The organism is Kitasatospora aureofaciens (assembly GCF_019192735.1).
Classification (GTDB): Bacteria; Actinomycetota; Actinomycetes; order Streptomycetales; family Streptomycetaceae; genus Kitasatospora; species Kitasatospora aureofaciens_A.
Genome location: NZ_JAHTKP010000039.1, coordinates 1 through 56922 on the forward strand (window position 1 = coordinate 1; position 56922 = coordinate 56922).

General features: G+C 72.1%; 51 protein-coding genes (1 of these 51 only partly in view). 27 read left to right on the forward strand and 24 right to left on the reverse strand.

Features of this window, described 5'->3' with window-relative positions:
• Positions 1-523, reverse strand: a 523-nt coding sequence (locus tag KV557_RS28845; RefSeq protein ID WP_218204462.1) for a hypothetical protein, incomplete at its 3' end; no start/stop codon positions are given.
• A 1053-nt stretch (positions 524-1576) separates the two neighbouring features.
• Between KV557_RS28845 and KV557_RS28850 the strand changes: the two genes are divergently transcribed.
• Together KV557_RS28850 and KV557_RS28855 are read left to right on the forward strand one after the other, a co-directional pair.
• Positions 1577-2449 carry a Bax inhibitor-1/YccA family protein gene (locus KV557_RS28850; RefSeq protein WP_218204463.1) on the forward strand — a complete coding sequence of 291 codons (873 nt, stop codon included), beginning with the start codon at positions 1577-1579 and terminating at the stop codon, positions 2447-2449.
• Between the two features lie 100 nt (positions 2450-2549).
• Positions 2550-2927, forward strand: coding sequence for a hypothetical protein (locus KV557_RS28855; protein WP_218204464.1), 378 nt, complete (start codon positions 2550-2552; stop codon positions 2925-2927).
• Between the two features lie 83 nt (positions 2928-3010).
• Here KV557_RS28855 and KV557_RS28860 read toward each other — a convergent pair whose 3' ends face one another.
• From KV557_RS28860 to KV557_RS28870, 3 genes are all read right to left on the reverse strand, one after another.
• Entirely contained in the window at positions 3011-3961 is a 951-nt protein-coding gene (locus KV557_RS28860) for a hypothetical protein (RefSeq protein ID WP_308130128.1), read from the reverse strand.
• 311 nt (positions 3962-4272) lie between these two features.
• On the reverse strand, positions 4273-5493 hold the full coding sequence (locus KV557_RS28865; protein WP_218204465.1) for an acetyl-CoA C-acetyltransferase: 1221 nt from the start codon (positions 5491-5493) through the stop codon (positions 4273-4275).
• A gap of 62 nt (positions 5494-5555) precedes the next feature.
• Positions 5556-6674: an SGNH/GDSL hydrolase family protein gene (locus tag KV557_RS28870; protein WP_218204466.1), complete on the reverse strand. Its 1119-nt coding sequence runs from the start codon at positions 6672-6674 to the stop codon at positions 5556-5558.
• 243 nt (positions 6675-6917) lie between these two features.
• On the opposite strand from KV557_RS28870, the gene KV557_RS28875 reads away from it, so the two are divergent.
• The 3 genes from KV557_RS28875 (at position 6918) to KV557_RS28885 (ending at position 10561) form a co-directional block, all read left to right on the forward strand.
• Positions 6918-8318: a cystathionine beta-synthase gene (locus KV557_RS28875; protein ID WP_218204467.1), complete on the forward strand. Its 1401-nt coding sequence runs from the start codon at positions 6918-6920 to the stop codon at positions 8316-8318.
• A gap of 448 nt (positions 8319-8766) precedes the next feature.
• Positions 8767-9105 (forward strand): hypothetical protein, encoded by a 339-nt coding sequence (locus KV557_RS28880; RefSeq protein ID WP_218204468.1) that lies wholly within the window; start codon positions 8767-8769, stop codon positions 9103-9105.
• 181 nt (positions 9106-9286) lie between these two features.
• Complete coding sequence (locus KV557_RS28885) at positions 9287-10561, forward strand: L,D-transpeptidase (protein ID WP_218204469.1); 1275 nt, start codon at positions 9287-9289, stop codon at positions 10559-10561.
• Positions 10562-10693: 132 nt separating this feature from the next.
• Here the strand turns inward: KV557_RS28885 and KV557_RS28890 are convergent, their stop codons facing one another.
• Both KV557_RS28890 and msrA read right to left on the reverse strand, forming a co-directional pair.
• A complete protein-coding gene (locus tag KV557_RS28890) occupies positions 10694-11056 on the reverse strand; it encodes a cupin domain-containing protein (protein ID WP_218204470.1) in 363 nt (120 codons plus the stop codon).
• A 117-nt stretch (positions 11057-11173) separates the two neighbouring features.
• Positions 11174-11839, reverse strand: coding sequence for a peptide-methionine (S)-S-oxide reductase MsrA (gene msrA, locus KV557_RS28895; protein ID WP_218204528.1), 666 nt, complete (start codon positions 11837-11839; stop codon positions 11174-11176).
• 115 nt (positions 11840-11954) lie between these two features.
• Between msrA and KV557_RS28900 the strand changes: the two genes are divergently transcribed.
• Positions 11955-13109: a cystathionine gamma-synthase gene (locus KV557_RS28900; protein WP_218204471.1), complete on the forward strand. Its 1155-nt coding sequence runs from the start codon at positions 11955-11957 to the stop codon at positions 13107-13109.
• On the opposite strand, the gene KV557_RS28905 is transcribed toward KV557_RS28900, so the two are convergent.
• Positions 13106-13591: a MarR family winged helix-turn-helix transcriptional regulator gene (locus KV557_RS28905; RefSeq protein WP_218204472.1), complete on the reverse strand. Its 486-nt coding sequence runs from the start codon at positions 13589-13591 to the stop codon at positions 13106-13108. The two genes, KV557_RS28900 and KV557_RS28905, sit on opposite strands and share 4 nt — an antisense overlap.
• A gap of 122 nt (positions 13592-13713) precedes the next feature.
• Here KV557_RS28905 and ilvA point away from each other — a divergent pair, with 122 nt between their 5' ends.
• From ilvA to KV557_RS28920, 3 genes are all read left to right on the forward strand, one after another.
• The gene (gene ilvA, locus KV557_RS28910) at positions 13714-14925 is read left to right on the forward strand and encodes a threonine ammonia-lyase (protein WP_218204473.1); all 1212 of its coding nucleotides are present in this window, start codon (positions 13714-13716) and stop codon (positions 14923-14925) included.
• Between the two features lie 205 nt (positions 14926-15130).
• Positions 15131-16201 carry an ATP-binding cassette domain-containing protein gene (locus KV557_RS28915; RefSeq protein WP_218204474.1) on the forward strand — a complete coding sequence of 357 codons (1071 nt, stop codon included), beginning with the start codon at positions 15131-15133 and terminating at the stop codon, positions 16199-16201.
• Between the two features lies 1 nt (position 16202).
• Positions 16203-17060 (forward strand): ABC transporter permease, encoded by an 858-nt coding sequence (locus tag KV557_RS28920; RefSeq protein WP_218204475.1) that lies wholly within the window; start codon positions 16203-16205, stop codon positions 17058-17060.
• A 115-nt stretch (positions 17061-17175) separates the two neighbouring features.
• On the opposite strand, the gene greA is transcribed toward KV557_RS28920, so the two are convergent.
• Positions 17176-17676, reverse strand: a complete 501-nt coding sequence (gene greA / locus KV557_RS28925) for a transcription elongation factor GreA (protein WP_218204476.1) — start codon at positions 17674-17676, stop codon at positions 17176-17178.
• A gap of 331 nt (positions 17677-18007) precedes the next feature.
• Positions 18008-18421 carry a DUF4307 domain-containing protein gene (locus KV557_RS28930; RefSeq protein ID WP_218204477.1) on the reverse strand — a complete coding sequence of 138 codons (414 nt, stop codon included), beginning with the start codon at positions 18419-18421 and terminating at the stop codon, positions 18008-18010.
• Positions 18422-18662: 241 nt separating this feature from the next.
• On the opposite strand from KV557_RS28930, the gene mca reads away from it, so the two are divergent.
• The 4 genes from mca (at position 18663) to KV557_RS28950 (ending at position 22848) form a co-directional block, all read left to right on the forward strand.
• On the forward strand, positions 18663-19568 hold the full coding sequence (gene mca, locus KV557_RS28935) for a mycothiol conjugate amidase Mca (RefSeq protein ID WP_218204478.1): 906 nt from the start codon (positions 18663-18665) through the stop codon (positions 19566-19568).
• 49 nt (positions 19569-19617) lie between these two features.
• Entirely contained in the window at positions 19618-19809 is a 192-nt protein-coding gene (locus KV557_RS28940; RefSeq protein ID WP_218204479.1) for a hypothetical protein, read from the forward strand.
• A 43-nt stretch (positions 19810-19852) separates the two neighbouring features.
• Positions 19853-21901 (forward strand): thioredoxin domain-containing protein, encoded by a 2049-nt coding sequence (locus KV557_RS28945; protein WP_218204480.1) that lies wholly within the window; start codon positions 19853-19855, stop codon positions 21899-21901.
• Positions 21902-21987: 86 nt separating this feature from the next.
• Positions 21988-22848: a GNAT family N-acetyltransferase gene (locus tag KV557_RS28950; protein WP_218204481.1), complete on the forward strand. Its 861-nt coding sequence runs from the start codon at positions 21988-21990 to the stop codon at positions 22846-22848.
• A 4-nt stretch (positions 22849-22852) separates the two neighbouring features.
• On the opposite strand, the gene KV557_RS28955 is transcribed toward KV557_RS28950, so the two are convergent.
• Positions 22853-23209 carry a hypothetical protein gene (locus KV557_RS28955; protein WP_218204482.1) on the reverse strand — a complete coding sequence of 119 codons (357 nt, stop codon included), beginning with the start codon at positions 23207-23209 and terminating at the stop codon, positions 22853-22855.
• Between the two features lie 91 nt (positions 23210-23300).
• Here KV557_RS28955 and KV557_RS28960 point away from each other — a divergent pair, with 91 nt between their 5' ends.
• On the forward strand, positions 23301-24980 hold the full coding sequence (locus KV557_RS28960; protein ID WP_218204483.1) for an alpha/beta hydrolase: 1680 nt from the start codon (positions 23301-23303) through the stop codon (positions 24978-24980).
• A 29-nt stretch (positions 24981-25009) separates the two neighbouring features.
• Entirely contained in the window at positions 25010-25597 is a 588-nt protein-coding gene (locus tag KV557_RS28965; protein ID WP_218204484.1) for a hypothetical protein, read from the forward strand.
• A gap of 7 nt (positions 25598-25604) precedes the next feature.
• Here the strand turns inward: KV557_RS28965 and KV557_RS28970 are convergent, their stop codons facing one another.
• Positions 25605-26537, reverse strand: a complete 933-nt coding sequence (locus KV557_RS28970) for a hypothetical protein (RefSeq protein WP_218204485.1) — start codon at positions 26535-26537, stop codon at positions 25605-25607.
• 261 nt (positions 26538-26798) lie between these two features.
• On the opposite strand from KV557_RS28970, the gene KV557_RS28975 reads away from it, so the two are divergent.
• Positions 26799-27473, forward strand: coding sequence for a papain-like cysteine protease family protein (locus tag KV557_RS28975; protein ID WP_218204486.1), 675 nt, complete (start codon positions 26799-26801; stop codon positions 27471-27473).
• Between the two features lie 9 nt (positions 27474-27482).
• Positions 27483-28361 (forward strand): hypothetical protein, encoded by an 879-nt coding sequence (locus KV557_RS28980; protein WP_218204487.1) that lies wholly within the window; start codon positions 27483-27485, stop codon positions 28359-28361.
• Positions 28362-28453: 92 nt separating this feature from the next.
• Here KV557_RS28980 and KV557_RS28985 read toward each other — a convergent pair whose 3' ends face one another.
• Positions 28454-29110 (reverse strand): TetR family transcriptional regulator, encoded by a 657-nt coding sequence (locus KV557_RS28985; protein WP_218204488.1) that lies wholly within the window; start codon positions 29108-29110, stop codon positions 28454-28456.
• 8 nt (positions 29111-29118) lie between these two features.
• The gene (locus KV557_RS28990) at positions 29119-30702 is read right to left on the reverse strand and encodes an MFS transporter (RefSeq protein WP_308130129.1); all 1584 of its coding nucleotides are present in this window, start codon (positions 30700-30702) and stop codon (positions 29119-29121) included.
• A gap of 310 nt (positions 30703-31012) precedes the next feature.
• On the opposite strand from KV557_RS28990, the gene KV557_RS28995 reads away from it, so the two are divergent.
• Complete coding sequence (locus KV557_RS28995) at positions 31013-31477, forward strand: hypothetical protein (protein ID WP_218204489.1); 465 nt, start codon at positions 31013-31015, stop codon at positions 31475-31477.
• Here KV557_RS28995 and trhA read toward each other — a convergent pair.
• Complete coding sequence (gene trhA / locus KV557_RS29000) at positions 31448-32128, reverse strand: PAQR family membrane homeostasis protein TrhA (RefSeq protein WP_218204490.1); 681 nt, start codon at positions 32126-32128, stop codon at positions 31448-31450. The two genes, KV557_RS28995 and trhA, sit on opposite strands and share 30 nt — an antisense overlap.
• A gap of 284 nt (positions 32129-32412) precedes the next feature.
• Between trhA and KV557_RS29005 the strand changes: the two genes are divergently transcribed.
• Entirely contained in the window at positions 32413-34254 is a 1842-nt protein-coding gene (locus KV557_RS29005) for a phosphoenolpyruvate carboxykinase (GTP) (protein ID WP_218204491.1), read from the forward strand.
• Between the two features lie 171 nt (positions 34255-34425).
• On the opposite strand, the gene KV557_RS29010 is transcribed toward KV557_RS29005, so the two are convergent.
• Both KV557_RS29010 and KV557_RS29015 read right to left on the reverse strand, forming a co-directional pair.
• Positions 34426-35640: a pyridoxal phosphate-dependent aminotransferase gene (locus KV557_RS29010; RefSeq protein ID WP_218204492.1), complete on the reverse strand. Its 1215-nt coding sequence runs from the start codon at positions 35638-35640 to the stop codon at positions 34426-34428.
• A gap of 100 nt (positions 35641-35740) precedes the next feature.
• Entirely contained in the window at positions 35741-36463 is a 723-nt protein-coding gene (locus tag KV557_RS29015; RefSeq protein ID WP_218204493.1) for a hypothetical protein, read from the reverse strand.
• Positions 36464-36598: 135 nt separating this feature from the next.
• Here KV557_RS29015 and KV557_RS29020 point away from each other — a divergent pair, with 135 nt between their 5' ends.
• Complete coding sequence (locus KV557_RS29020) at positions 36599-37270, forward strand: prepilin peptidase (RefSeq protein WP_218204494.1); 672 nt, start codon at positions 36599-36601, stop codon at positions 37268-37270.
• Between the two features lie 118 nt (positions 37271-37388).
• Here the strand turns inward: KV557_RS29020 and KV557_RS29025 are convergent, their stop codons facing one another.
• Positions 37389-38966 carry a chitinase gene (locus KV557_RS29025; RefSeq protein WP_218204495.1) on the reverse strand — a complete coding sequence of 526 codons (1578 nt, stop codon included), beginning with the start codon at positions 38964-38966 and terminating at the stop codon, positions 37389-37391.
• Positions 38967-39397: 431 nt separating this feature from the next.
• Here KV557_RS29025 and KV557_RS29030 point away from each other — a divergent pair, with 431 nt between their 5' ends.
• The 4 genes from KV557_RS29030 to KV557_RS29045 all read left to right on the forward strand — a co-directional run bounded on the left by KV557_RS29030 (position 39398) and on the right by KV557_RS29045 (position 44842).
• On the forward strand, positions 39398-40192 hold the full coding sequence (locus KV557_RS29030; protein WP_218204496.1) for an isoprenyl transferase: 795 nt from the start codon (positions 39398-39400) through the stop codon (positions 40190-40192).
• A gap of 208 nt (positions 40193-40400) precedes the next feature.
• Complete coding sequence (locus tag KV557_RS29035; RefSeq protein ID WP_218204497.1) at positions 40401-41735, forward strand: PhoH family protein; 1335 nt, start codon at positions 40401-40403, stop codon at positions 41733-41735.
• Positions 41736-42185: 450 nt separating this feature from the next.
• Positions 42186-42926, forward strand: coding sequence for a transglycosylase SLT domain-containing protein (locus KV557_RS29040; protein WP_445156345.1), 741 nt, complete (start codon positions 42186-42188; stop codon positions 42924-42926).
• 464 nt (positions 42927-43390) lie between these two features.
• A complete protein-coding gene (locus KV557_RS29045; protein ID WP_218204499.1) occupies positions 43391-44842 on the forward strand; it encodes an AI-2E family transporter in 1452 nt (483 codons plus the stop codon).
• Positions 44843-44923: 81 nt separating this feature from the next.
• Here the strand turns inward: KV557_RS29045 and KV557_RS29050 are convergent, their stop codons facing one another.
• Complete coding sequence (locus KV557_RS29050) at positions 44924-45466, reverse strand: alkyl hydroperoxide reductase (protein ID WP_218204500.1); 543 nt, start codon at positions 45464-45466, stop codon at positions 44924-44926.
• Between the two features lie 3 nt (positions 45467-45469).
• Complete coding sequence (locus KV557_RS29055; RefSeq protein ID WP_218204501.1) at positions 45470-46021, reverse strand: peroxiredoxin; 552 nt, start codon at positions 46019-46021, stop codon at positions 45470-45472.
• A gap of 195 nt (positions 46022-46216) precedes the next feature.
• Between KV557_RS29055 and KV557_RS29060 the strand changes: the two genes are divergently transcribed.
• Entirely contained in the window at positions 46217-47101 is an 885-nt protein-coding gene (locus tag KV557_RS29060; protein ID WP_374106684.1) for a LysR substrate-binding domain-containing protein, read from the forward strand.
• Here KV557_RS29060 and KV557_RS29065 read toward each other — a convergent pair.
• The gene (locus KV557_RS29065) at positions 47098-47724 is read right to left on the reverse strand and encodes a TetR/AcrR family transcriptional regulator (protein ID WP_218204502.1); all 627 of its coding nucleotides are present in this window, start codon (positions 47722-47724) and stop codon (positions 47098-47100) included. The two genes, KV557_RS29060 and KV557_RS29065, sit on opposite strands and share 4 nt — an antisense overlap.
• A 155-nt stretch (positions 47725-47879) precedes the next feature.
• Here KV557_RS29065 and KV557_RS29070 point away from each other — a divergent pair, with 155 nt between their 5' ends.
• Entirely contained in the window at positions 47880-50060 is a 2181-nt protein-coding gene (locus tag KV557_RS29070) for an MMPL family transporter (RefSeq protein ID WP_218204503.1), read from the forward strand.
• A 75-nt stretch (positions 50061-50135) separates the two neighbouring features.
• Here the strand turns inward: KV557_RS29070 and KV557_RS29075 are convergent, their stop codons facing one another.
• The 3 genes from KV557_RS29075 to KV557_RS29085 form a co-directional block, all read right to left on the reverse strand.
• Positions 50136-51959, reverse strand: coding sequence for a SpoIIE family protein phosphatase (locus KV557_RS29075; protein ID WP_218204504.1), 1824 nt, complete (start codon positions 51957-51959; stop codon positions 50136-50138).
• Positions 51960-52031: 72 nt separating this feature from the next.
• Entirely contained in the window at positions 52032-52703 is a 672-nt protein-coding gene (locus tag KV557_RS29080; protein WP_256178109.1) for a class I SAM-dependent methyltransferase, read from the reverse strand.
• A gap of 567 nt (positions 52704-53270) precedes the next feature.
• Positions 53271-56225, reverse strand: coding sequence for an AfsR/SARP family transcriptional regulator (locus tag KV557_RS29085; protein ID WP_218204505.1), 2955 nt, complete (start codon positions 56223-56225; stop codon positions 53271-53273).
• Between the two features lie 235 nt (positions 56226-56460).
• On the opposite strand from KV557_RS29085, the gene KV557_RS29090 reads away from it, so the two are divergent.
• On the forward strand, positions 56461-56745 hold the full coding sequence (locus KV557_RS29090) for a hypothetical protein (protein WP_218204506.1): 285 nt from the start codon (positions 56461-56463) through the stop codon (positions 56743-56745).
• A 66-nt stretch (positions 56746-56811) separates the two neighbouring features.
• Here KV557_RS29090 and KV557_RS29095 read toward each other — a convergent pair whose 3' ends face one another.
• On the reverse strand, positions 56812-56922 hold the 3' portion of the coding sequence (locus KV557_RS29095; RefSeq protein WP_218204507.1) for a hypothetical protein. It continues 306 nt past the right edge of the window; 111 of the gene's 417 nt are visible here — the last part of the coding sequence; its start codon lies off the right edge, out of view — the gene reads right to left on this strand; the stop codon is at positions 56812-56814.

Here is a 56922-nt window from a genome sequence, read left to right on the forward strand (position 1 = left end):
GCAGTGAGATCTGGTCCTCCCCAGCGATCTCGGCCGCCGATCGGCCGGCGAGCAACGCGCACAGCACATGTTGCTCACGGGGGGTCAGGGCGGAGAACCGTCGTGCTTCCTGCTCACGCTCCCGGAGCACGGCGACCAGGCGAGCCGAGTCATGAGCAGCCACAGACCGCCGCAGTAGCCGATCCAGACCCGCGACGAGGTCGGTGAAGGGCTGATCGGCGTCCAACACCGCTGTGGCGACCCGACGCTCCACAAAGTCGGCCAGAACGGAGAATGGGCCTCCCGCGCTCACAGCGACGACAAGCGGACGCGGGCGGCCGACCAGGGCCGCCCGGGGATCCGGAAGCCGTCCTTGGGCATCCGCGATGAGGACCAGCTTGCCCGCAGGCCCGATCTCCCTCGCGGCACAGGCCAGCGCTTCCTCGCCTGACAACTGGACGGCGCGCCACCCAAGGACAGTCAAGGCCGCCCCGAGCGCCACGGACAGGAGAGCGCTGCCTGGCAACAGCCAGACGCATTCCACGCCCGTCACGTCACCAGACGCGGCCGGCGTGGATGCCGCGGCGCACCACCCTGGCTCCGGACGCGAACCCGGCTTCCCGAGCTGGCAGGCCGGGGCGCCCGGTTCGCGTCCGGGGCCAGGCCGGGCGGGCGGGCTCGTGCAAAGTCGTCCGGACGATCATCCCGGCTGGGGACAGGTGCTCACTGGTCCAGGCCCGGCAGGACCCTCCGCCAGGCCTTTCCTGGGCCGGCGCCTTCGGGGCGCGGATCGAAGCAGCGGGGGCGTGCGAGCAAGGCGCGGCCGGGCGGCGACGGCGGCAGCGACTGGTCGAGGGAGTCCTCATGCCGGAGGCTCTGCCCGGCCAGTCGCAGCCCCGAACCGCGCCGCCACCCGGAGGGAGCAGCCCGGCGGGTATCTATCCGATAACACGCGTCCGGGCCGGAACTTCCACGATCGCAGGCAGGCAGCGCGGGTGCTTCGCTTGGGGCGGCGCCCGTGGTGAGAAGCAGGGCGCTGGGGTTGAGGATCGCGCCGGGAGCGGGCATGGGCATGGTCCCTTTCGCAGGTGAGGGGGCCAGGGGTCGGGTGTGCGGGGCGCGGCGTGGATCCGCCCGGCCGTGCGGCCCGGTAGGACCGGCCCGCAGCGGGCTGGGCTAATTGGCGACGAGGGTCCTGTCCCTCTGCGGGCGTTGGTCGGTCCGTGCGCCGGTTCGCCGGCGCTGGCGGCGGCGTGACGGGGCGTCCGTGCGGGTGGCCGTGCCGCGGTGTCCAACGTTCGGGGGGCGTTCCCGAGCGTGTTCCCACGGGAACAGAACGGCGGGAAAGTACGGCATGATGCGGGGTGAAGCGGGAAGATTCGGGGAAATTCTTGCTGGTCACAGCATCGTCCCAGGTCAGACAGGGGGACGGCTACGGTTCGAGTCCGGCTCCGGGCACCGCTCGACTCGCGGGGGCGCCGACGGCGTCCCCGCCGGGAGCCCGCCGGCAGATCCTCCTCGCGGCGTATCCCGGAACTTTTGCCAAGCCATTACCCTGGTGCGGGGCGGTGCAGTGCCGCCACGGAGGGAATGAGCAATGAGAAGCAGCAACCCGGTCTTCTCGCGGGAGGGGTCCTTCACCCGCGAGCCCGGCTACGCGGGGTTCGGAACGGCCCCGCAGGCCGGGGGCCCCTACGGCAACAACCCCTACGCGGGAAGCCCCTACGCCCAGCAGCCGCAGGGCCAGGGCCCGCTGACCGACGAGCAGCTGTACGCGATGTACAACGGGCCGTCGGCCGGCCCGCTCGCCACCGGGCGGATGACGCTCGACGACGTGGTCGCGCGGACCGCCATGACGCTCCTGACCCTGGTCGCCGCCGGCGCGGTGGCCTGGTTCGCGCTGCCGTTCAAGAACTTCGGCTTCGCGATCGCCGCCAGCCTGGTGGCCTTCGTCGTCGGCCTGGTGGTCTCCTTCAAGCGGAGTGTCAGCCCGCCGCTGATCCTGCTGTACGCCGGCCTGGAGGGCTTCGCGCTCGGCGCGGTGACGCACGCCTTCAACACCATCTGGCCGGGCATCGCGATCCAGGCGGTGCTGGGCACGGCGGCGGTCTTCGCGGCGATGCTGTTCGCCTACAAGAGCGGCCGGATCCGGGTCACCCCGCGCTACACGCGGATCGGCATCGCGATCGCGATGGGCTTCGTGCTGCTGCTGGCGATCAACGCCATCGCGGCGATGTTCGGCGCCGACCTCGGTCTGCGCTCCGGCCCGCTGGGCATCGTGGTCGGCCTGATCGGCATCGGCCTCGGCGCCTTCTTCCTCTCGCTGGACTTCGCCGCCATCGAGGAGGCCATCGCCGAGGGCGCGCCGCAGAAGGAGGCCTGGCGGGCCGCCTTCGGGCTCACCCTGTCGCTGGTCTGGATCTACGTCGAGATGCTGCGCCTGATCGCGATCCTGCGCGGCGACGACTGATCGCCCGATCGGGACGTCCCCGCCGTACCCACTGCCGCCGGGCCCCCGGAGCGAGACCGCTCCGGGGGCCCGGCGGCGTAGGGCCCGTAGGCTCCTCTGCATGCATGACGTACAGCCCCTGGTCGAAGCCGTCGACGCACTGGCGGATCGTTTCCGCTCGCTGCCGCAGAGCAAGCTGCTGGGCGCCGTGCCCGGACACGGGTCGCGGGCGGCGGCCGCGCTGGCGCTGGCGCGGCGGCTGGCCGCGCTGGGGCTGGCGGTGGAGGGCGGGCCGGAGCGGGAGTTCCCGGACGCCGGGGCCTTCGCGGTGGGGGACCAGCTCGCCGTTGCCGGGCACGACCTGGCGGTCGCGCTGGCGGCCCTGCCGGAGGGCACCGAGGTGGCGCTGCCGGAGGCGCTGGGCGGGCCCGCCGACGCGCCCGCGGTGCTGGCCGGGGCGGTGGCGGCGATCGGCGAGACGGCCGCGCTCTGCGCGTAGCCCCGTCCGGACAGGCCGAAGGCCGCCCGGGTCGGTAACCCCTTGACCCGGGCGGCCTTCGGCGCGGCGCTGGTGAGCGGTCGTCAGATGCTGGCGACCACCCGGTCGGCGAGCACGTAGACGGCCTCCTCGGCGGTGGAGAAGGTCAGCGAGTACGAGCCGGAGAAGCGCGAGCCGCCGAGCAGCCGGACGTGCTCACCGGCCCGGACCGCGTCGATCAGCCGGTAGGCGGCCTCCCGGTCGCCCGGGGCCACGCACAGCGTGGTGCCGTCGGCGAAGGCGTACACGTCCAGGGTGCCCAGCGGGCCCGGGCGGACGTCGATCAGCGCGACGCCCTCATCGGCGAGGGTGGCCAGCCGGGTGTCGGTCCACTCGCGGGACGGCGCCTGGCTGGGCACGAAGTCGGGGTGCGAGGGGTGGCGGCGCGGGTCGGGCGCGGCGACCGGGGCGTCCTCGACGGCCGGTTCGGCGTCCAGCAGCCCGGCCTCCAGGCCGGTGGCCAGCAGGTCGGCCTCGCGGCGGGCCCGGGCGTCGCCGGCCGGCTCGGCGGCGGGGCCGGCGGCCGGGTGGCCGGAGCGCAGCGGCGCGCCGCCCTCGGGGCCGGGCTCGGCCGCGGCGCCGCCCTCGCTGATCAGGTCCTCCAGCGCGGAGCGCAGCGCCTCGCCGAATTCCGGGTCCATCGTCCCGGCGTTGTCGGCGGCGTCCTGCGGGCCGGTCGGACGCGGGAAGAACACCGGCCATTCCTCGGTGCCGGCGAACACGCCGGCGAACGGGGAGTCGAACAGTGGCGCGTCCTCGGCCGCGCGGGCCTCCTGCTCGGCCCAGAACGCCCGGGCCTCGGTGATCTCCCGCTCGCGGTCGGCGGCGAGCGCCTCGGCGACGGCCCGGCGTATCGCGGCCTCGTCGACCGGCGCGGGCACGGTCCGGGCCGCGGCCTGCGCGTCCAGCCGGCGGGAGAGTCCGCGGAGGTGGAGCAGTACGGCGGTCGACACGGTGATCAGGATCAGCAGCAGGATGGTGTAGACGGCGCTCACGGAACGTACTCCTAGCGAGGAGCGGAACGGGGTTACGTGTCCACACTGCCGCATGCGGGGGTGTTACCGCAGTGACGAATGTCTAATTTGTCCGGGACTTTCGCTCTTGTCCTCAAATTGTTAGGTAACACCGTTCTACGCTGCGGAGTTGATCCGCTCCGCACTGTCGATTTCCGGGCCGAAAACGAAAGGAATGAGGGCCGGATCGACCTCGCGGTGTGATCCGGCCCTCAATTACTCTGCGTCACTCCAAATGGGTGGTCCAGACCCTTGGGGCTTGACGCGGAGTGCGGCGGGGGGTGGGGGAGGGGTCAGCTGAGGCGCTCGATGACCATCGCCATGCCCTGGCCGCCGCCGACGCACATGGTCTCCAGACCGAACTGCTTGTCGTGCCACTGCAGGGAGTTGATCAGCGTGGTGGTGATCCGGGCGCCGGTCATGCCGAAGGGGTGGCCGACCGCGATCGCGCCGCCGTTGACGTTCAGCCGGTCCAGGTCGATGCCGAGGTCCCGGTAGGAGGGGATGACCTGGGCGGCGAAGGCCTCGTTGATCTCGACCAGGTCGATGTCGCCGATGGACAGGCCGGCCCGCCGCAGCGCCTGCTTGGAGGCCTCGACCGGGCCGTAGCCCATGATCTCGGGGGAGAGCGCGCTGACGCCGGTGGAGACCACCCGGGCGAGCGGGGTGATGCCCAGCTCGCGGGCCTTGGTGTCGGACATGATGACCAGCGCGGCGGCGCCGTCGTTCAGCGGGCAGCAGTTACCCGCGGTCACCGTGCCGTCCGGGCGGAACACCGGCTTCAGGCCCGACACGCCCTCCAGCGTGACGCCGGCGCGCGGGCCGTCGTCCGTGCTGACCACGGTGCCGTCCGGGAGCGTCACCGGGGTGATCTCGCGCTCCCAGAAGCCGGCCTTGATGGCGGCCTCGGCGAGGTTCTGCGAGCGGACGCCGAACTCGTCCTGCTCGGCGCGGGTGATGCCCTTGAGCGCGGCCAGGTTCTCGGCGGTCTGGCCCATCGCGATGTAGGCGTCCGGCAGCAGGCCGTCCTCGCGCGGGTCGTGCCACTCTCCGCCGCCCTCCTCGGCGCGGCGGGCGGTGCGGGCCACCGCCTCGTCGAAGAGCGGGTTCATGGTGCCCGGCATGCCGTCCGAGGTGCCGTGGATGCTGCGCGAGACGGTCTCCACGCCGGCCGAGATGAAGACGTCGCCCTCGCCGGCCTTGATCGCGTGCAGCGCCATCCGCGTGGTCTGCAGCGAGGACGAGCAGTAGCGGGTGATGGTCGCGCCGGGCAGGTAGTCCATGCCCATCTGGACGGCCACGATGCGGGCCAGGTTGTGGCCCTGCTCGCCGCCGGGCAGGCCGCAGCCCAGCATCAGGTCGTCGATCTCGCGCGGGTCGAGCTGCGGCACCTTGGCGAGCGCGGCCTGGATGATGTGGGCGGTCAGGTCGTCCGGGCGGACGTCCTTGAGCGAGCCCTTGAACGCCCGGCCGATCGGCGAACGGGCGGCGCTGACGATGACGGCTTCGGGCATGGCGGGCTCCTCGCTGAGTGACGGCGGACTGGCGTCCGGGAGGAAAGTTACCGCCTGGTAGATCAGGCGTCACCCGTGGCAGCGTGTGAGCTGGCCGACGTGTTCCCGGGAGCGGTGGGGGCCTCCTTGGTGGGTCCCTCCAAGGGTCCCTCGGCAGGTCCTTCGATGGGGCCCTCGGCCGCCCACAGGGCCGGCAGGCCGATCCGCAGGCGGTGGCGCAGCAGCGCCCAGCGGCGGGTCGCACCCTCGGCCTCGACCCCCGCCACCTCGGTACCCGCCCGGCTCGCCGCGGCGGCCGCGGCCATCGCCACCGGCAGGACCGTCTCGCCCGGCACCGGCCCGGCCGGCCGCTCCTCCTCCGGCCACAGGCCCAGCGCGGCGCACAGCGACGGCAGGACGGCCATCGCGGCGGTCGCGTAGCCCTGGGCCGAGGGGTGGTAGCGGTCGGCGGCGAACATCTCCGGACGCGCCGCGAACTCCGGGCCCAGCAGTGAGCCCAGGGAGACCGTCCGGCCGCCCGCCTCCACCACGGCGATGGTCTGCGCGGCGGCCAGCTGGCGGCTGAGCCGGCGGGCCACCCAGCGCAGCGGCGGGCGCACCGGCTTGATCGTCCCGAGATCCGGGCAGGTGCCGACCACCACCTCGCAGCCGTTCGCCCGCAGCGCCGCCACCGCCTCGCCGAGCTGGCGGACGGCCAGCTGGGCCGGGCTGTGGCGGGTCACGTCGTTGGCGCCGACCATGATGACGGCGATGTCGGGGTGGTGCGGCAGGGCCTGCTCCAGCTGGCCCGAGAGATCGGCGGACCGGCCGCCGGAGCGGGCCACGTTCACCAGCCGGACCGGGCGCTCGGCCACCGAGGCGAGGCCGGCGGCGAGCAGCGCGCCGGGGGTCTCGCGGGAGCGCAGCACACCGAGGCCGGCGCCGGTGGAGTCGCCCAGGACCGCGAGCACGAGCGGCGGCTGCGGGGCGGCGGAGACGTCGGCGAAGGCCTCGCCGTAGACGCCGTTGGCTTTTGGCGGGTCGCCGTCCAGGACGCCGATGGCCTGGACGGCGAGTCTGCTCTCGGTCAGCAGCAGGCCGACCAGGCCGACGCCGATCAGGCCGAGCCCGCCGCCGCCGTACGCCGCCGCGGTGGCGATCCGGCGGGCCACTCGGGCCCGCGAGTCCTGTGCCCCTGGCATCCGGTGCCCCCTTCGCGTCCTCGTGCCGCCCCCTCCGGGGCCACGGAAATGCTGCACACCCCTCCTACCCGCGCGGAGGCCGGGGCTACCGGTGGGGTGGGCCGATTGGTGGGGCGGGGGTGGGGCCGCTGCGCGGGGTCGGTGTGGTGCGGGTGGGGCGGAAGGGCGGGCTGGGGTGGGCGGCACGCCCTAGGCTTTGCAGTACCGAAAGCACTCGCATGCCCACAGACCGGGAGGACCCCCGTGCGGTACCACAACTCGATCATCGACCTGGTCGGCAACACGCCACTGGTCAAGCTGAACAAGGTCACCGAGGGCATCAGCGCGACGGTGCTGGCGAAGGTCGAGTACTTCAACCCCGGCGGCTCGGTGAAGGACCGCATCGCGATGCGCATGATCGAGGCCGCCGAGGCCTCGGGTGCCCTCAAGCCGGGCGGCACGATCGTCGAGCCGACCTCCGGCAACACCGGTGTCGGCCTGGCGATCGTGGCCCAGCAGAAGGGCTACAAGTGCATCTTCGTCTGTCCCGACAAGGTGTCCACCGACAAGATCAACACCCTGCGCGCGTACGGCGCCGAGGTGGTCGTCTGCCCGACCGCCGTCGCCCCGGAGCACCCGGACTCGTACTACAACGTCTCCGACCGCCTGGTCCGTGAGACCCCGAACGCCTGGAAGCCGGACCAGTACTCCAACCCGGAGAACCCGGCCTCGCACTACCACTCCACCGGCCCGGAGCTGTGGGAGCAGACCGACGGGAAGATCACCCACTTCGTGGCGGGTGTCGGCACCGGCGGCACAATCTCCGGCACCGGCAACTACCTGAAGGAGGTCTCCGGCGGCAAGGTCAAGGTGATCGGCGCCGACCCGGAGGGCTCGGTCTACTCGGGCGGCACCGGCCGGCCGTACCTGGTCGAGGGCGTCGGTGAGGACTTCTGGCCCACCGCCTACGACCGCAACGTCGCGGACGAGATCATCGCCGTCTCCGACAAGGACTCGTTCCAGATGACCCGCCGCCTGGCCAAGGAGGAGGGCCTGCTGGTCGGCGGCTCCTGCGGCATGGCCGTGGTGGCCGCGCTGGAGGCGGCCCGCAAGCTCGGCCCGGACGACGTCGTCGTGGTGCTGCTGCCGGACGGCGGCCGCGGCTACCTGTCGAAGATCTTCAACGACGACTGGATGGCCGACTACGGCTTCCTGCCCTCGTCCACGGACGAGGCGCACATCGGCGAGGTGCTGGTCCGCAAGGAGGCCATCGAGCAGGGCGGCATCCCGCAGTTCGTCCACATGCACCCCAACGAGACGGTTGCCGAGGCGGTCCGGGTGCTGCGCGAGTACGGCGTCTCGCAGATGCCGGTGGTCTCTCCGGGGGCCGGGCACCCGGACATCATGGCCGGCGAGGTGATCGGCTCGGTGGTCGAGAAGCTGCTGCTGGAGGGCATCTTCGCGAAGGAGATCGAGCTGACCGACACGCTGGACAAGGTGATGTCCAAGCCGCTGCCGGTGGTCGGCTCGGGCGAGACGGTCACCAACCTGATGACCGTTCTGGAGAAGGCCGACGCCGCGGTGGTGCTGGTGGAGGGCAAGCCGCAGGGCATCGTCACCCGCCAGGACCTGCTGGGCTTCCTCACCGGCCGCGCCGCGCACTGACGTGGTGTCACCGCACTTGGCCCGCAGGGCGGATGTGAAGGATTCGTGCACGGGCGAAGTGGTACACCGGCGTCACCTGTCCGCAGCACGGGGTTAACAACGCTCCGGCATCGTGGTGGTCAACGGCAAGACGCCGAGCGAGGCGACAGTCACCGTCCGGGAGCGGCTCCCCGGCGGTAGCGGTCGGCTCCGGACACGTCGGGCGGCCCTGACCCGGCCGCCGTGTCCGCCCTCCCCGACCGGTATCGGATCGGAGGGGGCCTACCGCGGGAGGCGCCGTCGTCCCGCCCCTGTCCGGCTCCGGCCGGTCGACAGGGGGAGGCGGCTCCCGCGGCAACCACCGCGCCGCAGGGCGCGTCTCCGCGGCTCCCGGGTGGGGGAGCCCAGGCGGAGAGCGGGCGGGCCGGTCCTTCTCCGAGGGACCGGCCCGTCCCGTACGCTCGCACGCATGACCAGCACTGAAACGACCGGCCAGGACGCACCGCGCTACGTCCGGCTCAAGATCGAGCTCATCGCGGAGATCACCGACGAGGGCGCCCTGAAGGAGGCGGCCCTGCGGCAGGTGGCCGACGACGAGTACCTCGACGACGAGGAGCGCGCTCAGTCCGTCGAGGCCATCGAGGTGGACCCGTCGGGTTCGCTCGCTCACTTCATCGACCCGGTGGCGCTGCTCGGCGACGTGCCGGGCATCGAGCTCGCCTCGGCGACCTGGGAGTCGGCGCAGACCGAGTTCGACCCGGACAGCGAGGAATGGGACGAGTACACGGTGGACGAGTCCGCCGAGTAACCACGGATTTCGGCTGCGGAAACGCCCGGTCTGCCAGTGCAGGCCGGGCGTTTTGTCCCTATTCCATGGGAAGTTGGGTCATCTCATACGATCGCTTACTCTTCGGTGATGGAACCGTGAACGGGCATATTGCGTTTCTGTATCCGTATATGCCCGGGATGATCAGCAGGGAGAACGCGACGTGACGGCACGCGACGGTCAGGGCCGGTCGGCCGGGGGGAACTGGAGCCGGCGCGGCGTACTCGCGGGCCTGATCGGTGCCCCCGTCCTCCTGCTGGCGGCCTGCAACGACACCAAGAGCGCCGACGCGGGCGGCTCCGGCGGCTCGGGCGGTTCGGGCAGCGGCACCCCGGGCTCCGGCGGCAGCAGCGCGCCGAAGACCTCGGCCGCCGTGATCACCGTCACCCCCGCCGACGGGACGGCCGCCGCCAGCTTCAGCGACCCGGTCAAGGTCACCGTCACCGGCGGCACCCTGGGCACCGTCAAGGTCGCCGACTCCACCGGCAAGGAGCTGGCCGGCCAGCTCGCCGCCGACGGCACCAGCTGGACCTCCGCCGCCGCGCCGGTCAGCGGTACCAAGTACACCGTCGCCGCCACCGCTCTGGACAAGGACAAGCTGGAGGCGGACGCCAACGCCGTCTTCACCACCGCCACCCCGGCCAACACCTTCGTGGGCTACTTCACCCCCGAGGACGGCTCGACCGTCGGCGTCGGCATGCCGGTCTCCATCAACTTCAGCAAGCCGATCACCGACCGCAAGGCCGTCCAGCAGGCGATCACCGTGACGGCCGAGCCGGGCGTCGAGATAGTCGGGCACTGGTTCTCCAGCACGCGCCTCGACTTCCGGCCGCAGGAGTACTGGGCGAAGGGCACCAAGGTCACCCTCAAGCTCCGGCTCAAGGACGTCGAAGGCGCCAAGGGCGTGTACGGCACCCAGTCCAAGGACGTGCGCTTCACCATCGGCCGCGCCCAGACCACCGTCGCCGACCTCGGCGCCAAGAAGCTCACCGTCACCACGGACGGTCAGGTCAGCGCCGTGTACAAGATCTCCGGCGGGGCGCCCGACCACACCACGTGGGGCGGCAAGATGGTCATCTCCGAGCAGTACGAGCAGACCCGGATGAACTCGCAGACCGTCAACCTCGGCAGTGAGTACGACATCGCCGACGTGCCGCACGCCCAGCGGCTCACCACCTCGGGCACCTTCATCCACGGCAACTACTGGTCGTCGACGTCGATCTTCGGCAGCCAGAACACCAGCCACGGCTGCGTCGGCCTGCAGGACGCCAAGGGCGCGCAGGACTCCGGCACGGACGGCTACAAGTTCTACAAGAGCTCGATGATCGGCGACGTCGTCGAGGTCGTGAACTCCGGTGACAAGACCGTCGACCCGGCCAACGGCCTGAACGGCTGGAACCTCGGCTGGGCCGAGTGGAAGGCCGGCAGCGCGATCTGACGCCGCCAGCTGAAAACACTCCTCGGGCGGACCGAACCTCGCGGTCCGTCCGAGGAGTCAGGTGGGTGTGAAACGCGAGCAGACACAGCGACAGGACGCCGAGTTCGGCGCGCACGCTCTGATCGGGCCGGTTCACCTCTTCGCGTAGTCGGCGAACCCCTGCCAGTCGACGACGACACAGGGCTCGTCACCCAGGATCCAGGCGTCGTGCCCGGGCGGGCAGATCATGAAGTCGCCGGGGCCGAACTCGGCCTCCTGGCCGTCGTCCATGACGATCTTCATCCGGCCCGAGATCACGTACCCCAGGTGGGCGGCCTCGCAACTGTCGGTCCTGGCGATCGGCTTGACGTGTTTGGACCACTGCCAGCCCGGCTGGAACACGGCCCGGCCCACCGGGCCCGCGTCCAGGTTGACCAGGCGCAGCTCCCCCATGCCCTCTTCGAAGGGGCGGACTTCCTCGGGGTCGTCGAAGTTCTTGCGGACGAGACCGGACATGGCGCACTCCTCTCCACGAGGGCGGCCCGGCCACCGAACGGTGGCCGGGCCGCCCCGCCGGTGCCTCCAGTCTGCGCCCGGCCCGGGGAGCGGTCACTTTGGGTGGCCGGCCCCCGGTCAGCCCTGGGTACGGGCCACCCCGATCGGGCAGGAGGCGCCGGTGCCGCCGAGGCCGCAGTAGCCGTTGGGGTTCTTGGCGTCGGACAGGTACTGCTGGTGGTACGGCTCGGCCGGGTAGAAGGGGCCGGCCGGGGCGATCTCGGTGGTGATCGCGCCGAGGCCGAGGGCGGTCAGGGCCGGCTGGAAGGCGTCCCGGGTGGCGGTCGCGGCGGCGGCCTGGGCGGGGGAGTGGGTGTAGACCGCCGAGCGGTACTGGGTGCCCACGTCGTTGCCCTGGCGATTGCCCTGGGTCGGGTCGTGCGCCTCCCAGAAGGTCTTCAGCAGCCGCTCGTAGGAGGTCACCGCCGGGTCGAACACCACCCGGACCGCCTCGGTGTGCCCGGTCAGCCCGCTGCACACCTCCTCGTACGTCGGGTTCGGGGTGTGGCCGCCCTGGTAGCCGACCAGCGTCGTCCAGACGCCGGGCAGGCGCCAGAACGTCCGCTCGGCGCCCCAGAAGCAACCCAGCCCGAAGTCGGCCACCTCCAGCCCCTCCGGGTACGGGCCGGTGAGTGGGTGGCCGAGCACGGTGTGCGGTTCGCGCAGGGTGAAGGGCGGCGCTTCCCGGCCGGGCAGCGCCTGGTCGGCGGGGACGAGCGAGGTCTTGTGGCGGTTGAACAGCACGGCCTGCTCCATCGGGGTAGGGAGGGTTGCCCAGGGTTCAACGCGGGGGGCCGCCCGCGGATTCCGTCCTGCTGTTCCGGCGGGCGCCCGGGCGTACGACCACTACGCTCGGACCATGACCGAGCACCAGCTTCCCCAGGGCTTCGAGACCCTCGCCATCCACGCGGGTCAGGAAGCAGACCCCCAGACCGGGGCCGTCGTCACGCCGATCTACCAGGTGTCCACCTACAAGCAGGACGGGGTGGGCGGCCTGCGGGGCGGTTACGAGTACAGCCGCAGCGCCAACCCGACCCGCACCGCGCTGGAGGAGTGCCTCGCGGCGCTGGAGGGCGGCGCCCGCGGCCTCGCCTTCGCCTCCGGACTGGCCGCCGAGGACACCCTGCTGCGCACCATCCTCAAGCCGGGCGACCACATCGTGATCCCCAACGACGCCTACGGCGGCACCTTCCGGCTCTTCGCCAAGGTGCTGACCCGCTGGGGCGTCGAGTTCTCCGTCGCCAACACCCAGGACCTGGAGACCGTCCGCGCCGCGCTGCGGCCCAACACCCGCGCGGTGTGGGTGGAGACGCCGTCCAACCCGCTGCTGGGCATCACCGACCTGGCCGCGCTCGCCGAGATCGCGCACGGCGCCGGCGCGCTGCTGGTGGTCGACAACACCTTCGCCAGCCCGTACCTGCAGCAGCCGATCTCGTTCGGCGCGGACGCCGTCGTGCACTCCACCACCAAGTACATGGGCGGCCACTCGGACGTCGTCGGCGGTGCGCTGGTGCTGGCCGACGCGGCCCTCGGCGAGGAGGTCGCGTACCACCAGAACGCGATGGGCGCCGTCTCCGGCCCGTTCGACGCCTGGCTGGTGCTGCGCGGCATCAAGACGCTGGGCGTCCGGATGGACCGGCACAGCTCCAACGCGGAGAAGGTCGCCGAGCTGCTGGCGGGCCACCCCAAGGTCAGCCAGGTGCTCTACCCGGGCCTGCCCGGGCACCCCGGCCACGACATCGCGGCCAAGCAGATGAAGGCATTCGGCGGCATGGTGTCGTTCCGGGTCGCGGGCGGCGAGGAGGCGGCGGTCGAGGTCTGCAACCGTGCGCAGCTGTTCACCCTCGGCGAGTCGCTGGGCGGCGTGGAGTCGCTGATCGAGCACCCGGGCCGGATGACCCACGCCTCGGCGGCGGGCTCGCCGCTGGAGGTCCCGGGCGACCTGGTGCGCGTGTCGGTCGGCATCGAGTCGATCGACGACCTGCTTGCCGACCTCAAGCAGGCGCTGGGCTAGGGCTGTTGACCCTGCCGGTCGGCCGTGTATGACTCCATCGCGAGGTTGAAGCGGGCCAGCAGGGTGCAGAACGCGTGCTGCTCCTCGGGGTGCCAGCCGGCCACCAGGCGGCGGGTCAACTCAGCCCGCCCGTCCCGGACTTCGGCGAGGCGGTGGGCGCCGACCGGGGTCAGCGCGAGGCGGACGGCGCGGCGGTCGGCCGGGTCCTGGACCCGGCCGACCAGCCCGGCCGCGACCAGCGGGGCGACCTGTCTGGTCACCGTGGAGGAGTCGACGCCGAGCGCGTCGGCCAGTGCCTTGACGATGGCGGGCCCGTGCCGCTCCAGGCGGTCGAGCAGCAGGTAGGCGGCCCGGTCCAGCGCGCCGACGCCGTCGGAGGTCCGGACCTGTTCCATCCGGCGGGCGAACAGCGCCAGCTGGTACTGGAGTTGGGTGTGCACGGGGTCGGTGCGGTCGGTGGCCTGGGGCGAGGTCGTCGTCATCGCGGCTCACGATCGTCGTGCGGTGAGGGAGGCTCAGAAGCAGCAGCGTACGCGGGCCGGGCGGGCCCGGGAACAGTCCCGGCATCCCGGATTGCCCGCCCCCGCCGCCGTAGGCTGGCGTTATGCACACGTGGCCGATCACGCTCGACGACGTCCGGGGCGCCCAGAAGATGCTCGCCGGGGTCGCCCGGGTGACCCCGATGGAGGGCAGCCGGCACCTGTCCGAACTGATCGGCGCGCCGGTCCACCTGAAGTGCGAGAACCTCCAGCGCACCGGCTCGTTCAAGCTGCGCGGGGCGTACGTGCGGATCGCGGGACTCACGCCCGTGCAGCGGGCCGGCGGAGTGGTCGCGGCGAGCGCCGGGAACCACGCCCAGGGGGTGGCGCTGGCGGCCTCGCTGCTGGGCGTCCGCTCGACCGTCTTCATGCCGGTGGCCGCGCCGCTGCCCAAGGTCGCGGCGACCCGCGCGTACGGCGCCGAGGTCCGGCTGCACGGCAGCTCGGTGGACGAGGCGCTGCAGGCCGCGCAGCGGTACTCGGAGGCGACCGGCGCGGTGTTCATCCACCCCTTCGACCATTGGGACGTGGTCACCGGCCAGGCCACCGTCGGGCTGGAGATCCTGGAGCAGTGCCCGGAGGTGCGGACCATCCTGGTCGGGGTGGGCGGCGGCGGGCTGATGGCCGGGATCGCGGCGGCGGTCAAGCCGGTGCGGCCGGACGTGCGGGTGATCGGGGTGCAGGCGGCGGGCGCCGCCGCGTACCCGCCCTCGCTGGCGGCCGGGCGCCCGGTGTCGCTGGAGCACTTCGCGACCATGGCCGACGGGATCATGGTCGGCCGGCCCGGGGACATCCCGTTCGAGGTGATCAACACGCTCGCGGACGGCATCAGGACGGTCTCCGAGGACGCGCTGTCGCGGGCGCTGCTGCTCGGCCTGGAGCGGCTGAAGCTGGTGGTCGAGCCGGCCGGAGCGGCCCCGATCGCGGCACTGCTGGAGCAGCCGGAGACCTTCGAGGGCCCGGTGGTGGCCGTCCTGTCGGGCGGCAACATCGACCCGCAGCTGATGCAGCGGGTGTTGCGGCACGGGCTGGCGGCGGCCGGGCGGTACCTGTCGCTGCGGGTGCGGCTGGCGGACAAGCCGGGCTCGCTGGCCGATCTGCTCGGCGTGTTGACCAGGGTGGACGCGAACGTGCTGGACGTCGCGCACGTGCGGACCGACCCGCGGCTGGGGCTGACCGAGGTCGAGGTGGACCTGCACCTGGAGACCAAGGGGCCGGAGCACTGCGCGGCGGTGGTCGGCGAACTCCGGGACGCGGGGTACGTCGTCTCCAGCTGAGCCCCGGGCCCAGTTCCGATCATTCAGTGTCAGTGGTGCCCGTCATGATGGCGGAGCCTTGACCCTTGACGCGATATATCGCGAGCTGGCACACTCGCGATACATCGCGTTCTCTGTCCTCGGGCGAAAACCGAGTCGTCCGCGTACCCCTGTACGGGTCACAGTGGGACAGATCGCCCCTTCGTCCGAGGAGATGAGGCAGGCCATGGCGCCAGCCATCCAAGCCGAGAACCTGGTGAAGACCTTCGGCGACGTACGAGCCCTGGACGGCGTCAGCCTGGACGTCCCCGAGGGCACGGTGCTCGGGCTGCTCGGCCCGAACGGCGCCGGCAAGACCACCACCGTGCGGGTCCTCACCACCCTGCTCCGCCCCGACTCCGGCCGCGCGGTGGTCGCCGGGGTCGACGTCCTCAAGCACCCCAACCAGGTCCGCAGCCTGATAGGCCTCTCCGGTCAGTACGCGGCGGTCGACGAGTACCTCACCGGCTTCGAGAACCTCCAGATGGTCGGCGAGCTCTACCAGATGACCGCGCGCGCCGCGAAGGCCCGCGCGCTGGAGCTGCTGGAGTGGTTCAACCTCACCGAGGCCAAGGACCGCACCGCCAAGACCTACTCCGGTGGCATGCGCCGCCGCCTGGACCTCGCCGCCGCGCTGGTCGTCCGGCCGCCGGTGATGTTCCTCGACGAGCCGACCACCGGCCTCGACCCCCGCAATCGGCTCGCGCTCTGGGAGGTCATCGAGACCCTGGTCGAGCAGGGCACCACGCTGCTGCTCACCACCCAGTACCTGGAGGAGGCCGACCGGCTCGCCCACGACATCGCCGTGGTCGACCACGGCCGGGTGATCGCCCGCGGCACCGCCGACCAGCTCAAGGCACAGATCGGCGGCGAGCGGATCGAGGTCGTCGTGCACCGGGCCGACCTGGTCGCCGACGCGGTCGCGACGCTGTCCGGGTACGCGCTCGGCGAGCCGGCCGTCGAGCGGAACACCCGCAGGATCACTGTTCCGGTCAGCGGCGGCGCCCGGGTGCTCGCGGACGTCATCCGCGACCTGGACGCCCGCTCGATCGAGATCGACGACATCGGCCTGCGCCGGCCGACCCTGGACGACGTCTTCCTCACCCTCACCGGGCACGTCGCGGAGGCGGCGGACGAGGAGAACGGCACGGACGCCACGGGCCGCGGCCGGGGAGGGCGCGGCACGGGCGGCACGGCGGGCGACGAGAGCGGCCCGGACCAGGACAAGCAGGCCGTCGCGGCCGGAACGGAGCTGTGAGATGAGCACCGCCACCGAGCACGCCATCGGCGCCGCGATACCCCGGCAGCGCCGGGGGCTGTCCGCCACCCTGCACGACTCCTGGGTGGTCGCCAAGCGCAATCTGCGCCGGATGTCCAGGATCCCCGAGATCGTGGTCTTCGGGCTCATGCAGCCGGTCATGTTCGTGCTGCTGTTCTCCTACGTCATGGGCGGGGCGATCCAGATCCCCGGGACGCACGCCAGCTCCAACTCGTACATCCAGTTCCTGATGGCCGGCATCTTCGCCCAGACCGTCACCTTCGCCACCGCCGGCGCCTCCGCGGGCATCGCGGAGGACATGACCAAGGGCCTGGTGGACCGGTTCCGCTCGCTGCCGATGGCCCGCTCGGCGGTGCTGGTCGGCCGCACCCTGGCCGACCTCTGCCAGACCGCGTTCACCGTGATCGTGCTGGCCCTGGTCGCGCTGGCGGTCGGCTGGCGGATCCACGACGGGGTGCTCCGCGCGCTCGGCGCGTTCGTGCTGCTGCTCCTGCTCGGCTACGCCTTCTCCTGGATCGGCGCACTGATCGGCCTGTCGGTGCGCAGCCCCGAGGCGGCCACCTCGGCCGGGCTGATCTGGCTGTTCCCGCTGACCTTCGTCTCCAACGCGTTCGTGCCGGTCGGTTCGATGCCGGGCTGGCTGCAGGGGATCGCGTACTGGAACCCGTTCAGCGCGACCGTGCAGGCCTGCCGCGACCTGTTCGGCAACCAGGTCGGGCCGGTGGACAGCGCCTGGCCGATGCAGCACGCGGCGCTGGTGTCGATGCTCTGGTCGGTGCTGATCACCGCGGTGTTCTCCTGGCTGTCGGTGCGCAAGTACCGCTCGGCCGTGGGCTGAGCCGCGCCCGGACGCGCCGAAGGGCGGCCGCAGGGACTCTGCGGCCGCCCTTCGGCGGGTTCACGGCTCTTGCGGCTGCCTCAGCCGGCGTACGGCGTGACTCGCTGCGGCCGGATCAGCCGGCGTACGGCGTGACCTTGAGGATCTTCACCATGGCCGGCTTGCCGTTCGGCAGCTCGTAGGTGGCCTCGTCGCCGATCTGCTTGGCGTCGATCGCGCGGCCCAGCGGCGACTGCGGGGAGTAGACGTCCAGGTCGTCGGCGCCGGCCACCTCGCGCGAGGCGAGCAGGAACTCCATGGTGTCGTCCTCGTCGCCGTCGAAGGCGACCACGACGACCATGCCCGGGGCCACCACGCCCGAGTCCGCGGGGGCCTCGCCGACCTTGGCGCGCTCCAGCAGCTGGGTCAGCTGGCGGATGCGCAGCTCGTACTTGCCCTGCTCCTCCTTGGCGGCGTGGTAGCCGGCGTTCTCCTTGAGGTCGCCCTCCTCGCGCGCCGCCTCGATCTTCTGGGCGATCTCGATGCGCCAGGGCCCGGTCAGGTGATCCAGCTCGGCCTTGAGCTGGTCGTAGCCGGCCTGAGTGAGCCAGGTCACGTTCTCACTGGTCTGGGTCACGGGTGCTCCTCGTAGGTGCTGGGGCTGTGCTGAGGGTGTAAGTCGTCAGCAGGGAGGGTTGGTGGTGATATCGGTCTTAACTACAAAGCAACGCCCGCTCCCGTACCATCCGGTGCGGAAGGGGCGAAACCACGAGCCTAACAAGTCCTGCCGACAAGCGGGAGGGTCGTTGGCGCGCCATTGACGACAGCGTTGCGCCAAGGTGTACACCAGCGGAGTACGGGACTTCCTCTGGATGCCCGTTCACGGGATCGAATATGCGCCGCCCGCCGGGCCGGGCGCCACCGAATACCCGGCGCGTTCGTGGGTCATTCGGCCGGCGTTTCGCGGGTCACTTGGCCGGCGTGCAGCCCAGCAGCTCGGCGGTGGTGCCGCGGGCGGTGGTGCGCAGGCTGACCACCGCGTCGTAGCTGGACCCCGCGGCCGGGACCGGGAAGTCGGCCACCCCGACCACCGAGCCGTCCTGGCCCTGCGAGCGGACCGTACAGCTGCCGGCCGTGCCGTCGCTCTTGCTCACCGCCAGGTGCAACTGCACCTCGGCGTCGGAGACCGCCTGGAAGGTCGGCACCGAGCCGTTGATCTTCGTCTCCCGGAGCAGGTACGAGCCGCCCAGCCAGGCGATCAGGCCCAGACCCAGGACGCCGCAGACCGCGCCGACCACCTTCAGGCGGCGGTCCGACTCGCGGTCGCCGCGCCGGCCGTAGCGCCCCTCGGGCAGCTGCGGGGTGGTGGTGTCTGCGGTCATGGGGCCGAGTCCTCTCCGGGGGAAGGGCCGCGCGGGTGGTGCGGGGGAATGCGGCGCTCCTCCAGTCCGTCACTATAGGAGGGGCACGCCCGCGGCCGATGCGGCGGGGGCAGGGCTCGGTCGCGCCGGCGGGTGTCCGGCGGCCGGTCCCGCGGCGACGCGGTCCCGAAACGAGCGGCTCGGACGGCGGGCAGACCGGACTTTGCGGGACGCCCGGACTATCTGGAAGGAACGCAAGGCGTTGACTGAGCAGTTGCGACTGATGGCGGTGCACGCCCACCCGGACGACGAGTCCAGCAAGGGTGCGGCCACCATGGCCATGTACGTCGACCAGGGGGTGGACGTACTCGTGGCCACCTGCACCGGGGGCGAGCGCGGGTCGGTCCTCAACCCCAAGCTGCAGGGGGACCCGTACATCGAGGAGAACATCCACGAGGTCCGGCGCAAGGAGATGGACGAGGCGCGGGCGATCCTCGGGATCAAGCAGGCCTGGCTGGGCTTCGTCGACTCCGGCCTCCCCGAGGGGGACCCGCTGCCTCCGCTGCCGGAGGGCTGCTTCGCCCTCCAGGACGTGAAGGAGGCGGCCGAGCCGCTGGTCCGGCTCATCCGCGAGTTCAAGCCGCAGGTCATCACGACCTACGACGAGAACGGCGGCTACCCGCACCCCGACCACATCATGACCCACAAGATCACCATGGTGGCCTTCGACGCCGCCGGCGACCCGGACGCCTACCCGGAGGCCGGCGAGCCCTGGCAGCCGCTGAAGCTGTACTACAACCACGGCTTCCCGATGGGCCGCATCCGCGCCCTGCACCAGTACCTCACCGAGCACGGCCACGACTCGCCGTACGGCGAGTGGATCGAGGGCTGGGAGAAGAGCGGCCGCAAGGAGCGCGAGATCACCACCCGGGTGCGCTGCGACGACTGGTTCGAGACCCGCGACCGCGCGCTGATCGCCCACGCCACCCAGATCGACCCGGACGGCCCGTGGTTCCGCGTCCCGCTGGAGGTCCAGCGCCAGGTCTGGCCCACCGAGGACTACGAGCTCGCCCGTACCCTGACCGATGTGGACCTGCCGGAGGACGACCTGTTCGCCGGCCTGCGCACCCCCACCCTGGCGGCCGAGGCCGCCGACTCGCGCGACTGACCCACCCCCCGATGGCCCGGCTCCCCGTGAGCCGGGCCACCATAGAGATATGAGTGCCCCCGTGAACCTCGTCCGCCTCGCCGCCGACCTCGCCGTCGACGACGCCAAGGTCACCCCCGGTCTCCTCGGCTTCGTCGTGTTCGCCGCCCTCGGCGTGGCCACCTGGTTCCTGGTCAAGTCGATGAACCGGCAGTTCAAGCGCGTCAACTTCACCGAGGAGCCGGAGTCCCCGAAGGAGTGAGTCACCGGCCCCCGTCCGGGCGGTGATGCGCGAGGATGGGGGCATGCCGAACCGTCTCGCGGACGCGACCTCGCCCTACCTGCTTCAGCACGCCGAGAACCCGGTCGACTGGTGGCCGTGGGGGGTGGAGGCGTTCGAGGAGGCGCGGCGGCGCGGGGTGCCCGTGCTGCTCTCGGTCGGGTATGCGGCCTGTCACTGGTGCCACGTGATGGCGCACGAGAGCTTTGAGGACGCCGGGCTCGCCGAGTACCTCAACGATCGCTTCGTCGCGGTCAAGGTCGACCGGGAGGAACGGCCGGACGTCGACGCCGTCTACATGGAGGCCGTCCAGGCCGCCACCGGGCAGGGCGGCTGGCCGATGACGGTGTTCCTCACCCCGGACAAGGAGCCGTTCTACTTCGGCACCTACTTCCCGCCGCAGCCCCGGCACGGCATGCCGTCCTTCCGGCAGGTGCTGGAGGGCGTCGACGCGGCCTGGCGGGACCGGCGGCAGGAGGTCGGCGAGGTGGCCGCCCGGATCAGGGCCGACCTCGCCGAGCGGGCCTCGGTGTACTCGGCCGGCGCCCACCACCCGCCCGCCGCGGCCGACCTGCACCAGGCGCTGGTCACCCTCAGCCGGGACTTCGACGAGCGCCGCGGCGGCTTCGGCGGCGCGCCCAAGTTCCCGCCGGCCATGGTGATCGAGTACCTGCTGCGCCACCATGCCCGGACCGGCTCGGAGGCGGCGCTGGAGATGGCCGTCCGAACCGGCGAGGCGATGGCCCGCGGCGGTCTCCACGACCAGCTCGGCGGCGGCTTCGCCCGGTACTCGGTGGACGCCGCGTGGGTGGTGCCGCACTTCGAGAAGATGCTGTACGACAACGCGCTGCTGCTGCGCGCATACCTGCACCTGTGGCGGGCCACCGGGTCCCCGCTGGCGCGCCGGGTCGCGCTCTCCACGGCGGACTTCCTGCTGCGCGAACTCCGTACGCCCGAAGGCGCGTTCGCCTCCGCGCTGGACGCCGACAGCCTCGACGAGGAGACCGGCGCCTCCGTCGAGGGTGCGTACTACGTGTGGGAGCCCGGGCAGTTGGTGGACCTCCTCGGGCCCGCCGACGCCGCCACCGCTGCCCGGCTGTTCTCCGTGACGGCGGACGGGACGTTCGAGCACGGCACCTCCGTCCTCCAGCTTCTCGCCGACCCGGAGGACTTCGACGAGTACGAGGCCATCCGGGCGCGGCTCTTCGAGGCGCGGTCCCAGCGGCCCGCGCCCGCCCGCGACGACAAGGTCGTCGCCGCCTGGAACGGCCTCGCCGTCGCGGCCCTGGCCGAGACCGGCGCCCTGCTGGACCGGCCCGACCTGGTCGAGGCCGCCGAGGGTGCCGCCGACCTCCTGCTCGCCGTCCACCTCACCCCCGACGGCCGGCTGCTGCGCACCTCCCGCGATGGCCGCGCCGGCGCCAACGCGGGCGTCCTGGAGGACTACGCGGACACCGCCGAGGGCTTCCTCGCGCTGTACGCCGTCACCGGCGGGCCGGAATGGCTCGAGCTGGCCGGCGGACTGCTCGACACCGTGCTCAAGCACTTCACCGACGAGGTGTCCGGCGCCCTGTACGACACCGCCGACGACGCCGAGGAACTGATCCGGCGCCCGCAGGACCCCACCGACAACGCCACCCCGTCCGGCTGGACCGCCGCCGCCGGCGCCCTGCTCACCTACGCCGCGTACACCGGCTCCGCCCGCCACCGCACCGCCGCCGAGCGGGCGCTCGGCATCGTCGGCGCGCTCGCGGCGCGGGCGCCCCGGTTCATCGGGTGGGGCCTCGCCGTCGCGGAGGCGCTGCTCGACGGGCCGCGCGAGGTCGCCGTCGTCGGCCCGGCCGACGACCCGGCGACGGCCGCGCTGCGGCGGGCGGCGCTGCTGGGCACGGCGCCGGGGGCGGTCGTGGCGGTGGGGGCGCCGGCGGCCGCCGAGGCGGAGGTGCCGTTGCTGGCCGACCGGCCGCTGGTGGGCGGGGCGCCCGCCGCGTACGTCTGCCGGCACTTCGCGTGCGACGCGCCGACCACGGATGCGGCGGTGCTGGCGGAGCGGCTGGGTGTGGTGGTCGAGTAGGCCGGTGCTGCGGCGGATCGGGGTCGTTGATTCGGCGGGGTGTTAAATCGGTGGAGGGCGGGGTCGGGGCGGGGCGAGAATGGCCCATGACCTGGACCTTGAGCACCTCCCTCGACGACTTCCGGGACCGGGCGGGCGGCTTCCTCGCCGCGCACCCGGCCGAGAACACCGTCCTGCTCACGGTCGTCCACCGGCTCGCCGAGCGCGGGCTGCACGTCTTCGGGGAGCGCCCGCCGGTCTTCGGGTGGTGGAGCGCGTCGGAGGGCGGCCCGGTCGAGGGCGCGTTCCTGCGGACGCCGCCGTACGAGCCCCGGCTGGGCCTCGTGCCGACGGCTGCGGCGGCCGAACTCGCCACCGAACTGGCCGCCGCCGGGCCGGAGTTCAGCGGGATCGACTGCGTCAGCGGAGGTGCGGACGCGGTCCGGTCCTTCGCGGCGGAGTGGACCTCCACCACCGGGACCGGCTACTCCGTCCGGGAGGAGCAACGGCTGTACCGGCTCGGCGAGTTGACCGACCCGCCGCGCCCGCCGGCCGGCCGCCACCGGCCCGCCGCACCGGCCGACCGCGAGCTGGTGATCCGCTGGTACGAGGAGTTCCGGGACGAGGCCCGCGTGATGCTGCCCAACCTCTCTCAGGCCGTTGACGACCGCATCGCCGTCGGCGGCCTCCACCTGTGGGAGGACGACGGCCACCCGGTCGCGTTGGCCGGCAACAGTCCGGTGATCGCCGGCATGTCCCGCATCGGCCCCGTCTACACCCCTGCCGACCGCCGCAGCCGCGGCTACGCCAGCGCCGTCACCGCCGCCGCGACGGCCCACGCCCTCGCCCAGGGCGCGACAGAGGTGCTGCTGTACACCGACCTCGCCAACCCGACCAGCAACTCGATCTACCAGCAGATCGGGTACCGGCCGGTGGAGGACTGCCTGGCGGTGGACTTCGAGGCGTAGCCGTCTACGCGTAGTCGATCCGGTGGCCGCCGACGATCCTCGTGTGGAAGGGGTCGGCGGCCGAGGTGGCCGTGGGCGCCGGCAGGTGGTCGGTGTTCGCGTAGGTGGTGGCGCACCTGATGAGGTTGCCGCCGGCGTCCTTCATGTCGCCGGCCAGGCCGTCCAACAGCGTCTTCCAGGCGGTGCCGCACCCCTGAAGCGCCGCCCCGGTCTGCCAACCGGCCAGGCCGGAGGCCGCGTTGGTGCTGGGCGTTGCGAGCTTCGCCGTCTCGTCCGGCACCTTCCCGGCCACCGTCAGCGCATTGTTCCCGGCAGCCGTCAACTCTCCCGGCTTGACCTTGAATCCCGTCTCGCCCGCCATCGTGTCCCCCGGATCGCCGTGTCGGTCGCGAGCGCTATGGTAGCCGTGAGTACACGGGAGATCACTCGTGGGTCACGGGGGTGGCTGAGCAATGGACCTCGCAAGCCTGAAGAACGCCAATGTGGCGGATCTCTACACACTCGCGGACGCGTACGACGCGCTGTGCAAGGCCTACACCCAGCACACCGCCGACTGGAAGAGCGGTACCGCGGACCGGGTCCACGGGTCCGAGTGGACCGGTCCGGCGGCCACCGCCGCGATCCCCGTGCTGGACGGCATCACCGACAAGCTGTACGCGGCGAGGATCGAACTCAGCTGCATCGGCACGGACTTGCGGGACTGCGCCGACTCCTTCACGCTCGCCCAGAGCAAGCTCCGCCAGGCGCTCACCGACGCCCAGGCCATGGGCATGTCGGTCAACGAGTGCGGCGCGGTGAGCCGGCCCCCGGCGGGCAGCCCCTACCAGAGCCCCGCCTGGGAGGCGAAGCAGAAGGCGGCGGCCGAGGAGATCGGCAAGCGGATCAACGCGGCGTTGGCGGAGGCCACCCGGGTCGACGAGCGGCTGGCCGAGTCGCTCAAGCGGTACACCGGCCACGCCAACGACAAGTCCGGGTTGGACGTCAAGACGGCGAGTGCGGACGGGTACCTCTCGGACTTCGCCGCGATGGGCAACCCCGCCCGGCAGCTGAACATGCCGGGCAAGGATGCCAACCCGACGGAGGTCAACGCCTGGTGGAAGGGCCTCGGGCCGGAGGGACAGCAGTGGTTCCTCGGCCACCACCCGGAGGCGATCGGCAACCTGGACGGCGTTCCGGCGGAGGTGCGGGACCGGGTGAACCGCGCGCACCTGGAGGACCTCATGCAGCCCATCAGGAACAAGAACCCGAAGGAGCTCAACTCCAACGAGAAGGCCGTCCTCGCCCTCTACGGGCCCATCGCCGACCGGCTCGCGGAGGACGGAAACGACCCGAAGCGCCCACAGGTCTTTCTGCTCGGCCTCGGCAGCGAGGGCCAGGGCCGGGCAATCCTCTCGTACGGGAACCCGGACACCGCCACCGATATCTCCGCCTACGTCCCGGGGATCACGACCAACACCGCCAGCCTGGGGAAAGGGGACAACGTCAAGGACGGGTCCAACGAGGCCGAGAACGCATTGAACCTCTACCGCACCGCGGCCAAGAAGGCTCCGTCCGGTCATTCGGTCGCCTCGATCGTGTGGCTCGGGTACGACCCGCCGGGGATCGACCTCGGGGCCGCGTCGACGAAGGCCGGCAAGGACGGTGCCCCGGCGTACGCGAACTTCCTCAGCGGGGTGCGGGCCGGCCATGAGGGCCGGCCGCCGCACATCACCTCGATCGGGCACAGCTACGGGTCGTTCCTGGTCGGCCAGGCCACCAAGCTCGCCACCCAGCCGGGTTCGCACTACGCGCCTCCGGACGACGTGGTCTTCCTCGGCAGCCCGGGCATCGGCGTGGACAAGGCGTCCGATCTCAGGATGCCGCCCGGCCGGGTCTGGGTCGGTGCGGCCGACAACGACTTCGTGACGCGCCTTCCGTCCAAGTTCAGCATCGACCCGGACGAACGCTGGTACGGGCGCGACCCGGCCAGTAAGCACTTCGACGCGCATCGCTTCACCGTCGACAACTGGAGCGAGGGCAACCCCGTCGACGCGCACACCAAGTACCTGTCCCCGCACGGCGGGCCGTCGCTGGACAACATCGCGGCCATTGTCACCGGCAGCGGGGACGTCAAACTGGCGGGCAGGCGATGAATCGGCCGCGCAGAGCGCTGGGTTGTTCCGTGGCGGTGGTGGCCGTGCTGGCCGCAGGGGTGGGGCTGTTCTACAACGGCTACGGGCCGATGGCTCTGAAGGATCGAGACACCCCGCAGCTGAGCGCGCGTGAGGCGAAGGCGCAGCTCGACGACACCCTGCGGACGGCCATGGGCGCGATATCCCCGCCGGTGGCCTACTTCGGCGGTTTCTACGCGGTGGATCGCAGACGGGATCACGCGGACGGCGAGCCGAGTCTGCTGTCCGACGTCAGAGCGGTGGTCTCGCTTCGGACCAAGGTGGCCCCAGCGAGGATTCCGGTGCTGCTGGACCAGATGAAGCAGCTCTGGGGAGAGAGGTGTCGGCCAGAGGACCACACCCTTGACTACTCGGCGAAGCACTACACCGACCTGAGCTGCCCAGGACACGAGGGAACGTCCTTCACACTCTCGGTCGTCAGTTCCGAGAACGAGCCGTCCGTCGAGGTGTACCTGCGCGCAGAGGTGTCCTCACCGGTCCGCTACCAGCCCGAGAACGACTACGGCACCGGCCCGACCGGCAAGCGCCTGGGCAGCCGACAGCCTCAGGATCTCGACGACCCCTACTGGTCCCACTGATCCATCGTCACTCCCAGTCCCACCGGATCCCCAGCAGGCACGGTCTGAGCGCCGTCGCCACGAGGTGGACGCAGTGGTGGCCGTCCAGGGTCAACTCCTCGGTCTCGTAAGGTGTTTCGCCCGGTGAGTGGAGCGCGAAGCGGTGGCAGCGGACGGGGAGGGCGGTGGGGTCGAAGGTGACCTGGAGGACGTACTGGCCCGCGCCGGAGTTGAAGCCGCGGACGTATTCGCAGCTGGGGGCGGGGGAGGGGGCGTCGTCGAAGCCGTAGCCGAGGAGGTGGGTGTCGCCGGCACGCAGGCGGCGGTCGAGGAGGAGTTCGGCGACGAGGAGGTGGTGGGTCCGGTCGCGGCGGATGCGGCCGGGGCGGCAGTTCTCCTCGGCGCGGACGCCGACGCGGGTGATGTCGCAGCCGGGGTCGCCCTGGTAGAGGGCGAGGTAGCGGTCGATGCCGTCGCGGTGGGCGCGCAGGGCGTGTTGGGAGTCTCGGCGGGCGAGTTGGCGGTCGGGGCCGATGCGGATGCGCTCGATGTGGGTGATGGTGTGCAGGCCGGTGTCGCGGGGGCCGGCGATGGTGGCGAGGAGGTCGTCGACGGCGGTGGGCGGGGTGATGAGGTCGCGGTAGGGGCGGACGGGTGGGCCGGCGGGGGTGGTGTCGGCGGCGCGGCGGGGGCCGAGCAGGCGGGTGAGGGAGTGTTCGGGGAGGTCGAGGACGTCTTCCAACGCGGCGACGGCGCGTAGTGATTCGGGCCGTTCGGGGCGGCGCCGGCCCTGCTGCCAGTAACTAAGGCTGGTGACGCCGACGTGGACGCCGCGGAGCGCGAGGTGGCGCCGGATGCGGTGGAGGGTGAGGCCGCGGGCGGTGATGGCGGTGCGCAGGGCAAGGTGGAACGGGCCGGTGCGCAGGGCTGCGGCGAGGTCGGCGTGGTCGCTGCGGTGCATGCTGCCTCCTGGGGGACGGGTGCGGGCAGCCCCGGGTTGACCGTGAATATTCACATCCGGACGGCGGTTTGTCACCCGTTCGCGCGTGTCACACGGGGGTTTCCGGGGTGGCGTTCACACCGGCCGACGGCCGTTCACACCCGGGTCGGACGGCTGCGGAGACCGTTGACCGGCCTTCGTCAACGGCGCGATGCTCATGGCGCGATCCGGACCGCGCCCCCACACAGCACAACCTCTGCTCGTGCAAGGAGGCATTCCCCCATGCCAGTTCCACGGATACGGCTGCGCCGCGCGGTCTCGGTGCTCGCGCTCGGCGTGCTCGGCCCGGCGCTCACTGCGGCCGCGACCACCCCGGCGGCCGCCGCCCCCGGCCCGGACCAGGCCCCCACCCTGGCCCGGGCGCACGTCCAGGTCCGTCAGGCCGCCGCGCCCGGCAGCACGGCCGACCTGGCCGGCACGTACAAGAAGCTCAACATCACCATGCAGCAGCAACAGCAGACCAACTGGTGCTGGGCGGCGAGTGGGAACACCATCGCCACCTGGTTCGGCTACAGCTACAGCCAGAACCAGTTCTGCAACGCCGCTTTCGGCCGTTCCATCGACTCCAGCTGCCCCAACAGCCAGGCCACGCTGGGCGACGTGCAGAACGCGCTCGACTGGATCGGCATCACCCCGGGTTCGTACGTCACCGGCTACCTGCGCTACAGCACGGTGCAGGCCGAGGTGGACGCCAACCGGCCGGTCGAGACCCGGATCCAATGGAGCTCCGGCGGCGGCCACATGCACGTGGTGTACGGCTACGACACCGGCAACAACTGGGTCTACTGGGGCGACCCGTGGCCCTCCAACTACCGCTACAACTGGGCGGACTACTGGTACTACGTGAACAACGACACGTTCTCGTGGACCCACTCCCTGTACCGGATCGGCGCGTGAGGGGCGACCATGACTGACCTGAGCAAGGCCCGTCGGGCCGCCGTCACCGCACTGCTCGCCGCCGGTCTCGGCCTGGCCCTCGCCCCTGCCGCGTACGCGGACGAACCGGCCGGCGCGCCCGCGCCGGTGCCGGCCGCCGACCTGGCGCAGGCCCGGGACGCGGTGCAGAGCCCGGCGGTCCTGGACAAGGTGGGCCACTTCTTCGCCCGCAAGGGCGTCCCGCCGACCGAGCAGCTGACCATCGGCGCGGCCGAGGAGGCGCAGGCGGCGAGCGCGGCCGCACCCCAACTGGCCGGTGACACCGTGCCGGTGTACACCCTGGACGCGGGCTTCGTGGCCGGCACCCCGGAGGCGCCGGTGGCGAAGGCGGAGTTCACCGTGAGCAAGGTGGTCGCGGCGGACGGGCAGGCCGCCTCGGTGTGGACGGTCCGCCAGGGTGACGCCTGGCGGGTCGTCAACATCGCCTCGGGCGGCGACGAGAGCGACTACGCGGCCAAGGCGGCGACCTCCGGCGGCGGTACCGCGTTCCACGAGCCGCAGGTGAACGCCTGGTACGTGCTGCGCGACGGCCGGGTGCTGCCGCTGGACGACGAGGCGCGGCGCTCGGTGGGCGCGGACGGGGTGTCGCTGGCCGCGTACCAGAAGCTGGTGCACCAGCGGTACGGCGACAAGCTGCCCGGTTCGGCGTACGACCGGGCGGGCAAGGGCGGCGGCTACCAGGTGGACGCGGCCGCGAATGTCGCCGCGAATGTCGCCGCTCCCGAACCGGCGCTCGGCGGCGGGGGCTCGGTCCTGCCCGCCGTGACGGCCGGCGCGGCCCTGGGTGCCACCGCGCTGGTCGGCGCGGGCGCGGTCCTGCGGCGGAGGGCGGGCGCCCGCCGAGGGTAGGGCGTCACCGCACGGGAGGCGGCGGGGTCCGGCGGACATGGCCGGGCCCCGCCGTCGCGTCCAGTCGCCCGGACCTACGCCCGGACCAGCGCCTACACCCCGGCGAAGCCGCTCGCCAGCACGGCGAAGGTGTGGTCGACCAGCGTCACGATGTCCTCCACGCCGTCGGACTCGGCCCACTGCAGCACGGCCTCGGTGGTGGCGGCGCCGATGGCGGCGGCGGTGATCCGCATGTCGAGGGTGGGCTCCTCGACCCCGGCCCGCCGGGTCAGCGCGGCGAGGTAGAGCTCCTGCGGGCTGCTGCTGCTGCGGGACAGCCCGGCCCGCAGCGCCGGGACCTCGGTGACCAGCCGCATCCGGATGAGCAGTTCCTGGCGTTCGTGCTGGAGCAGGTCGCGGATCAGGCCGATCATGGACTCCCGGCAGGACTGGAGGAACGGTTCGTCGGCGGGCCGCGCCAGCAGGGTGTCGAGAACCACCGGGTCGTACTCGTCGGTGAGGACGAGGTCCTCCTTGGTGGCGAAGTACCGGAAGAACGTGGACGGCGAGACCTCGGCGGCCGCCGCGATCTGCTCCACCGTGGTGTTCTCGTAGCCCTGTTCGGTGATCAGCCGGTACGCCTCGCGGCGGATCGTCTGGCGGGTCTTCAGTTTCTTGCGCTCGCGCAGCGACAGCGGCGCCTCCAGGAGTGCCTGGACCGGGTTGGCCGGGGCGTCCGGGGGTGCCGCGGTCGGCTGCTTGCTGTTCATGCCTTCGATTATCGGTGATCTCCGGCGGGCGAGGCGGCCGCGGACTCCGGCTCGGGTGCCGCCTCCGCCCCGCCTCCGCGCGGGTCGGCGGCCGGCATCCGCATCGCGACCAGCAGCGCCGAGAGCACCGCGATCAGCCCGGCGGCGAGCAGCACCACCGTCATGCCGTGGACGTACGCGCCGTGCGCGGAGGCGGCGAGCGCCGGGTTTCCGCCGGCCCGGGCGACGGCGTCGGCGGCGACGACCGACTGCCCGGCCCGGTGGGCGGCCTCGGCGGGCAGCCCGGTGGTGTCGAGCGCGCCCCGGTACGCGCCGGCCAGCAGGCTGCCGAAGACGGCGACCCCGATCGCGCCGCCGACCTGGCGCAGGGTCTGCAGCAGCCCGGAGCCGACCCCGGCCCTGGCGGGCGGCAGGGTGATCAGGGCGGAGGCCTGGGCGGTGATGATCGACAGGCCCATGCCGAGGCCGAGCAGGGTGAGCCAGAGCGCGGCCCGTCCGTAGCCGTCGGCGGTGCTGGTACGGCTGCCGATCAGCAGGGCGGCGGCGAGCAGGGCCAGGCCGACGGTGATCACCGTGCGGGCGCCGATCCGGACGACCAGCCGGTCGGTGAGCTTCGCGGCGACCATCAGGCCGAGCATCATCGGCATCAGCCGCAGGCCGGTGCCGAAGGCGTCCGCGCCGAGCACGCTCTGGAAGTAGAGCGGCAGGACGAAGAACGCGCCGAACAGGACGAGCGAGACCAGCGTGGCCGCGACGGCGGACCAGCGGTAGGTGCGGTCGGCGAGCAGGGCGAGGTCGAGCATCGGGTCGCGCTGCCGGCGGCTGCGCAGCACCAGTGCGGTGAGGGCGAGCACCGAGCCGCCGAGCATGCCGAGCACCAGCGGGTCGGTCCAGCCGCGGTCGGGGCCCTCGATGATGCCGTAGGTGAGCGCGCCGAGGCCGCCGGCGGCGAGCGCGGTGCCGGGCAGGTCCATCCGGGGCGCGGCGGGGTTGCGGCTCTCGGGGAGCAGCAGGACGCAGGCGGCGATACCGATCGCGGTGAGCGGGATGTTGATCGCGAAGACCGAGCCCCACCAGAAGTGCTGGAGCAGGAAGCCGCCGATGAGCGGTCCGAGCGGGGTGCCGGCGGCGAGCGCGGCGGCCAGGATCGCGGTGGCCCGGCGCTGTTCGGCGGGCGGGAACAGCCCGGGGATCACGGCCATGGACATCGGCATGACCAGCGCGCCGGCCAGGCCCATCGCGGCGCGGGCGGCGATCAGGGTGCCGGGGGAGTCGGTGAGCATGCCGATCGCGGAGGCGAGGCCGAACAGGGCGAGGCCGGTGGTGAGCGTGCGGCGGCGGCCGAAGCGGTCGCCGAGCAGGCCGGCCGGGAGCATCACGGCGGCGAAGACGACGGTGTAGGAGTCGACGATCCACTGCTGCTGCCCGGTGCCGGCCTGCAGCTGCGAGGCGAGCGTGGGCAGGGCGACGTTGAGGATCGTCATGTCGAAGCTGATCACCAGGACGCTCAGGGCGACGGCGACCAGGGCGAGCCAGCGGCGCGGGTCGGCTGCCGGTTCGGTGGTCCGGTGAGCGGGCGGAGTGGCGGGCACGGCTACCTCCGGGTGCGTCGGCGGGAAGTCTCTGTCAAATGACAGTAACTCTCAAAAGATGGTGGCCGTCAATACGCTGAGATGAGTATCCGCGCGCGCACGCTGCGTGGTGTGTGCTGGAAGTGCTGCTTCCGCACGTGGAATTGACGCAACGTTGATCTGGCGTTCGCCGCGCGGAGGCAGCTGCGAGTGACTGTCGGTAGATACCATGTGGCAATCGGTCAGTGCTGGCCGACGCGTGCCGAGAGCGGAGAAGGGGTGGGGCGGCAGGAGCCGACCACGAGCCCGGCACCGTGAAAGGGGAGCCGAAGTGGCCGATAGGGACGACAAGCAGACGAGTGCCCAGGTGTGGGGCGCGGCCGTGGTGGTCACGTCCGCGCTGGCCGTGGTCGCGGCCTATCTGATCAACGGTGCCGCGCTGGTCCTGGCGGTCGCCGGGGTCGAGGTGCTGCTGGTCATGGTGTACGTCGCGCAGCGCTGGCGGGCCCTCCATCGGCCGGACGCGCCGGGCGGGCACCGCCCGTCCAAGGCCACCCCGGACGCGGCGCACTGCGAGCGCTGCCGCCGGGCCCGCGAGGCGCTGGACGCCCGGCAGTCGCGCGGCCGCACGGGTGTCGCCGACCGCCGGCTCCACCTGCGCCGCCCGGACGGCCGGGCGCCGCACGAGCGCCCGTGGACAGCGGAACGGGCGGTCACCCGGTCCGTGGACGTGGACCGGACGACCGCCCGCCGAAGTGCGCCCGACTCAGCCGGCCGCGCTGTAGGCCACCAGTGAGACCCCGACGTACTGCACGATGAACGCGCCGAGGGTGAAGGCGTGGAACACCTCGTGGAACCCGAACCAGTGCGGTGACGGGTTGGGCCGCTTGAGCCCGTACACCACGCCGCCGATGCTGTAGAGCACCCCGCCGACGATCATCAGCACCAGGACGGCGACGCCGCCGGTGTGCAGGAAGTCCGGCAGGAAGAACGCGGCGGCCCAGCCCAGCGCTATGTACACCGGGGTGTACAGCCAGCGCGGCGCGCCGACCCAGAACACCCGGAACGCTATCCCGGCCAGCGCGCCGCCCCAGACCGCCCAGAGCAGCACCTCCTGGGCGGCGCCCTTCAGCAGCAGCATCGTGAACGGCGTGTAGGTGCCCGCGATGATCAGGAAGATGTTCGCGTGGTCCAGCCGGCGCAGGACGGCGTCGCCACGCGGGCCCCAGTTGAAGCGGTGGTAGACCGCGCTGACCCCGAACAGCAGCCAGGCGCTGACCGAGTAGATCGCGCACGCGATCTTGGCGGGCGTGGAGTCGGCCAGGCAGATCAGCACGATCCCGGCGGCGACCGTGGCGGGGAACATCCCGGCGTGCAGCCAGCCGCGCCACTTCGGCTTGCCCTCCGGCGGATTCCCCGCGCGCTCCGCGAGCTCAGCAGCAATCATGCGCAGCATGCTACCCGTTACCTACGGATCCGTAGGTTACTCGCGCGTAGGAAGTGGCGATCATCACTCTTGGACGTTTTGGAGCAATTGAAGTGTGGCCTCGCGCACTCCGGCCGGGACGTGAGCGACCTGTTACTCGCGAGTAACCATACTTACTGTAGTAAAGCATGCGTCAATTTCACCGCCGCGCCCCAATCGGGCCCGAAGGCCGGAGCTACGCTGCAAGCACCCTCAGACCCCCGCTACGCCGTCTCCCCGCCGAGATGGCGTGAAACGGAGCGATCGTGTCGTACGAGATCTCTGCTGTCAGCGCATCCGCGCCCACCCGGCACCAGCGCCTGCTGGCCTGGGTGAGCGAGATCGCGGAGCTCACCGAGCCGGCCCGCATCGAGTGGTGCGACGGATCCGACGAGGAGTACCAGCGCCTCGCGGACCTGCTGGTGGCTCAGGGCACCTTCAAGAAGCTGAACGAGGAGAAGCGCCCCAACTCCTACTACGCCGCCTCGGACCCCACGGACGTGGCGCGCGTGGAGGACCGCACCTTCATCTGCTCCGAGCAGGAGAAGGACGCCGGCCCGACCAACAACTGGAAGGCCCCCGCCGAGATGCGGGAGATCTTCAGTGGTGAGAAGGGTCTGTTCCGCGGCGCGATGAAGGGCCGCACGATGTACGTCGTGCCGTTCTCGATGGGCCCGGTCGGCTCCCCGCTGGCCGCCTACGGCGTCGAGATCACCGACTCCGCCTACGTCGCCGTGTCGATGCGCGTGATGACCCGCATGGGCAAGGCCGTGCTCGACCAGCTCGGCGAGGACGGCGACTTCGTCAAGGCCGTGCACACCGTCGGTGCCCCGCTCGCCGAGGGCGAGGCGGACGTCGCCTGGCCGTGCAACAGCACCAAGTACATCTCGCACTTCCCGGAGACCAAGGAGATCTGGTCGTTCGGCTCCGGCTACGGCGGCAACGCCCTGCTCGGCAAGAAGTGCTACGCGCTGCGCATCGCCTCGACCATGGCCCGCGACGAGGGCTGGCTGGCCGAGCACATGCTCATCCTCAAGCTCACCCCGCCGGCCGGCCCCGCGGGCGAGGCGGAGCCCAAGTACGTCGCCGCCGCCTTCCCGTCGGCCTGCGGCAAGACCAACCTGGCCATGCTCCAGCCCACCATCCCGGGCTGGAAGGTCGAGACGATCGGCGACGACATCGCCTGGATGCGCTTCGGCGCCGACGGCCGTCTCTACGCCATCAACCCGGAGGCCGGCTTCTTCGGCGTCGCCCCCGGCACCGGCGTGGACACCAACGCCAACGCGATCGACACCCTCTGGGGCAACACGGTCTTCACCAACGTCGCCCTCACCGACGACGGCGACGTGTGGTGGGAGGGCCTCACCGAGGAGCCCCCGGCGCACCTCACCGACTGGCGCGGCAACGACTGGACCCCCGAGTCCGGCACCCCGGCCGCCCACCCGAACGCCCGCTTCGCCGTCCCGGCCGCGCAGTGCCCGACCATCGCCCCCGAGTGGGAGGACCAGGCGGGCGTGCCGATCTCGGCGATCCTGTTCGGCGGCCGGCGCGCCACCGCCGTCCCGCTGGTGACCGAGTCCTTCGACTGGCAGCACGGCGTCTTCCTCGGCGCCAACATCGCCTCCGAGAAGACCGCCGCCGCCGAGGGCACCGTGGGCGAGCTGCGCCGCGACCCGTTCGCGATGCTGCCGTTCTGCGGCTACAACATGGGCGACTACTTCGCCCACTGGCTGAAGATCGGCGCGCAGGCGGACGCGTCGAAGCTGCCGAAGATCTACTACGTGAACTGGTTCCGCAAGAACGCCGAGGGCAAGTTCGTCTGGCCCGGCTACGGCGAGAACAGCCGCGTGCTCAAGTGGGTCGTCGAGCGGCTGGAGGGCACCGGCGAGGGTGTGAAGACCCCGATCGGCGTGCTGCCCACCACCGACGGCTTCGACCTGGACGGCCTGGAGCTGTCCAAGGAGGACCTCGACCTGCTCTTCACCGTGGACGCCGACATCTGGCGCCAGGAGGCCGCGCTCGTGCCGGCCCACCTGGAGCTGTTCGGCGACCACACCCCGAAGGAGCTGTGGGACGAGTACCGGGACCTGGTCGCGCGTCTCGGCTGAGTTTGAGCCTCAGCCGTGACAACGGCCGGTGCGCTGCACGAACTGCGCGCCGGCCGAGCGGCAGGACGGCCGGAGCCCCACCGGACGATCTTTCCCCGACCAAGGAGATCGTCCGGACCGGGACTCCGGCCGTAGCGTTTCTCCGCTTGCCCTCAGCCTTGAAGATCAGGCTCAGGGCTGGGCGTAGCCGCCGAGGAAGTCCCCGATCCTGGTCACCGCGTCGGTGATCTCCTCGGCCCGGGGCAGCGTGACCAGCCGGAAGTGGTCCGGCTCGGGCCAGTTGAAGCCGGTGCCCTGGACCAGCAGGATGCGCTCGGCGCGCAGCAGGTCGAGGACCATTTGGGCGTCGTCCTTGATCTTGTAGACCTTCGGGTCCAGCCGTGGGAACGCGTACAGCGCGCCCTTCGGCTTGACGCAGCTGACGCCCGGGATCTCGTTCAGCAGCGTGTACGCGGCGTCGCGCGAGGCGAGCAGCCGCCCGCCGGGCAGGACGAGGTCGCGGATCGACTGCCGGCCGCCGAGCGCCGCGGCCACCGCGTGCTGGGCGGGCATGTTGGCGCACAGCCGCATCGAGGCGAGCACGGTGAGGCCCTCGATGTAGCTGCCGGCCCGGGTCCGCTCGCCGGACAGGACCATCCAGCCGGAGCGGAAGCCGGCCACCCGGTAGGCCTTGGAGAGGCCGTTGAAGGTGACGCAGAAGAGGTCCGGCGCGAGGGTGGCCAGCGGGATGTGCTCGGCGTCGTCGTAGAGGATCTTGTCGTAGATCTCGTCCGCGTAGACGACCAGCTTGTGCCGCCGGGCGATCTCGACGATGCCCTCCAGCACCTCGCGCGGGTAGACCGCGCCGGTCGGGTTGTTCGGGTTGATCACCACGATGGCCCGGGTCCGGTCGGTGACCTTGGCCTCGATGTCGGCGAGGTCCGGGTACCACTCGGCCTGCTCGTCGCAGCGGTAGTGCACGGCGGTGCCGCCGGCCAGCGAGACGGAGGCGGTCCAGAGCGGGTAGTCGGGCGCCGGGACGAGCACCTCGTCGCCGTCGTCGAGCAGCGCGGTCATCGCGAGCTGGATCAGCTCGGAGACGCCGTTGCCGAGGAAGACGTCCTCGACGGTGAGGCCGTGCAGGCCGCGGTCCTCGTAGTGCATGACGACGGCGCGGCGGGCGGAGAGCAGGCCCTTGGAGTCGCCGTACCCGTGCGCGCTCGCGAGGTTGCGCAGGATGTCCTGGAGGATCTCCGGGGGCGCGTCGAAGCCGAACACGGCGGGGTTGCCGGTGTTGAGCTTGAGGATGCGGTGGCCCTGTTCCTCCAGCCGCATCGCCTCGTCGAGCACCGGGCCGCGGATGTCGTAACAGACGTTGGCGAGCTTGCTGGACTGGATGACCTGCATGCCTGCTTACTTTAGGGGCACGGCCGGGCCCGGCAGCACGTGTCCGAGCACACGTGCCGCCGGGCCCGGAGCGGCCTCCTTGGATCGGCAGGTGGGGCCGTCAGCCGACCTTCCAAACCAGGGGCGCGGTGTCGAGGATGTTCCCGTACGTGAGGAACGCGGGCGGGTTGTCGTTCGGAACGAGATAGACGGCACACAGCTTCACCGACTGCCCGTCCGCGAGCGTCACCAGCGACTTGGTGTCGCACTGCGGGATGGACTTCTGCAGGGTGGGCGCCGGCAGGGCGCCCGCCGAGTGGTCCTTGGGCTTCACCCACACGCGCATCATGTAGGCGTCCTGGTCCAGCGCCTTTCCGGTGCGGTTGGTGAACGTCATGGTGACGTAGTAGGGGGTCTTGCCGCTGGTCAGGTCCGGCATGAAGCCGAACGGGGCGATCTCGGCGGCGGTGCCCTTGGTGATCGAGAGCGCGGTGGCGTCCACGGTCGAGGACTTGCCCAGGTAGCGACCGGTGGCACCGAGCGAGAGCGGGCGGTCGTAGCTGATCTGGGTGACGTTGTTGTCCCCGGCGGTGGCCGCCGGCTGCGGTGCGCCCCCGGCCGCGGGAGCGCTCGACCCGCCGGGCGCGGGGGCGCCGGTGGCCGGGGGAGCGGTGCCGGTGGGTGTACCGGCGGGCGCCGAGGCGGTGGCGGACGGCGCGGCCGGGGCGCCCGTGCTCGCGGCCGGGTCGGTGTTGTCCGGCCCGCAGGCGGTCAGCAGCAGCGCGAGCGCCGCCACCGGGACGCCGGCCCGGGCGGTCTTTCCTATCGACTGGGTCTTCGTCATGGTCTCTCCCCCGTTGGATGATGTGGTCGGTGGGCCCCGCCCGCCGGGTGTCCCACTTGTCATGTGGGCGCCGATCGAGAGGGGGTTGCGCCGGTGATGCTAGCCGCCGCCGGGGCCGTACTGGCCGGTTTTCTGATGGCTCCACTGCTGCGGGGCCTGGTCGCCCGGTTCGCCGTGCCCGAAGGCGAACCCTGGTGCCTCGCCTGCCCGGTGTGCGGGCGGCCGCCGCGGGTGCTGCCGCCGACCGGGCGCTGCCCGGGCTGCCGCGAGCGGCTGGGTGCCGGCGCCTGGACGGTGGAGCCGGCCGCGGTGGCGGTCGCCGTGGCGGTGGTGCTCGCCGCGGACGGCCCGTCGGCCGCGGCGCTGGGCTGGGCGGCCGCGCTCGGCGTGGTGCTCGCCTTCGTCGACGGCCGGGTGCGCCGGCTGCCGTACCGGCTGACCCTGCCGCTGGCCGCCGGGCTGGCCGTGCTGCTGGCGGTGGCGGCGCTGGCCGAGGGCCGGCCGGGGGTGCTCGTGCGCTGCCTGCTGGTGGCGCTGACGGCCGGGGCCCTCTTCGAACTGCCCGTCTGGCTGGGCCTGATGGGCCCGGGGGACTCCCCGCTGGCGTTCGCCCTGGGCGGTCTGCTCGGCTGGTACGGCTGGGGCGCGGCGCTCAGCGGGCTGTTCTTCACCGTCCTGCTGGCCGGCGGGTGGGCGATCCTCCGGGCCGCCGCCGCCCTGGCCCGCCGCCGGTCGGTGCGCGGACTGGACGTCCCGGTGGGCCCGTTCCTGCTGCTCGGCACCCTGCTGGCGGTGCTGGCCCGGTAGCCGGGGCGGACACGGACGGGGCCCGCCGTACCGGACGGGTACGGCGGGCCCGCCGCCGGCGCGCAGGCCCCACCCTCAAGGGGCAGCACGTCGAGGGGAGTTACGGTCTAGCGGGCGCTCACGGCATCTTGTGGACGAACGGGCCGACCGTGTTGGAGAACGTGTTGCCGTTGTTGGCGTCCCAGTTGGTGGACCAGGTCATCGCGCCGCGGATGGTCGGCCACTTGGCCGGCGGGACGAAGCTGCCGCAGTTGTTGCCGGTGGAAAGGCAGTTCAGCGCGTTGTTCACCACCGACGGGTCGACGTAGCCGCCGCCGGCCGCCTTCGAGGAGGCGGGGACGCCGATGCCGACCTGGTCGGGCCGCAGGCCGCCCTGGATGTGGGTGCAGACCTGCGAGGTGATGAAGTCGACGGTGCCCTGGTTGTAGACCTTGCCGTCGCAGCCGTTCATGCCGCCCGAGTTGTAGAACTGGGTGTTGACGACGGTGAGGATGTCCTTGGTGTTCAGCGCCAGCTGGAAGTAGGCGCCGGCGGTGCTGTATATCCCGATGGTCTCGGGGGCCATCGTCAGGATGAAGCCCGGGCCGACCTTGGCCTGCAGGGCGTGCAGCGCGTCGCCGAGCGGGCCGGGCTGGACGCCGTTCTCCAGGTCGACGTCGACGCCGTCGAAGCCGTAGTCCTTGATGATCGCGGAGGCGCTGTTGGCGAACGCGGCACCGGCGGTCGCGTCGCCGACCGTGATGGCGCCGTTCTGGCCGCCGATGGAGAGGACGACCTTCTTGCCGGCCGCCTGCTTGGCCTTGATGTCGGCGCGGAACTGCGCGTCGGTGTAGCCGCCGAGGGCCTTGGACAGGCCCGGGTCCAGCGTGAAGCTGATCGCGCCGGTCTGGGTCGGCACGGCGTCGGCGAAGGAGACCGCGATGATGTCGTAGGCGCTCTGGACGTCGCTCAGGCGCTGCGGGGTCGAGCCGTTGTCGAAGTTCTGCCAGTAGCCGGTGATCGCGTGCGCGGGCAGGCCGGTGGCCGGCGGGGTGGTGCCGGTCGGCGTGGCCGTGGGGGTCGGCGTGGCCGTCGGGGTGGGGGTCTGCGTGGGGGTCTGGGTCGGCGTCGGCGTGCCGGTCGGCGACGGGGTGGCCGTGGCGGTCGGGCTCGGCGCCGGGGTGCCGCCCGGGCCGATCAGGCTGACGTCGTCGGCGAGGTAGGCGCTCTGCCCGTACCAGCCGTGCAGGAACAGCGTGATGCTGGTGGCGTTCGCGCCGGTGGTGAACGTGGTGGACAGCTGGTTCCAGCTGTTGTGGTTGAACCAGGTGCTCGGGTCGGTGCCGCCGGTGCCGCGCGCGCCGAGGTAGACGTACGGGCCCTGCACCCACGCGCTCAGCGAGTAGCTGGTGTTGGGCAGCACGCTGACGGTCTGGGTGCACTCGGCGGTGTCCGCGGCGCCCGGCGTGGCCTGGAGCGCGCCGGTGCCGGAGTGGACCGGGCTGCCGACGGTGGTGGCGGTGCCGGTACAGGTCCAGCCGGCGAGGCCGCTCTCGAAGCCGCCGTTGGTGACCAGGTTGCCGACGGCCGCGCTCGCGCCGCCGGCGAAGAGGGCGAGGCTACCGCCGGCCAAAGCGAGGGCGGTCGCACCGGCCGCGACGGCCGGGAACGGGCTGCGCCGGCGCTTGTGCGCGGGCTGGTTCAGCGTACGGGCCATGGAGGTGACGCTCCTGGGGAAGGAGCGGCCGCCGCGGTGGGGGTCGCGGTGGCCGCGTGTGGGGGAGGGAGGTCCGCAGTCGTGCCTGGGACGGGACCGGCCCGAGAACGCTTTTCGTGGATCTCGTTCCGTCCCGGATCAAAAGCTGGACTAGACCATTGCCGGTCGTCAAGCATTGGACAGTCGGCTTACGGATTCTTTAAGGAACCGGAGACCGTTCCGTATCCGTCGCCGCGCCCCCCGCCGACGACCCCCCGCCCGACGATCCTCCCGACCCCTCGCCCCACCTCGCGACACACGCGCCGGGACAGACTTCGCACAGGACCGTGACCAGACCGCTACCTGCGGTTTTACCGGTGGCCCGCCCGCCGGAGTAGGCTGCGACGGGGTGGTGACGCACCCGCCGAAATGAGTACGGAGGGGCCGAGAACATGGGTCTGCGCGATGTCGTGGAACGCACGCCGGGGCTGCGCACCCTGCTGGACGGTGTGTACGGGCTCTACGGCCGCCGCGTCGAGGTCCACCTCGCGCGCACCCCGCACCACATCGGCGTGATCCTGGACGGCAACCGCCGCTGGGCCAAGGCCGCCGGCGGCTCCACCGTGTACGGCCACCAGCGCGGCGCCGACAAGATCAGCGAGTTCCTCGGCTGGTGCGACGAGACCCACGTCAAGGTCGTCACCCTCTGGATGCTCTCCACCGACAACCTCGACCGGCCCGCCGACGAGCTCGTCCCGCTGCTCGGGATCATCGAGGACGCCGTCACCGGTCTCGCCGCCGCCCGCCGCTGGAAGGTGCACCCGGTCGGCGCGCTGGACCTGCTCCCGCAGCACACCGCCGACGTGCTCAAGCGGGCCGCCGAGGAGACCGCCGGGATCGACGGCATCACCGTCAACGTCGCGGTCGGCTACGGCGGCCGGCACGAGATCGCCGACGCCGTCCGCTCGCTGCTCCAGGAGCACGCCGGGCGCGGCACCTCGATCGAGGAACTGGCCGAGATCCTGGACGTCGAGCACATCGCCGAGCACCTCTACACCCGCAACCAGCCCGACCCGGACCTGATCATCCGCACCTCGGGCGAACAGCGCCTCTCCGGCTTCCTGCTCTGGCAGAGCGCGCACAGCGAGTTCTACTTCTGCGAGGCCTACTGGCCGGCCTTCCGCAAGGTCGACTTCCTGCGGGCGCTGCGCGCCTTCGAGCAGCGGCACCGGCGCCTGGGACTGTAAGCGCCTCTGGTTGACCCCCAGTAGGGCTGGCCTACCCGGCCGCCACGCGAGGCCAAACGTTCACCGGCAATGATCCGTCAGTTCGCCGGGGGCGCGAATGCACCGCCCCTCGCCTGGGAATACTCCAGTCAGTCCGGTCCCGAGGCCACCGGGGCAGCGGGGGCCGGCTTGCCGCGGATGACGCAGGGTCATCCGCTCTGGAGGCCTAGTGGTCAGTTCCAAGAGCCGCCGGACACCAGACCGGCGCACGTACGTTCTCGACACCAGCGTGCTCCTGGCGGACCCTCTCGCCATGACCCGCTTCGACGAGCACGAGGTCGTCCTCCCGGTCGTCGTCGTCACCGAGTTGGAGGCCAAGCGGCACCACCCCGAGCTGGGCTACTTCGCCCGCCAGGCGCTGCGACTCCTCGACGACTACCGCATCCGCCACGGCCGGCTCGACGAGCCGATCCCGGTCGGCGAGCTCGGCGGCACCATCCGGGTCGAGCTCAACCACTCCGACCTGTCGATACTGCCGGCCGGTTACCGGTCCGGCGGCGGCGAGGCGGACACCCGGATCCTCGCGGTCGCCCGCAACCTGCAGGCCGAGGGCTACGACGTCACCGTCGTCTCCAAGGACCTGCCGCTGCGCATCAAGGCCAGCTCGGTGGGCCTGCTCGCCGAGGAGTACCGGGCCGAGCTGGCGATCACCTCCGGCTGGACGGGCATGTCCGAACTGCACGTCCGGGCCGAGGAGGTGGACGCGCTGTTCGCGGCCGGCCACGACGCCTCGGTTGACGTCGAGGGGGCCGCCGAGCTGCCCGTCCACACCGGACTGGTGCTCACCTCGGAGCGCGGCCGGGCCCTCGGCCGGGTCACCGGCGACGGACGGGTCCGGCTGGTGCGCGGCGAGCGGGAGGCGTTCGGCCTGCGCGGGCGCAGCGCCGAGCAGCGGGTGGCGCTGGACCTGCTGCTCGACCCCGAGGTCGGCATCGTCTCGATGGGCGGCCGGGCCGGCACGGGCAAGTCCGCGCTGGCGCTCTGTGCGGGGCTGGAGGCGGTGCTGGAGCGGAGGCAGCATCGCAAGGTGATGGTCTTCCGGCCGCTGTACGCGGTCGGCGGGCAGGAACTCGGCTACCTGCCGGGCTCCGAGACGGAGAAGATGAGCCCCTGGGCGCAGGCGGTCTTCGACACCCTCTCCGCCGTCACCACCCCGGACGTGATCGAGGAGGTCATCGCGCGGGGGATGCTGGAGGTCCTGCCGCTCACCCACATCCGGGGGCGCTCGCTGCACGACGCCTTCGTGATCGTGGACGAGGCGCAGTCGCTGGAGCGGAACGTCCTGCTGACGGTGCTGTCCCGGATCGGCCAGGGCTCGCGGGTGGTGCTCACCCACGACGTGGCGCAGCGGGACAACCTCCGGGTGGGCCGGTACGACGGCGTGGTGGCGGTGGTGGAGAAGCTGAAGGGGCATCCGCTGTTCGCGCACATCACCCTCACCCGCTCGGAGCGTTCGCCGATCGCGGCGCTGGTCACGGAGATGCTGGAGGACATCCACCCGTGATCCGTCCCTGACCGGGACATAGTCGGACAATCCGGTCAACTCCGGGCATGAGGCCCGCTCCTGACGGGGCGGGCCTCGTCCCTTTCATCACATCGAGTGCTTTCTGTCCGGAGAACTCCCGTGTGGTGAATGTGACATGCGCCACGCGGGCGGGAATTGCGTCGACCGTGCCCGGTGCGGCATGGTGAGGGTTCTGTCAGGCCCCGCGTACGGCGTGGCAGGGCTTCCGGACTCCGGGAGCCCGGCCCGGATGGTCCGCCAACTCCGGTCGGTGGACGCACAATTGAAGACCGATGAGCCGTACGCCGCCCGATTCCAACGCCCGGTCGCCTCACCTCGGCCGGACGCCGGGCCAGCACCTCCCGTGACCAGAGCACCGTACGGAGGTCCGTGCCAAGGGGCATGTTGCGCCCGTACGGTCACGCATGGGCGATGCTGGAAGGAAACCATGTGACTCGGATCTCGGTCCGGGGAGTTGCTGTGGCCTCCGCCACCGCCGTCACCGCTGTCGGTGCCGTCGTGGGTATGGCCTCGGGCAGCGAGGGCAAGACGACGCAGACGGTCGACGTCGCCGGCGCGACCCTGCTTGCCGAAGTCCCCTCTGGCGCCCAGGCGCAGACCATCAGTGACAACATCGGCCAGCAGGCATCCGCCCAGCAGGCCTCCGCCGATGCCGCCGCCAAGGCCGCCGCGGAGCAGAAGGCCGCCGAGGAGGCCGCGCGCCAGAAGGCCGCCGCGGACGCCCAGGCGAAGGCCGATGCTCAGGCCAAGGCCGACGCCGCCAAGGTCGCCGACGACAAGCGGAAGGCCGACGAGGCCGCCGCCAACCGTTCCAAGGCCCGCTCGGCGATGGCCGCCACCGACAACAGCACCCCCTCCGCGCCGGCCATCTCGGTCAGCCCGGGCTCGGTGCAGGACATCGCGCGGCAGATCGTCGGCAACGACACCCAGTTCCAGTGCTTCAGCCAGATCGTGAAGCGCGAGAGCGGCTGGGACTACACCGCGACCAACCGGAGCTCCGGCGCGTACGGTCTGGTGCAGGCGCTGCCCGGCAACAAGATGGCCTCGGCCGGTGCCGACTGGCGCACCAACCCGGCGACCCAGATCCAGTGGGGCCTCAGCTACATGAACGACCGCTACGGCAGCCCCTGCGGCGCCTGGTCGTTCTGGCAGGCCCACAGCTGGTACTAGGAGTCACCGCCGCTGCGGCTGCTTCGTGTCACGGCCCCCGGCCGCTCGCTTCGACGAGCGGCCGGGGGCCGGGTCCGTTCCGGGCTCCGCCGCGGAGGCGGGCCGCGCCGCCCGGGCTGCGCTGACCAGTGCGCCGGCGGGCGGTGCGGTCCTGGGTGCGGACGCGGGGCGCGGGAAGGGGTCCTGGTTCGCTTCCTGCACCGGCCGGTCCGCGGACAGATGGCTGTGGGGTTTCGTTCCCACTCCTCCCCAGCGCCGGGCGACTGAAACCTCATGGTCTGTCCCCTTTTGGTGGCATTCGCGCGCCAGGTCCGGGCGTTCGAACCGGTCGTGATCGGGCCGAACCCGCCGGGCGGCCGGACTCACCGCACGCCGGGCGGGTAGCGTCTCCCTGACGGCCGTGGCGCGACCCACGGCGTACCGCCGGGCACCGGCGGACCGGCACGGGAGCGGTGGTAGCGAGGATGGCGCGGGGCGGGAAGGCCTTCAAGGCCGTGGCCAAGGGCATGGCCGTGGTGGCGAGCGCGGCCGCCGTGATCGAACGGCGCCGGCGCGCCGCTATGGCGGCGGACTCGCACGACGTCGTCGTCGCCGCGCACCCCGTCCCCGCCCTGCCAGAGGCGGCCGGACCGGTCCCCGCACCGCGGACGGACCCCGACCCGGTGCCGTCGGCCCCCGCACCCGCCCCGGCCCCCGCGACACCGCCCGCCCCCGCGCCCGTCACCCAGGGTGCCTTCGGACGGGAGTTCCACCCCGGCCGGCCCGCCACGCCCGCCGAGGCCGTGCCCTGGGGCCTGCGGGTGGCCGCCGAGTCGACCTGGCGGCTGCTGCTCCTCGGCGCAGCGCTCTACGTCGTCTTCTACGTCGTCGACATGCTGCGGCTGGTCGCCTTCGCGGTGCTGGCCTCGCTGCTGATCTCCGCGCTGCTGGAGCCCTCCGTGTCCTGGCTGCGCCGGCACGGCGTGCCGCGCTCGCTCGCGGCCGGAGCGGTGTTCCTGAGCGGTCTGGCGGGGATCGGGCTGGTCGGCTGGTTCGTGGTCTGGCAGGTCACCACCAACATCTCGGACGTCACCAGCCAGGTCCAGCGCGGTGTCAACCAGCTGCGGGACTGGCTGATCACCGGCCCGCTGCACCTGACCCAGCAGCAGATCACCGACTTCGCCAACCAGATCACCAAGGCGATCACCACCAACACCGACCAGATCACCGCGGCCTCGCTCACCGGAGCGCAGATCGCCGTCGAGGTGCTGACGGCCGTGCTGATGACCTTCTTCACCACCTTCTTCTTCCTCTACGACGGGCCGAAGATCTGGAACTGGGCGTTGCGCGGGCTGCCCCGGCACTCCCGCTTCGCGATGGCCGGAGCCGGGCCGAAGGCCTGGGCGACGCTCACCGCGTACGTGCGCGGCACCGTCTGCGTGGCGTTCATCGACGCGGTCTGCATCGGCATCGGGATCGACCTGCTGGGCGTGCCGATGGCGATGCCGCTGGCCGTGATCATCTTCCTGGGCGCCTTCGTCCCACTGGTCGGCGCACTCGTCACGGGCACCGCCGCGGTCCTGATCGCCCTGGTCACCCAGGGCCCGTGGACGGCGCTGATGGTGCTGGTCGTGCTGATCGCGGTGATGCAGATCGAGAGCCACGTGCTCCAGCCGCTCATCCTCGGCCGCGCCGTCCGGGTGCACCCGCTGGGCGTCGTCCTCGGCGTCGCGGCCGGCGGGATCATCGGCGGCATCGGCGGCGCGGTCGTCGCCGTCCCGCTGATCGCGGTCACCAACACCGTGGTCACCCACCTGCGCCGCCGCAACGAGGCCGGCCAGGCAGTCTTCACCGCCCTCGAAAACGCCCGCGAAGCCGCCGAACGCACTGCCGAACGCACCGCCGCCGCTCCGCCCGCGGCCCCCGCGGCGGACTGACGCCGACGCCGACGGGCCCCCGCCGGACGTGGTGTCCGGCGGGGGCCCGTGCGGGTGGTGCGTGGGGTCCTGTGGTGACCGTCAGGCGTTGACGGCGGCGAGGACGGCCTCGGAGTCGAGGACGCCGGCCACGGCCTGGAGGACGGCGGCGATCTTCATCGAGGCCTGGATGACCTCGCGCTCGACGCCGGCCTTGCGGAGGACGGCCTCGTGCGAGTCGAGGCACTGGCCGCAGCCGTTGATGGCCGAGACCGCGAAGCACCAGAGCTCGAAGTCGGCCTTCTCGACGCCCGGAGTGCCGATGATGTTCATCCGCAGACCGGCCCGCATGCTGCTGTACTCCTTGTCGGAGAGCAGGTGCAGCGTCCGGTAGTAGACGTTGTTCATCCCCATGACGGCCGCGGCGCCCTTGGCGGCGTTGTACGCCTCCGGGGAGAGGTTGGCCTTGGCCTCGGGCTCCAGCTCGCGCAGCACGGCGGCGCTGCGGGTGGCCATCGCGCAGGAGAGCACGGTGCCCCAGAGCTGCTGGGCGGGGAGGTCGGAGTTGCCGATGACCGAGCCCAGGTTGAGCTTGAGGTCCTTGGCGTAGTCCGGGAGGGCGGACTTCAGGTCGTCGAGGGCCATGGGTCAGCCCGCCAGCAGGGCCTGGGCGTCGAGGGTGTCCTCGCCCTTGCTCCAGTTGCAGGGGCACAGCTCGTCGGTCTGCAGGGCGTCCAGCACGCGCAGGACCTCCTTGGGGTTACGGCCGACGGAGCCGGCGGTCACCATGACGAACTGGATCTCGTTGTTCGGGTCGACGATGAACACCGCGCGCTGGGCGGTGCCGTCGGCGGCCTCGACGCCGCAGTCGCGCATCAGGTCGTGCTTGACGTCGGCCAGCATCGGGAACGGCAGGTCGCGCAGGTCCTTGTGGTCCTTGCGCCAGGCGTGGTGCACGAACTCGGAGTCGCCGGAGACGCCGAGGATCTGGGCGTCGCGGTCGGCGAACTCGTCGTTCAGCTTGCCGAACGCGGCGATCTCGGTCGGGCAGACGAAGGTGAAGTCCATCGGCCAGAAGAAGACGATCTTCCACTTGCCCTCGTAGGACTTGTGGTTGATGTCAGCGAAGGCGTTCGCGGCGTCCAGGTCGACACAGGCCTTGAGTTCGAACTCGGGGAACTTGTCACCGATCGTGAGCACGTTCGCTTCTCCTGAAGTGAGACTGAGGGGAGTTTGTCCGGATTGCGGACATGACTCCACGATTTCACATCGTGGACTGATCGGGGAAATAGCTACACTCGATGTATCTGATCGGAGAGAGTTATCAATACCCAGCCACCCACCGCCCGCAGTCCCCGCCTGCCCACGGTCGCCCAGCTCAGGGCGTTCGTCGCGGTGGCCGAGCACAAGCACTTCCGGGAGGCCGCCGCGGCCACCGGGACGAGCCAGCCCGCCCTGTCGGGGGCGGTCGCGGCGCTGGAGGAGTCGCTGGGCGCGCAGCTCGTCGAGCGTACGACACGCAAGGTGATCGTCACACCACTGGGGGAGCGGGTGCACGAGCACGCCCGCCGGGTGCTCGCCTCGCTGCAGGCGCTCACCGAGGAGGTCGAGGCCGCCCGCCGCCCGTTCACCGGGCCGCTGCACCTCGGCGTCATCCCGACCGTCGCGCCCTACCTGCTGCCGACCGTGCTGCGGCTGGTCCGCGACCGCTATCCGGAGCTGGAGCTGCACGTCCACGAGGAGCGCACGCCCTCGCTGCTGGAGGGGCTGGCCGCCGGGCGGCTGGACGTGCTGCTGCTCGCGCTCCCGGCCGGCGGCGCCTCGCCGACCCGGGACATCCCGCTGTTCGACGAGGACTTCGTCCTGGTCGCCCCGCCCGAGCATCCGCTCGCCGGACGGATCGACGTCCCGCGCGACGTGCTGCTCGACCTGGACGTGCTGCTGCTGGAGGAGGGCCACTGCCTGCGCGACCAGGCCCTCGACATCTGCCGCGAGGTCGGCGCGGACCCGGCGGGCTCGACCACCCGCGCGGCCGGCCTGTCGACGCTGGTCCAGCTGGTCGCCGGTGGCCTCGGGGTGACCCTCCTGCCCGCGACCGCCCTGAACGTCGAGGCCGGCCGCACCGACCGGCTGGCTGCCGTCCGCTTCGCCGCCCCGGCGCCCGGCCGGCGGATCGGTCTGGCCACCCGTCCGGGCTCGGCCCGCAGCGCCGAGTACGACCGCTTCGCCGCCTCGCTGCGCGAGGTGCTGGCCGAACTCCCGGTCCGGATCGTGCCCTAGGCGGTTTTTGCCGGCGCGCCCAGGCAGAGCCCGACCGTCGTCGCGACCAGCAGGTCCAGGGCCTGCAGGGTGTCCGCGTCCGGCTGGGCGCCGGGGGCGCGCAGCGCGAGGTAGCGTGCCGTCAGGCCGTCGAAGCCGCTGAGGAAGTGGACGGCGATCTCGCGCGCCGGCATCGCCAGGGTCAGGCCGTGGGCCGCCGCGAGGGCGGTGAGCATCTCGGTGGCGGTGCCCTCGACCTCGCGCTGGAGCCCGCGCATGATCTCCTGCAGATCCGGGTCGCGCATCGCCAGCGCCCCGAACTCGGTCAGCAGGACGCAGCGCCCGTCCTCGCCGGTGGCGGCCTCCCAGAGCGCGTGCACCAGGGTGCGGACCTGCTCGCCGAACGGCCCGTCACCGGGGGAGGCGGCGCGCACCTGGCCGATGAAGTCGGCGGTCAGCTGCTCGACGACGGCCCGGTAGAGGTCCTTCTTGGTGCCGAAGGTGTAGTGCACCGTCGCCTGGGCCACGCCGAGTTCGGCCGCGATCGCCCGGGTGCTGCCGGCCGCGATCCCCTCGCGGGTCATCAGGTCGAGAGCGGCCTGAACCAGCTGGGGCCGGCGTTCTGCGGCGGGGACATGTGCCATCCAGCCAGGGTATCGCCATGGTCGGTCAACCGTGTCGAACGATTGTGTCGTTAGCTTTCATCGCTCGACTTTGTCATCCGACAAAGTCGAGCGTACGGTGGATCGAGACCTGGTCAGGCACCTGCCTGCCCGACGACCGGACCGAGGGGTCAGCCATGGCCACGTACCTGTACCGACTGGGCCGCTACTGCTTCCGGCGGAGGCGAGCCGTCCTCGCCGTCTGGATCGCCGTGCTGATCGCCGTCGGCGGGGCCGCGGGGGCGTTCGCCGGCAAGACCGGCGACGAGTTCAAGGTCCCCGGCACCGAGGCGCAGGCCACCCTGGACCGGATCAAGGGCACCTTCCCGCAGCAGGGCCACGGCTCCGCGCAGATCGTCTTCGCCGCCCCGGCGGCCGGCGGCATCGCGGCGCCCGAGGCGGCCAAGACGGTCAGCGAGACGGTCGGCCGGATCGCCACCGTCCCGGGCGTGGCCGCCGCGCCCGACCCGTACGCCGCCGGCGCGGTCTCGCCGGACGGGCGGGTCGCGATCGCGCTGGTCTCCTTCGACCACAAGCTCGCCGACATCACCGACCAGCAGCGCGAGGCGGTGAAGGCCGCCGCCGAACCGGCCCGCGCGGCCGGGCTGGACGTCGCCTTCGGCGGCGACGCGTACAACCGGATGGCGCAGGTCGACGGCGGCGAGGCGATCGGCCTCGCAGTGGCCGGGGTGGTGCTGGTGATCACCCTGGGCTCGCTGGTCGCCGCCGGGCTGCCGCTGGTGACCGCGCTGGTCGGGGTCGGCGTGGCGATGGCCGGACTGCTGGCGCTCACCGGCTCGTTCGAGATCATCACCACCGCGCCCGTGCTGGCGCTCATGGTCGGCCTCGCCGTCGGCATCGACTACGCGCTGTTCATCCTCTCCCGGCACCGCCGCCACCTGGACGAGGGGCTGGAGCCCGAGGAGGCCGCCGCCCGTGCCACCGCGACCGCCGGCAGCGCCGTCGTCTTCGCCGGCCTGACCGTCGTCGTGGCGCTCGCCGGGCTGGCCGTCGCGGGCGTCCCGTTCCTCACCGTCATGGGTCTGGCCGCCTCCGGGGCGGTCGTGGTGGCCGTCCTGGTCGCGATCACCCTGCTGCCCGCGCTGCTCGGCTTCGCCGGTCGCGCCATCGACCGGCTGCCGGTCCGGCGGCGGGCGCTGCGCACCGGCGGCCGGACCATCATGGGCGAGCGCTGGGCCCGGTTCGTGGTCCGCCGCCCGCTGCCCGTCCTGCTCATCGGGCTGGCCGGGCTGGGCGTCCTCGCGGTGCCCGCCGCGAGCCTCAACCTCGGCCTGCCGGGCGGCGGTTCGCAAGCCGCAGGGACGGATGCGCGCAAGGCGTACGACCTGGTCGGCGAGAGCTTCGGGCCGGGCTTCAACGCGCCGCTCGTGGTCGTCGTGGACGCTCAGGGCACGCCGCAGCCGGAGCAGGCGGTGCGGGGCGTGGCGGCGAAGCTGCAGACCCTGAAGGGCGTCAGGACGCTGCTGCCGCCGACCGTCGACCGGGCGAGCGGGACGGCCCTGCTGACCGTCATCCCGCAGACCGGCCCGGACCACGCGGACACCAAGGCGCTGGTCAACGAGATCCGCGACCAGCGCTCCGGGCTGAAGGCCTCGACCGGCGCGGGCATCGCCGTCACCGGCACCACGGCCGCCAACATCGACGTCTCCACCAAGCTCGGCCAGGCGCTGCCGCCGTTCCTCGCGGTGATCGTCGGCATCGCGATGCTGCTGCTGGCGCTGGCGTTCCGCTCGGTGCTCGTCCCGCTCAAGGCGGTGGCCGGGTTCCTGCTCAGCATCACCGCCTCGCTCGGCGCGGTGGTCGCGGTCTACCAGTGGGGCTGGCTGGACGGCCTGATCGACGTGCCGAAGGTCGGCCCGGTGGTGAGCTTCGTGCCGATCCTGCTGATCGGGGTGCTGTTCGGGCTGGCGATGGACTACGAGCTGTTCCTGGTCTCCGGGATGAAGGAGCAGCACGTCCACGGCATGGCGCCGCGCGAGGCGGTCGTGGCCGGGGTGAAGAACGGCGCCCGGGTGGTGACGGCGGCCGCGCTGATCATGGTGTCGGTGTTCGGCTCGTTCGTCTTCGGTCACGACCCGATCGTCCAGCCGATCGGCTTCGCCCTCGCGGTGGGCGTGCTGGTGGACGCCTTCGTGGTGCGGATGGCGCTGGTGCCGGCCGCGATGGCGCTGTTCGGCAAGGCGGCCTGGTGGTTCCCGAAGCGGCTGGAGAAGGTCGTGCCGCGGGTGGACATGGAGGGCGAGCAGCTGATCGCCCGGCTGGAGACGGAGCGGGCGAAGGAGCCCGCCGGGGTCTGAGTCCCGTGCGCCCGGCAGGGTATGAGCGGTGCGGTCACCAGCGCCCGGTGGGCTTCTCCCGCCGGGCGCCCGCCGTTACGACGGCGGCAGCCGCTGCTCGAACCAGACCACCTTGCCGGTGCCCAGCCGGGTCGCGCCCCAGCGGTCCGCGCACCTGGCCACTATCTGCAGCCCGCGCCCCCGTTCGTCCTCCGGACCGGTCCGGCGCGGCCGGGGCAGCAGCGGGCTGTCGTCGCCGACCTCGCACCGCAGCCGGGTGGTGCGCACCAGGCTCAGGGTGACCGGGCGGGTCGCGTGCTGGACGGCGTTGGTGACCAGCTCGCTGACCATCAGCTCGGTGGCCTCGCTGAGCTCGCCGAGCCCCCAGCGGCGCAGCGTGTGCGCGGCCAGCCGGCGGGCCCGGCCGGGCGTCTCGTTGCGCGGCTGGAGGTACCAGTGCGCGACGTCCCCGGCCGGGATGCCGTCGAAGCACGCGCCGAGCAGGGCGATGTCGTCGCCGCGGTCGCCCGGCGGCAGGATCCGCAGCGCCTCCTGGCAGAGCTGCTCGGGGGCGTGCCACCTGGCGGCGGCGATCCGGGCGCGGAGCAGTTCGAGGCCGTCGCTGAGCGGGCGGCTGCGGGTCTCCACCAGCCCGTCGGTGAACAGCAGCAGGGCCGAGCCGGGCGGTGCGGGCAGTTCGACGGAGTTGAAGTCGACCCCGCCGACTCCGATCGGTGCCCCGGAGTCCAGCTCCACCAACTCGGCCGTCCCGTCCGGCCGGACGAGCACCGGCGGGACGTGTCCGGCGTTGGCGAGCACCACGCGGTTGGCGATCGGGTCGTACACCGCGTAGACGCAGGTGGCCAGGTGCTGCTCGCGGCCGAGCCGCTGGGCCTGCTCGTCCAGGTGGTACAGCACCTCGTGCGGCGGCAGGTCGAGCGCCGCCAACGTCTGTGCGCTGGTGCGGAGTTGGCCCATGATGGCGGCCGAGGTGAGCGAGTGGCCCATGACGTCGCCGACGATCAGGGCGACCCGGTTGCCGGGCAGCGGCACTGCGTCGTACCAGTCGCCGCCGACCTGGGCGCCGCGCTCGCCGGGCAGGTAGCGCTGGGCGATGCGCACGCCGTGCGGCTGCGGGAGGCGCAACGGCAGCATGCTGCGCTGGAGTTCGTTCGCTATCTCCCACTCACGGGCGTAGCGCAGCGCGGTGTCGACGGCCAGACCGGCCTGGGTGGCGAGGTGGGCGGCGGTCGCGGTGTCGGCGGTGTTGAAGGACGGGCGGCCGGTGCGTTCAGGTGGGCGGCGGATCAGCACCAGCAGACCGAGCACCGCCTTGCGCCCGCGCAGCGGCAGGGCCAGGACGGAGGTGCCGGCGCCGAGCCGGGCCAGCCCGCGGGTGCCGTACAGCTCGCGCAGCAGCGCCTCGGTGCGCTCCGCGGCTGGCGTGCCGAGGACGGCACACTCGGCGGGGCGGCGGCTCAGCAGGGCGTGCGCGAGGGCTCCGCCGCGGGTCACCGGGGTGGCGGGCCCGCCGTCGGCGGTCGAGCGGGCGCCGTACCGGGAGCGGCGCCGGTCGTCCGTGCCGCTGGGGCGGCCGCGCCGCCCGATCCGGGTGCCGGTGCTGTAGTGGATCCGCAGCTCGTCCGGGAAGCCGGGCTCACGCTCGACGTTGGGCAGTGGGTCGCGCAGGTGGACGACGACGGCGTCCGCCAGTGCCGGGACCAGCACCCGGCCGATGTTGCGCAGCGTCGCGGCCAGGTCGAGCGCGCTGTTGATCCGCCGGGTCGCCGAGTCGAGGTAGGCGAGGCGGTCCGCCACGTCGTCGCGTGCCGGGGAAGCGGGGGCGGCCGGCGCCGGCTCGCGGCGCGGGCCGGGGAGGGCAGGCGGCTGTCCGGCCTCGGTTTTGAGCTGGTCGCGCACGGCTGCCTGTCCTGGACTCGGGATGGGTTCTGAGGTGTTCTGCTTGCTGAACTCTTCTGCTGTCGCGGTTGGTCAGCCGACGCGTCGACAGCACAGGAACAGTTGCTCCTCCGGCGGTAGCGAGGTACTGGCCGGCGCGTACGGGTGCCCCGAGCACTCCTCGACGGCGAACCCCGACGCCACCAGAACCCGTTCCAGATCCTCCCTCAGATACCCGCTGATCCGCAGCTCTCTGCCAAGGAACGGAAGCGGAACGTGATCCAGATCCGCCTCGACCATCCCCAGCGCCAGCAGACCGCCGGGCCGCAGCAGGTCGCGCAGCCGGCCGAGCACGGTGGGAATCTCGTCCTGCGGGAGGAGGATCAGCGAGAAGAACGCGGTGACGGCGGCGAACCGGCCCATTCCCAGCGGCCCCAGCGCGGGGGCGTTCCAGACCTGCCCGGCGCGCTCGGTGCCGAGGTCGTAGAGGTCGATCCGGTGGAAGTCCGGCGGGAACTCCCCCGGGTGGCGCGCCTCCCTGGCCAGCGTCAGCATCACGTCCGAGAGGTCTGTCCCGGTGACCCGCAGCCCGCCCGCGGCCAGCTGCCGGACGGTCGGCTCCCCGGTCCCGCAACCGACGTCGAGCACCCGCGCGCCCGGCTCCAGCTCCGCCAGCAGCTGCCGCCCGCACGCGAGCTGCCCGTCCTTCGCCGGGAACGCCTCGCCGTACCCGGCGCCGATCGTGTCGAAGGCGACCGCCTGCAACGCCCGCGCGGCCCGGCGCCGCCGGGCGTCGGGCTCGTCGTCACCCGCGTCCTCGCCGACGGGGAACGGGTCGGATATCTGTCCGGTCGTCACGATAGAGAGGCACCCTTCCACCCTGGCCTCCGCCAGCCTGGCCGGCCGCTGCCGGTGGCGGTGCGTCACGCTCCCCGCATCACACTGACGGACTGCACTCTGACACGTTGCCGGCAGACACTTGTGTGTGCACTGGCATCTGAGAATATGCGTGATCACAGCGCCATGGGACCCCTTTCCGGCCAACTCGTCGTACTTGGGCCGTTGTGGACCGGGTTGCGGAAGCACGACGGTGCGGGCCGGGGTGGTGCGGCCCTGCCCCGCACGCCGCACGGCGCGCCGGGGTGGCGGCCCTGACCTGCGGCTTTGCCACTCCGCAGGCTGACAATCAGACGTTTATCGAACGTCAATCGGTCCGGTGCACAGTGGAGTCCAGCGCCGGGGAAGCGTTGAGGGCGCTCCCGCAGCCGGGGGGCTGCGGGAGCGCCGACGCAACGCGGATCGGGGGAGGTTCTCCGCTGGGGGGTGGAGGCCTCAAGGCGCGGGGGGAGAGGAAGGGACAGGCTCGGTGTGCTGTCGGGAGATGAGGTCCGCCACGGGGGAGGCCTCGGGCACACCGAGCCGCGTGAAGATCGCGTGCGCCTCCCGGAGACAGGCGAGCCCACGCGCCGGCTGCGCCAGCGCGAGCAGCGCCTCGCCGAGCGCGGCGTTGGCGAGGCCCTGGCAGTAGGCGGAGTCCATTTCCTGGCCGATCGTCAGCGACTCCTCGGCCGCTTCGGCCGCCTCGGCGTGCTGCCCGGCGGCGAGCAGGGCCGATGACAGACGGGCGAGGGTGTAGCCCTCGCGAAGGCGGTTCTGCTGGGACTGGTAGAGCCGGTGGGACTCGCGCAGGTGCCCAGCGGCCGCCAGAGGGTCGTCGGCCGAGGAGAGCACCACGCCGAGTTGGTACAGCGTGTCGGCGAGGCACGGACCGTTCTTCGACGCCCGAGCCGTCGCGACCGCCTCGGTGACCGAGCGAACGGCGACCTCGGCTTCTCCCAGCCCGAGTTGGGCTCGCGCCATGTTGCCGAGCAGTCGGGCCTCGCCGATCGGTGCGCCGACCACGCGGCTGATCGCGAGGGCCTGCTCGAAGAACGGGAGAGCCTCGGCGGGGCGGTTCGCGAGGCTGAGGATGATCCCCAGATCGTTGGCCGTCGCGGAGCGCAGGACAGTCATGTCGTCGACCTGAAGGCTCAGGCTCTTCCGCAGCGACCGCTCGGCGCCCTGGAAGTCGTTGGTAATCGACTGCAAGGTGCCGAAGGCGAAGTGCACCCGGGCGAGTGCGGCGGAGTCCCCGTACGATTCGGCATTCCGTTCGGCGGCTTCGAGGAACCGGCGAACGCGCGAGCCGTGCGTGGGGTCCTCGACCAGGCTGTTCAGGACGATCAGCAGATCGACGGCCGGCCGCAGTAGGGAGCCCGGCCCCCGTACGGCCGCCTCGACCGCGCTGAGCAGGAAGGTGATCTCCGTCCGGAGCCACTCCCGCGCGTCCTGACTCGTCGGCAGCTCCATGCCGGACGACCCCAGCGGATTCAGGGGCTCCGGGAGCTGGTCGTCGGGTTCGATGGACCGGGCCGCGTTCCGGGCCGTGGGCAGCAGGAGGTCGAGCAGACGCCGTACGGCGGTCTGCTGTTCCTCGATGTCACTGATCCGTTCGTTCTGACGCTGGGCGTACAGCCGGAGAAGATCGTGGTAGCGGTAGCGGCCGGGTGTGAAGCACTCCAGCATGTTCGCCTCGACCAGTGCTTCCGCGAGCGCCTCGGCGGTGTCCTCGTCTTCACCGAGCAGCGCTGCTGCCGCGGCCAGCGGAATGTCGGTCGAGTCGATCAGCGAGAGCAGCCGAAAGGCACGGGCCTCCGAAGGAGAGAGCTGTCCGTAGCCGAGCCCGATGGTCGTCTCCACTGCCAGGTTCCCCAGCTGGAGTTCGTCCAGCCGGCGCCGCTGGTCCGCTAACCGACGGGCCAGGTCCGAGACGCTCCACCGCGGACGGCTGGCCAGCCGGGCCGCGGCGATACGGACGGCGAGCGGCAGAAAGCCGCACGCGGTGACAACAGCCATGGCCGCTTCCGGCTCGGCGGTGACGCGATGCTCCCCGACGATGGCGGAGAAGAGGGCGAGAGCCTCCTGCGGCGTCAGTTCCTCGACGTCGACCAGATGCGCGCCCGGGATGCCGGCGAGTCGCGAACGGCTGGTGGCGAGGACGGCACAGCCGGACACCCCGGGGATGAGGGGCCGGATCTGCTCGGCGTCCCGGGCGTTGTCCAGGAGGATCAGCATGCGCCGACTGGCCAGCAGCGAGCGGTAGAGCGCGGCGCGTTGTTCGAGCGAGTCGGGGTTGTCGGTGACTCCGAGCGCGTGCAGGAAGTCGCCCAGGACGACGGCGGGGTCGGCCGGTGAAGCACCAGCGCCGCGCAGGTCGACGTACAGCTGCCCGTCCGGGAAGTCGGCCCGTACCCGATGGGCCACGTGAACGGCGAGCGTGGTCTTCCCGACCCCGCCGATGCCGGCCAGGGATGTCACGACCACTGCCTGCCCGGAGGCGTTCATCAGGACGGCCGAGAGATCGGTGACCAGCTCGGACCGGCCGCTGAAGTCCGAGACATCGGCCGGGAGCTGGGCCGGCGGCGGGGGCGCGGCCGGACTGTCCTCGCGGAGCGGGGCGGTCGTGGGGACGGCCGGGAGAGCCAGTGTCGGGTCGGCGGCGAGGATGCGGGAGTGCATGGCGGAGAGGCCGGAACCGGGCTCGACGCCGAGCTCGTCGATGAGCAGCTTCCGAGTGTCCGTGTAGACGCCGAGGGACTCGGCCTGCCGACCGCAGCGGTAGAGGGCGAGCATCAGCAGTTCGCGAAGCCGTTCCCGCAGCGGGTGCTCCGCGGTGAGCGAGTTCAGTTCGCCGACCACCTCGGCGTGCAGCCCGATGTCGAGGGCCGCCGCGCACATGTCCTCGGAGGCGGCGACCTGGCGCTCGGAGAGCCGCAGGCGTTGTGCGTCCGCGTAGGGGCCGGGGATGCCGGTGAGCGGGCGCCCGCTGAACAACCCGAGGGCGCGGACGAGGAGGCGGTGCGCCTCGTGGAGGTCTCCTGCGGCGCGGGCGGCGGCGGCCTCGGCGGAGAGGCTCTCGAAGACCGTCACATCGAGGGCGTCCCCGGGAATGCGCAGGGCATAGCCGTCGGCGACCGAGACCAGCAGCTCGGCGGGGGCACGCACTTCACGGCGAGGTTCGATGACGGTGCGCAGCCGGGAGATGTACGTACGCAGCGCGGCCACGGCCTGCGCCGGCGGGCGATCACCCCACAGGCCGTCGACGAGGTCCTGGGTGGTGACGGGGCGACCGGAATGCAGAAGAAGGGCGGTCAGAACCGCTTGCTGCTGGGGGGAACCGAGCGACAGAGGCTTCCCGTCGAGCCAGGCCTGGACCGGACCAAGGACCTGGAAGCGCAGCGCAGGCACAGGCGGCGTCTCCCGAAACTCCATGAAGTCCCCCGATGGCCTGTGGTGTCGATTCCGCGAAGGGCACTCGGCGGTCCGCCGTGGCGCTTCAGCTTAGGCGGACGGCCGACTCTGCCGGACGTCACCGCAAGCCGCACGATGTTTATCGGACATTTAATCAACCCTACGATACTGTCCGCGCGCCCGCGCCAAGCAGGCCGGGTTGAAGACATTGATGACCGAAAGGCGGCCGCCAATGGCCAACGACCAGAGCGAGACCCCGGTGCCGACGACGCCCGACAACCAGGCGCAGACGTTGGCCCCGGCTGCCGCTGTGGAGGCCGGCAAGGCTGTCGAGGGCGCGGTGACCGCGTCCTCGAACCCGACCACCTATACCGAGCCCACCGCGGCCGAGAAGGCGGCCCTGGAGAACGATCTGCTCGGCGACGAGTCCCAGCACGTGGTGGAGCCCGGCACGCCGGCCACCGGCACGCCGGGTGAGGTCTACGAGCCGCAGGGCATCATCTCCAGCCACCCGTAGCCGGGTCGCCCCCGCGCCCCCGTCCGGGCGCGGGGGCACTTGCCGTCCCGAGGCGTGACTCAATCCCTATGCGGCACACGCATGGTGACGGTCGATATCCGTAACGTGCCGGTCGGCTACTTTGAGGCGTTTCGGAATTCCGGATTCACCATGCGCGGCGGATGGCGGGAGTTCGCC

Bases quoted from the DNA above. Each gene is read 5' to 3' on its own strand.
- KV557_RS29065 (WP_218204502.1), bottom strand. From the start codon at position 47,724: ATGGCACATGTCCCCGCCGCAGAACGCCGGCCCCAGCTGGTTCAGGCC.
- KV557_RS28865 (WP_218204465.1), bottom strand. From the start codon at position 5,493: ATGCCCGAAGCCGTCATCGTCAGCGCCGCCCGTTCGCCGATCGGCCGG.
- KV557_RS28950 (WP_218204481.1), top strand. From the start codon at position 21,988: ATGACCTGGACCTTGAGCACCTCCCTCGACGACTTCCGGGACCGGGCG.
- ilvA (WP_218204473.1), top strand. From the start codon at position 13,714: ATGCACACGTGGCCGATCACGCTCGACGACGTCCGGGGCGCCCAGAAG.
- KV557_RS29050 (WP_218204500.1), bottom strand. From the start codon at position 45,466: ATGGCCCTCGACGACCTGAAGTCCGCCCTCCCGGACTACGCCAAGGAC.
- KV557_RS28850 (WP_218204463.1), top strand. From the start codon at position 1,577: ATGAGAAGCAGCAACCCGGTCTTCTCGCGGGAGGGGTCCTTCACCCGC.
- KV557_RS29020 (WP_218204494.1), top strand. From the start codon at position 36,599: ATGGCTCCACTGCTGCGGGGCCTGGTCGCCCGGTTCGCCGTGCCCGAA.
- KV557_RS28905 (WP_218204472.1), bottom strand. From the start codon at position 13,591: ATGACGACGACCTCGCCCCAGGCCACCGACCGCACCGACCCCGTGCAC.
- KV557_RS29070 (WP_218204503.1), top strand. From the start codon at position 47,880: ATGGCCACGTACCTGTACCGACTGGGCCGCTACTGCTTCCGGCGGAGG.
- KV557_RS28880 (WP_218204468.1), top strand. From the start codon at position 8,767: ATGACCAGCACTGAAACGACCGGCCAGGACGCACCGCGCTACGTCCGG.
- KV557_RS29090 (WP_218204506.1), top strand. From the start codon at position 56,461: ATGGCCAACGACCAGAGCGAGACCCCGGTGCCGACGACGCCCGACAAC.
- KV557_RS28930 (WP_218204477.1), bottom strand. From the start codon at position 18,421: ATGACCGCAGACACCACCACCCCGCAGCTGCCCGAGGGGCGCTACGGC.
- trhA (WP_218204490.1), bottom strand. From the start codon at position 32,128: ATGATTGCTGCTGAGCTCGCGGAGCGCGCGGGGAATCCGCCGGAGGGC.
- KV557_RS28985 (WP_218204488.1), bottom strand. From the start codon at position 29,110: ATGAACAGCAAGCAGCCGACCGCGGCACCCCCGGACGCCCCGGCCAAC.
- KV557_RS29025 (WP_218204495.1), bottom strand. From the start codon at position 38,966: ATGGCCCGTACGCTGAACCAGCCCGCGCACAAGCGCCGGCGCAGCCCG.
- KV557_RS28890 (WP_218204470.1), bottom strand. From the start codon at position 11,056: ATGTCCGGTCTCGTCCGCAAGAACTTCGACGACCCCGAGGAAGTCCGC.
- KV557_RS28975 (WP_218204486.1), top strand. From the start codon at position 26,799: ATGCCAGTTCCACGGATACGGCTGCGCCGCGCGGTCTCGGTGCTCGCG.
- KV557_RS29045 (WP_218204499.1), top strand. From the start codon at position 43,391: ATGGCGCGGGGCGGGAAGGCCTTCAAGGCCGTGGCCAAGGGCATGGCC.
- KV557_RS28945 (WP_218204480.1), top strand. From the start codon at position 19,853: ATGCCGAACCGTCTCGCGGACGCGACCTCGCCCTACCTGCTTCAGCAC.
- KV557_RS29010 (WP_218204492.1), bottom strand. From the start codon at position 35,640: ATGCAGGTCATCCAGTCCAGCAAGCTCGCCAACGTCTGTTACGACATC.
- KV557_RS28920 (WP_218204475.1), top strand. From the start codon at position 16,203: ATGAGCACCGCCACCGAGCACGCCATCGGCGCCGCGATACCCCGGCAG.
- KV557_RS29015 (WP_218204493.1), bottom strand. From the start codon at position 36,463: ATGACGAAGACCCAGTCGATAGGAAAGACCGCCCGGGCCGGCGTCCCG.
- KV557_RS29030 (WP_218204496.1), top strand. From the start codon at position 39,398: ATGGGTCTGCGCGATGTCGTGGAACGCACGCCGGGGCTGCGCACCCTG.
- KV557_RS28955 (WP_218204482.1), bottom strand. From the start codon at position 23,209: ATGGCGGGCGAGACGGGATTCAAGGTCAAGCCGGGAGAGTTGACGGCT.
- KV557_RS28870 (WP_218204466.1), bottom strand. From the start codon at position 6,674: ATGCCAGGGGCACAGGACTCGCGGGCCCGAGTGGCCCGCCGGATCGCC.
- KV557_RS28970 (WP_218204485.1), bottom strand. From the start codon at position 26,537: ATGCACCGCAGCGACCACGCCGACCTCGCCGCAGCCCTGCGCACCGGC.
- KV557_RS28900 (WP_218204471.1), top strand. From the start codon at position 11,955: ATGACCGAGCACCAGCTTCCCCAGGGCTTCGAGACCCTCGCCATCCAC.
- KV557_RS28980 (WP_218204487.1), top strand. From the start codon at position 27,483: ATGACTGACCTGAGCAAGGCCCGTCGGGCCGCCGTCACCGCACTGCTC.
- KV557_RS28915 (WP_218204474.1), top strand. From the start codon at position 15,131: ATGGCGCCAGCCATCCAAGCCGAGAACCTGGTGAAGACCTTCGGCGAC.
- KV557_RS28940 (WP_218204479.1), top strand. From the start codon at position 19,618: ATGAGTGCCCCCGTGAACCTCGTCCGCCTCGCCGCCGACCTCGCCGTC.
- KV557_RS28960 (WP_218204483.1), top strand. From the start codon at position 23,301: ATGGACCTCGCAAGCCTGAAGAACGCCAATGTGGCGGATCTCTACACA.
- KV557_RS28855 (WP_218204464.1), top strand. From the start codon at position 2,550: ATGCATGACGTACAGCCCCTGGTCGAAGCCGTCGACGCACTGGCGGAT.